Annotated in this window: 61 protein-coding genes, 1 pseudogene and 1 other annotated feature (1 of these 63 running past the window's edge); of the genes and pseudogenes, 43 read left to right on the forward strand and 19 right to left on the reverse strand. The window is 36.4% G+C overall.

The window, feature by feature from the left end:
- The 5 genes from dnaN to gyrA all read left to right on the forward strand — a co-directional run.
- On the forward strand, positions 1–1,113 hold a 1,113-nt coding region (gene dnaN, locus AB3K24_RS00005; protein WP_367972964.1), incomplete at its 5' end, for a DNA polymerase III subunit beta.
- Between the two features lie 140 nt (positions 1,114–1,253).
- Positions 1,254–1,715: a S4 domain-containing protein YaaA gene (yaaA, locus tag AB3K24_RS00010; protein WP_367972966.1), complete on the forward strand. Its 462-nt coding sequence runs from the start codon at positions 1,254–1,256 to the stop codon at positions 1,713–1,715.
- A complete protein-coding gene (recF, locus tag AB3K24_RS00015) occupies positions 1,697–2,824 on the forward strand; it encodes a DNA replication/repair protein RecF (RefSeq protein ID WP_367972968.1) in 1,128 nt (375 codons plus the stop codon). The genes yaaA and recF overlap by 19 nt, the downstream gene beginning before the upstream one ends.
- Before the next feature lie 25 nt (positions 2,825–2,849).
- A complete protein-coding gene (gene gyrB / locus AB3K24_RS00020; protein ID WP_367972970.1) occupies positions 2,850–4,859 on the forward strand; it encodes a DNA topoisomerase (ATP-hydrolyzing) subunit B in 2,010 nt (669 codons plus the stop codon).
- Positions 4,860–4,960: 101 nt separating this feature from the next.
- Positions 4,961–7,516, forward strand: a complete 2,556-nt coding sequence (gene gyrA / locus AB3K24_RS00025; RefSeq protein ID WP_367972972.1) for a DNA gyrase subunit A — start codon at positions 4,961–4,963, stop codon at positions 7,514–7,516.
- Between the two features lie 191 nt (positions 7,517–7,707).
- Here the strand turns inward: gyrA and AB3K24_RS00030 are convergent, their stop codons facing one another.
- The 5 genes from AB3K24_RS00030 to AB3K24_RS00050 form a co-directional block, all read right to left on the reverse strand.
- Positions 7,708–7,971 carry a PspC domain-containing protein gene (locus AB3K24_RS00030; protein WP_367972974.1) on the reverse strand — a complete coding sequence of 88 codons (264 nt, stop codon included), beginning with the start codon at positions 7,969–7,971 and terminating at the stop codon, positions 7,708–7,710.
- Positions 7,972–8,034: 63 nt separating this feature from the next.
- Positions 8,035–8,178, reverse strand: a complete 144-nt coding sequence (locus AB3K24_RS00035) for a hypothetical protein (protein ID WP_367972976.1) — start codon at positions 8,176–8,178, stop codon at positions 8,035–8,037.
- A 39-nt stretch (positions 8,179–8,217) separates the two neighbouring features.
- Positions 8,218–9,561, reverse strand: coding sequence for a DUF4097 family beta strand repeat-containing protein (locus AB3K24_RS00040; RefSeq protein WP_367972978.1), 1,344 nt, complete (start codon positions 9,559–9,561; stop codon positions 8,218–8,220).
- Positions 9,558–9,908, reverse strand: coding sequence for a PadR family transcriptional regulator (locus AB3K24_RS00045; protein ID WP_367972980.1), 351 nt, complete (start codon positions 9,906–9,908; stop codon positions 9,558–9,560). Before AB3K24_RS00045 ends, AB3K24_RS00040 begins: the two co-directional genes overlap by 4 nt.
- 110 nt (positions 9,909–10,018) lie before the next feature.
- Positions 10,019–10,912, reverse strand: coding sequence for a LysR family transcriptional regulator (locus tag AB3K24_RS00050; RefSeq protein ID WP_367972982.1), 894 nt, complete (start codon positions 10,910–10,912; stop codon positions 10,019–10,021).
- A gap of 158 nt (positions 10,913–11,070) precedes the next feature.
- Here AB3K24_RS00050 and AB3K24_RS00055 point away from each other — a divergent pair, with 158 nt between their 5' ends.
- From AB3K24_RS00055 to AB3K24_RS00095, 9 genes are all read left to right on the forward strand, one after another.
- Complete coding sequence (locus tag AB3K24_RS00055) at positions 11,071–12,015, forward strand: DMT family transporter (RefSeq protein WP_367972984.1); 945 nt, start codon at positions 11,071–11,073, stop codon at positions 12,013–12,015.
- A 437-nt stretch (positions 12,016–12,452) separates the two neighbouring features.
- A complete protein-coding gene (locus AB3K24_RS00060) occupies positions 12,453–12,953 on the forward strand; it encodes an MFS transporter (protein ID WP_367972986.1) in 501 nt (166 codons plus the stop codon).
- A 38-nt stretch (positions 12,954–12,991) separates the two neighbouring features.
- Positions 12,992–14,035, forward strand: a complete 1,044-nt coding sequence (locus tag AB3K24_RS00065) for an efflux RND transporter periplasmic adaptor subunit (RefSeq protein WP_367972988.1) — start codon at positions 12,992–12,994, stop codon at positions 14,033–14,035.
- Positions 14,028–14,717, forward strand: a complete 690-nt coding sequence (locus AB3K24_RS00070; RefSeq protein WP_367972990.1) for an ABC transporter ATP-binding protein — start codon at positions 14,028–14,030, stop codon at positions 14,715–14,717. Before AB3K24_RS00065 ends, AB3K24_RS00070 begins: the two co-directional genes overlap by 8 nt.
- Complete coding sequence (locus AB3K24_RS00075) at positions 14,704–15,885, forward strand: ABC transporter permease (protein WP_367972992.1); 1,182 nt, start codon at positions 14,704–14,706, stop codon at positions 15,883–15,885. Before AB3K24_RS00070 ends, AB3K24_RS00075 begins: the two co-directional genes overlap by 14 nt.
- A gap of 308 nt (positions 15,886–16,193) precedes the next feature.
- Complete coding sequence (locus AB3K24_RS00080) at positions 16,194–17,588, forward strand: flavocytochrome c (RefSeq protein WP_367972994.1); 1,395 nt, start codon at positions 16,194–16,196, stop codon at positions 17,586–17,588.
- 174 nt (positions 17,589–17,762) lie between these two features.
- Positions 17,763–17,978: a DUF6290 family protein gene (locus AB3K24_RS00085; RefSeq protein WP_148606697.1), complete on the forward strand. Its 216-nt coding sequence runs from the start codon at positions 17,763–17,765 to the stop codon at positions 17,976–17,978.
- The gene (locus AB3K24_RS00090; RefSeq protein ID WP_367972996.1) at positions 17,975–18,247 is read left to right on the forward strand and encodes a type II toxin-antitoxin system RelE family toxin; all 273 of its coding nucleotides are present in this window, start codon (positions 17,975–17,977) and stop codon (positions 18,245–18,247) included. Before AB3K24_RS00085 ends, AB3K24_RS00090 begins: the two co-directional genes overlap by 4 nt.
- A gap of 918 nt (positions 18,248–19,165) precedes the next feature.
- Positions 19,166–19,297, forward strand: coding sequence for a hypothetical protein (locus tag AB3K24_RS00095; protein ID WP_367972998.1), 132 nt, complete (start codon positions 19,166–19,168; stop codon positions 19,295–19,297).
- A gap of 58 nt (positions 19,298–19,355) precedes the next feature.
- On the opposite strand, the gene AB3K24_RS00100 is transcribed toward AB3K24_RS00095, so the two are convergent.
- Together AB3K24_RS00100 and AB3K24_RS00105 are read right to left on the reverse strand one after the other, a co-directional pair.
- Entirely contained in the window at positions 19,356–19,574 is a 219-nt protein-coding gene (locus AB3K24_RS00100) for a hypothetical protein (RefSeq protein WP_367973000.1), read from the reverse strand.
- Positions 19,564–20,103, reverse strand: coding sequence for a sigma-70 RNA polymerase sigma factor region 4 domain-containing protein (locus tag AB3K24_RS00105; RefSeq protein WP_367973002.1), 540 nt, complete (start codon positions 20,101–20,103; stop codon positions 19,564–19,566). The genes AB3K24_RS00100 and AB3K24_RS00105 overlap by 11 nt, the downstream gene beginning before the upstream one ends.
- 117 nt (positions 20,104–20,220) lie before the next feature.
- Between AB3K24_RS00105 and AB3K24_RS00110 the strand changes: the two genes are divergently transcribed.
- From AB3K24_RS00110 to AB3K24_RS00145, 8 genes are all read left to right on the forward strand, one after another.
- On the forward strand, positions 20,221–20,913 hold the full coding sequence (locus tag AB3K24_RS00110; protein WP_367973004.1) for a S24 family peptidase: 693 nt from the start codon (positions 20,221–20,223) through the stop codon (positions 20,911–20,913).
- Between the two features lie 220 nt (positions 20,914–21,133).
- Positions 21,134–22,039 carry a peptidoglycan amidohydrolase family protein gene (locus AB3K24_RS00115; protein ID WP_367973006.1) on the forward strand — a complete coding sequence of 302 codons (906 nt, stop codon included), beginning with the start codon at positions 21,134–21,136 and terminating at the stop codon, positions 22,037–22,039.
- A gap of 13 nt (positions 22,040–22,052) precedes the next feature.
- Positions 22,053–22,328: a phage holin family protein gene (locus AB3K24_RS00120; RefSeq protein WP_367973008.1), complete on the forward strand. Its 276-nt coding sequence runs from the start codon at positions 22,053–22,055 to the stop codon at positions 22,326–22,328.
- Between the two features lie 168 nt (positions 22,329–22,496).
- Entirely contained in the window at positions 22,497–24,707 is a 2,211-nt protein-coding gene (locus AB3K24_RS00125) for a glycoside hydrolase domain-containing protein (RefSeq protein ID WP_367973010.1), read from the forward strand.
- Between the two features lie 81 nt (positions 24,708–24,788).
- Positions 24,789–25,376: a hypothetical protein gene (locus AB3K24_RS00130; protein ID WP_367973012.1), complete on the forward strand. Its 588-nt coding sequence runs from the start codon at positions 24,789–24,791 to the stop codon at positions 25,374–25,376.
- A 312-nt stretch (positions 25,377–25,688) separates the two neighbouring features.
- A complete protein-coding gene (locus AB3K24_RS00135; RefSeq protein ID WP_367973014.1) occupies positions 25,689–26,000 on the forward strand; it encodes a hypothetical protein in 312 nt (103 codons plus the stop codon).
- Positions 26,001–26,080: 80 nt separating this feature from the next.
- On the forward strand, positions 26,081–26,662 hold the full coding sequence (locus AB3K24_RS00140) for a hypothetical protein (RefSeq protein WP_367973016.1): 582 nt from the start codon (positions 26,081–26,083) through the stop codon (positions 26,660–26,662).
- A gap of 274 nt (positions 26,663–26,936) precedes the next feature.
- The gene (locus tag AB3K24_RS00145; protein WP_367973018.1) at positions 26,937–27,506 is read left to right on the forward strand and encodes a hypothetical protein; all 570 of its coding nucleotides are present in this window, start codon (positions 26,937–26,939) and stop codon (positions 27,504–27,506) included.
- 391 nt (positions 27,507–27,897) lie between these two features.
- Here AB3K24_RS00145 and AB3K24_RS00150 read toward each other — a convergent pair.
- Positions 27,898–28,964 (reverse strand): annotated as a pseudogene (locus tag AB3K24_RS00150) (IS3 family transposase).
- A 167-nt stretch (positions 28,965–29,131) separates the two neighbouring features.
- Here AB3K24_RS00150 and AB3K24_RS00155 point away from each other — a divergent pair.
- Both AB3K24_RS00155 and AB3K24_RS00160 read left to right on the forward strand, forming a co-directional pair.
- Entirely contained in the window at positions 29,132–29,824 is a 693-nt protein-coding gene (locus AB3K24_RS00155) for a hypothetical protein (protein ID WP_367973020.1), read from the forward strand.
- Positions 29,825–29,847: 23 nt separating this feature from the next.
- Entirely contained in the window at positions 29,848–30,276 is a 429-nt protein-coding gene (locus tag AB3K24_RS00160; RefSeq protein WP_367973022.1) for a hypothetical protein, read from the forward strand.
- A gap of 85 nt (positions 30,277–30,361) precedes the next feature.
- Here AB3K24_RS00160 and AB3K24_RS00165 read toward each other — a convergent pair whose 3' ends face one another.
- Positions 30,362–31,699, reverse strand: a complete 1,338-nt coding sequence (locus AB3K24_RS00165) for an amino acid permease (RefSeq protein WP_367973024.1) — start codon at positions 31,697–31,699, stop codon at positions 30,362–30,364.
- A gap of 111 nt (positions 31,700–31,810) precedes the next feature.
- On the opposite strand from AB3K24_RS00165, the gene AB3K24_RS00170 reads away from it, so the two are divergent.
- Entirely contained in the window at positions 31,811–32,692 is an 882-nt protein-coding gene (locus AB3K24_RS00170; protein WP_367973026.1) for a LysR family transcriptional regulator, read from the forward strand.
- 71 nt (positions 32,693–32,763) lie between these two features.
- On the opposite strand, the gene AB3K24_RS00175 is transcribed toward AB3K24_RS00170, so the two are convergent.
- The 3 genes from AB3K24_RS00175 to AB3K24_RS00185 all read right to left on the reverse strand — a co-directional run bounded on the left by AB3K24_RS00175 (position 32,764) and on the right by AB3K24_RS00185 (position 35,053).
- Positions 32,764–33,225, reverse strand: a complete 462-nt coding sequence (locus AB3K24_RS00175) for a GNAT family N-acetyltransferase (RefSeq protein WP_367973028.1) — start codon at positions 33,223–33,225, stop codon at positions 32,764–32,766.
- Positions 33,226–33,450: 225 nt separating this feature from the next.
- Positions 33,451–33,966: a helix-turn-helix domain-containing protein gene (locus AB3K24_RS00180; RefSeq protein WP_367973030.1), complete on the reverse strand. Its 516-nt coding sequence runs from the start codon at positions 33,964–33,966 to the stop codon at positions 33,451–33,453.
- A 157-nt stretch (positions 33,967–34,123) separates the two neighbouring features.
- Positions 34,124–35,053 carry an Rgg/GadR/MutR family transcriptional regulator gene (locus AB3K24_RS00185; RefSeq protein ID WP_367973032.1) on the reverse strand — a complete coding sequence of 310 codons (930 nt, stop codon included), beginning with the start codon at positions 35,051–35,053 and terminating at the stop codon, positions 34,124–34,126.
- Positions 35,054–35,149: 96 nt separating this feature from the next.
- On the opposite strand from AB3K24_RS00185, the gene AB3K24_RS00190 reads away from it, so the two are divergent.
- From AB3K24_RS00190 to AB3K24_RS00210, 5 genes are all read left to right on the forward strand, one after another.
- Positions 35,150–36,397, forward strand: a complete 1,248-nt coding sequence (locus tag AB3K24_RS00190) for an MFS transporter (RefSeq protein ID WP_367973034.1) — start codon at positions 35,150–35,152, stop codon at positions 36,395–36,397.
- 891 nt (positions 36,398–37,288) lie between these two features.
- Positions 37,289–38,026 (forward strand): hypothetical protein, encoded by a 738-nt coding sequence (locus AB3K24_RS00195; protein ID WP_367973036.1) that lies wholly within the window; start codon positions 37,289–37,291, stop codon positions 38,024–38,026.
- A gap of 4 nt (positions 38,027–38,030) precedes the next feature.
- Positions 38,031–38,612 (forward strand): hypothetical protein, encoded by a 582-nt coding sequence (locus AB3K24_RS00200; RefSeq protein WP_367973038.1) that lies wholly within the window; start codon positions 38,031–38,033, stop codon positions 38,610–38,612.
- A 20-nt stretch (positions 38,613–38,632) separates the two neighbouring features.
- Positions 38,633–39,226, forward strand: coding sequence for an ATP-binding cassette domain-containing protein (locus AB3K24_RS00205; protein WP_367973040.1), 594 nt, complete (start codon positions 38,633–38,635; stop codon positions 39,224–39,226).
- A gap of 44 nt (positions 39,227–39,270) precedes the next feature.
- On the forward strand, positions 39,271–39,720 hold the full coding sequence (locus AB3K24_RS00210; protein ID WP_367973042.1) for a hypothetical protein: 450 nt from the start codon (positions 39,271–39,273) through the stop codon (positions 39,718–39,720).
- A gap of 111 nt (positions 39,721–39,831) precedes the next feature.
- Here the strand turns inward: AB3K24_RS00210 and AB3K24_RS00215 are convergent, their stop codons facing one another.
- The 3 genes from AB3K24_RS00215 to AB3K24_RS00225 are packed head-to-tail and all read right to left on the reverse strand — an operon-like array spanning position 39,832 to position 42,978.
- Positions 39,832–40,791, reverse strand: a complete 960-nt coding sequence (locus AB3K24_RS00215) for a nucleoside hydrolase (protein WP_367973044.1) — start codon at positions 40,789–40,791, stop codon at positions 39,832–39,834.
- Between the two features lies 1 nt (position 40,792).
- A complete protein-coding gene (rihC, locus tag AB3K24_RS00220) occupies positions 40,793–41,725 on the reverse strand; it encodes a ribonucleoside hydrolase RihC (protein WP_367973046.1) in 933 nt (310 codons plus the stop codon).
- Positions 41,726–41,754: 29 nt separating this feature from the next.
- The gene (locus AB3K24_RS00225) at positions 41,755–42,978 is read right to left on the reverse strand and encodes a NupC/NupG family nucleoside CNT transporter (RefSeq protein ID WP_367973048.1); all 1,224 of its coding nucleotides are present in this window, start codon (positions 42,976–42,978) and stop codon (positions 41,755–41,757) included.
- A 155-nt stretch (positions 42,979–43,133) separates the two neighbouring features.
- Here AB3K24_RS00225 and rbsR point away from each other — a divergent pair, with 155 nt between their 5' ends.
- The 6 genes from rbsR (at position 43,134) to AB3K24_RS00255 (ending at position 48,895) form a co-directional block, all read left to right on the forward strand.
- Complete coding sequence (gene rbsR, locus AB3K24_RS00230) at positions 43,134–44,129, forward strand: ribose utilization transcriptional repressor RbsR (protein ID WP_367973050.1); 996 nt, start codon at positions 43,134–43,136, stop codon at positions 44,127–44,129.
- A gap of 120 nt (positions 44,130–44,249) precedes the next feature.
- Positions 44,250–45,188, forward strand: a complete 939-nt coding sequence (gene rbsK / locus AB3K24_RS00235) for a ribokinase (protein ID WP_367973052.1) — start codon at positions 44,250–44,252, stop codon at positions 45,186–45,188.
- An 8-nt stretch (positions 45,189–45,196) separates the two neighbouring features.
- Positions 45,197–45,892: a ribose-5-phosphate isomerase RpiA gene (rpiA, locus tag AB3K24_RS00240; protein ID WP_367973054.1), complete on the forward strand. Its 696-nt coding sequence runs from the start codon at positions 45,197–45,199 to the stop codon at positions 45,890–45,892.
- Positions 45,892–46,815, forward strand: a complete 924-nt coding sequence (locus AB3K24_RS00245; protein WP_367973056.1) for a DMT family transporter — start codon at positions 45,892–45,894, stop codon at positions 46,813–46,815. The genes rpiA and AB3K24_RS00245 overlap by 1 nt, the downstream gene beginning before the upstream one ends.
- Before the next feature lie 88 nt (positions 46,816–46,903).
- Positions 46,904–47,155, forward strand: a binding site (T-box leader).
- A gap of 66 nt (positions 47,156–47,221) precedes the next feature.
- Positions 47,222–47,998, forward strand: a complete 777-nt coding sequence (locus tag AB3K24_RS00250; RefSeq protein WP_367973058.1) for an acetoin reductase — start codon at positions 47,222–47,224, stop codon at positions 47,996–47,998.
- 36 nt (positions 47,999–48,034) lie between these two features.
- Positions 48,035–48,895 carry a MetQ/NlpA family ABC transporter substrate-binding protein gene (locus tag AB3K24_RS00255; RefSeq protein ID WP_367973060.1) on the forward strand — a complete coding sequence of 287 codons (861 nt, stop codon included), beginning with the start codon at positions 48,035–48,037 and terminating at the stop codon, positions 48,893–48,895.
- A 223-nt stretch (positions 48,896–49,118) separates the two neighbouring features.
- Here the strand turns inward: AB3K24_RS00255 and AB3K24_RS00260 are convergent, their stop codons facing one another.
- Complete coding sequence (locus tag AB3K24_RS00260; RefSeq protein WP_367973062.1) at positions 49,119–49,949, reverse strand: AraC family transcriptional regulator; 831 nt, start codon at positions 49,947–49,949, stop codon at positions 49,119–49,121.
- Positions 49,950–50,091: 142 nt separating this feature from the next.
- Between AB3K24_RS00260 and AB3K24_RS00265 the strand changes: the two genes are divergently transcribed.
- From AB3K24_RS00265 to rarD, 4 genes are all read left to right on the forward strand, one after another.
- Entirely contained in the window at positions 50,092–51,537 is a 1,446-nt protein-coding gene (locus AB3K24_RS00265) for a PTS transporter subunit EIIC (RefSeq protein WP_367973064.1), read from the forward strand.
- A gap of 19 nt (positions 51,538–51,556) precedes the next feature.
- Positions 51,557–53,059, forward strand: coding sequence for a sucrose-6-phosphate hydrolase (locus tag AB3K24_RS00270; RefSeq protein ID WP_367973066.1), 1,503 nt, complete (start codon positions 51,557–51,559; stop codon positions 53,057–53,059).
- 53 nt (positions 53,060–53,112) lie between these two features.
- Positions 53,113–53,625, forward strand: coding sequence for a PTS sugar transporter subunit IIA (locus AB3K24_RS00275; RefSeq protein WP_367973068.1), 513 nt, complete (start codon positions 53,113–53,115; stop codon positions 53,623–53,625).
- A 154-nt stretch (positions 53,626–53,779) separates the two neighbouring features.
- Positions 53,780–54,673: an EamA family transporter RarD gene (rarD, locus tag AB3K24_RS00280; protein ID WP_367973070.1), complete on the forward strand. Its 894-nt coding sequence runs from the start codon at positions 53,780–53,782 to the stop codon at positions 54,671–54,673.
- Between the two features lie 59 nt (positions 54,674–54,732).
- On the opposite strand, the gene AB3K24_RS00285 is transcribed toward rarD, so the two are convergent.
- Both AB3K24_RS00285 and AB3K24_RS00290 read right to left on the reverse strand, forming a co-directional pair.
- On the reverse strand, positions 54,733–55,473 hold the full coding sequence (locus tag AB3K24_RS00285) for a helix-turn-helix domain-containing protein (protein ID WP_367973072.1): 741 nt from the start codon (positions 55,471–55,473) through the stop codon (positions 54,733–54,735).
- Positions 55,474–55,624: 151 nt separating this feature from the next.
- A complete protein-coding gene (locus AB3K24_RS00290; protein WP_367973074.1) occupies positions 55,625–56,392 on the reverse strand; it encodes a cyclase family protein in 768 nt (255 codons plus the stop codon).
- Positions 56,393–56,640: 248 nt separating this feature from the next.
- On the opposite strand from AB3K24_RS00290, the gene AB3K24_RS00295 reads away from it, so the two are divergent.
- From AB3K24_RS00295 to AB3K24_RS00305, 3 genes are all read left to right on the forward strand, one after another.
- Positions 56,641–56,808, forward strand: coding sequence for a hypothetical protein (locus AB3K24_RS00295; protein WP_367973076.1), 168 nt, complete (start codon positions 56,641–56,643; stop codon positions 56,806–56,808).
- Between the two features lie 223 nt (positions 56,809–57,031).
- Positions 57,032–57,244: a hypothetical protein gene (locus AB3K24_RS00300; RefSeq protein ID WP_367973078.1), complete on the forward strand. Its 213-nt coding sequence runs from the start codon at positions 57,032–57,034 to the stop codon at positions 57,242–57,244.
- A 28-nt stretch (positions 57,245–57,272) separates the two neighbouring features.
- Positions 57,273–57,533 carry a hypothetical protein gene (locus tag AB3K24_RS00305; RefSeq protein WP_367973080.1) on the forward strand — a complete coding sequence of 87 codons (261 nt, stop codon included), beginning with the start codon at positions 57,273–57,275 and terminating at the stop codon, positions 57,531–57,533.
- 133 nt (positions 57,534–57,666) lie between these two features.
- On the opposite strand, the gene AB3K24_RS00310 is transcribed toward AB3K24_RS00305, so the two are convergent.
- Positions 57,667–57,671, reverse strand: partial view of a CPBP family intramembrane glutamic endopeptidase gene (locus AB3K24_RS00310; protein WP_367973082.1) — the final stretch only. It continues 775 nt past the right edge of the window; 5 of the gene's 780 nt are visible here — the last part of the coding sequence; its start codon lies off the right edge, out of view; it ends in the stop codon at positions 57,667–57,669.

The raw sequence follows: 57,671 nt of genomic DNA on the forward strand, positions 1-57,671 counted from the left end.
CAAGCTTTTATAAAAGCACTCAATGATGTGTCGCGTGCAATTTCATCACGGACAACAATTCCAATTTTGACAAATATTAAAATTGTTTTAACACAAGAAGAATTGATTTTAACTGGTTCTAATAGTGATATCTCAATTGAGACTCGTATTGCCCAATCAGACACGAGTGCGCAATTAGTCATTAAACAACCAGGTGGCATCACATTGTCTGCTACTTTCTTTTCAAATATTGTTAAAAATTTGCCTGCTGATGATCTATCTGTATCAGTCGATGGGGTACGTGCTAGTATTACATCTGGTGCATCCGATTTTACAATTAACGGTCAAGATGTGCGCAACTATCCACAGTTACCAGAATTAGATGATGTGCAAAGTTTGAGTGTTTCGGCAGCACAATTGGTTGATATTATTTCGCAAACTAAAATTTCTGCTTCAACCCAAGAAAGTCGCCCTATTTTAACTGGTATCCACTTAGCCTTGAACGGTAATGATGTGAAAGCGGTCACAACAGACTCACATCGCTTATCGCAACGTATTGTGACTTTGACTGGAACTGATGCCCAAGTTAAAGCTGATGTGATTATCCCGGCTAAGTCTTTCAATGAATTACAAAGTTTGTTAGAAGGACAAGATCGCGTTGAAATTAAGTTATCAGCAAATCAAGCGGTATTTGATTTGGGCAATACAACTTTTTATTCACGTTTATTAGAAGGGAACTACCCAGAAACTGATCGCTTGATTCCAACAGAAAGTACAACACAACTGACGATTGAAGCAAGTGCCTTACTTGGTGCGATTAGTCGTGCTAGTTTATTGAGTCATGAAAGCCGAAATAACGTCGTGCAACTGACACTTGAAGATGGCGTTGTGACACTAACTGGGACATCACAAGAAGTGGGTCGTGTACAAGAAGAATTAGTAACAAAATCAATTGAAGGCGAAAATTTGGAAATTTCATTTAATCCAGATTACGTTCGTGATGCCTTACGTGTGTTTAGTGGCAAAGCTGTTGATGTCAAGTTTACAAGTAACTTGCGACCATTTACATTGACACCAGCTGGGGAAACAGATAACAAACAGTTACAGCTGATTACACCTGTTCGCACGTTTTAATTCCTGACAGGCGTTCTAAATAAAGTTGATAACAAACAAACATTTATCCCTAAAACAGCCTAAAATCGCTTAAAAACGATTTTAGGCTGTTTTTTTAAGAATAAGCTGTAAAAAAATGGTATAATACAAAGGTAACTAATATGACGAAAAATATAAAAATCACAACTGAATACATAACACTCACACAATTACTCAAAGAAGAGAATATTATTTCTTCTGGGGGCCAGGCAAAGTACTATTTAATGGATTCGCCAGTCTTGTTAAATGGCGAGGCCGAAAATCGACGTGGTAAAAAACTATATAATCACGATGAGATTACTGTGGCCGGTGAAAAATATGTCATTTCATTAGCAGAAAATGCTGATGAAATGATTGCAGCAGCACAAGAAGAGAAAGCTGAACGTGCTGCTGCTGCCAAAAAGACTGTTCTCAATGACCGGATTAAAGCACAAAAAGCTGCCGTTGCTAAAGAACGTAAAGAAGCACGTTTTGCTGAATTACGTAAGAAAAATGGCACACGTGCAGGTGGGTTTGGTCGTCCTAATCAAGGTGGTCGTGGTGCGGGACCAAAAGGACCTGGTTCTTGGAACTCCAATCGCTAAGACTTGTTAATTACCGTAACTATACGGACCTGGCGCTAGATTTTAGTGATGGTGTGAATGTTTTTTTGGGTGAAAATGCACAAGGCAAGACGAATTTATTAGAAAGTATTTACGTTTTAGCTCTGGCACGCTCACATCGAACAAGTAGTGATAAAGATTTAATTCGTTGGCAGGAAAAAGAAGCAACAATTAGTGGCCGTGTTAAGAAAAATATTAGTGATACACCGTTATCTTTGCATTTTTCGAATAAAGGCAAAAAAGCGCGTGTGAATCATTTGGAACAGTCCAAATTATCACAATATATTGGCCAATTAAATGTTATTCTATTTGCACCTGAAGACTTAGAATTAGTTAAAGGTGCACCAAGTGTGCGACGGCGGTTCATTGATATGGAATTTGGGCAAATGAATCCCTTATATTTGTACAATACAACGCAATATCGCCGCATATTAAAAGATCGCAATGCGTACTTAAAGCGCTTGCAAATGAAACAAACAAAAGACACCATTTTTTTGGATGTTTTGACAGAACAATTAGTTGACGTTGGGGCGCAAGTTCTTTTGGCGCGCCAAGCCTTTTTAAAAAGATTGGAAGTTGCTGCGCAACCTATTCATGCTGAAATTTCAAATCAGCGAGAAACACTAACGTTGAAGTATCAAACAGGGATTGATTTTGAAAAAGACGCAGATTTAGCAACAGTTAAAGCCATTTTTGAACAAGCTTTAAAAAAGCAACAATCACGTGAAATTATGCAAGGATCAACAGTCGTTGGTCCGCATCGAGACGATATACAGTTCATTGTTAATGATAAAGATGTGGCTGTTTTTGGATCACAAGGGCAGCAAAGAACAACCGCGCTTGCGATTAAATTAGCTGAAATAGATCTCATGCAACAAGAAACGGGTGAATATCCTATTTTGCTACTCGATGATGTTTTAAGTGAGCTCGATGCTAACCGACAAACACACCTTTTGTTAGCGATTCAAGACAAGGTTCAAACGTTCATTACGGCACCAACATTAAGTGATGTTGCCCGGCAATTAATTCATGCACCTAAAGTGTTTCACGTGCAACAAGGTGAGATTATGTTAGAAGAACAAGCTGAGTAATTAGCAAGTACATAAAGGATTTAATATGTCTGAAGAAATAAATAATGAATTAGAAAATATAGATGGTATTGTAACTGATGACGCTGAAATTCGTCAGGCAAGTACGGTAAATGCAAGTGCGGGAGACTATAACGCAGATCAGATTCAAGTTTTGGAAGGCTTAGAAGCTGTGCGTAAGCGTCCTGGCATGTATATTGGCACAACGACTGCACAAGGTTTGCATCATTTAGTATGGGAAATTGTCGACAATGGAATTGATGAAGCCTTAGCTGGCTTTGCCTCACATATTACGGTGACAATTGAAAAAGATAATTCGATTACGGTGACTGATGATGGTCGTGGCATTCCAGTGGATATCCAAACTAAGACGGGAAAATCTGCGCTTGAAACAGTCTTTACTGTATTACATGCTGGTGGTAAATTTGGCGGCGGTGGTTATAAAGTTTCTGGTGGCTTACACGGTGTTGGCGCGTCAGTCGTTAATGCCTTATCAACGAATCTAGATGTTAGAGTTATACGTGATAATCAAGTTTATTACATGGACTTCAAATTAGGGCGTGTAAGCACAAGCATTGTTAAATTGGATGAAAAACCCACAATTGATCGTGGCACAATCGTCCATTTTAATCCTGATGGCGATATATTCCGTGAAACAACAACGTTTAATTACAATACCTTGTTGACACGTGTACGTGAATTGGCATTTTTGAATAAAGGCTTGCGTATTTCTATTACAGATAATCGGTTGGAGACACCTGTAGTAGAGAGTTTCCATTTTGAAGGTGGAATAAAAGAGTACGTTGAATACTTAAATTCTGAAAAATCAGTTATTTTTCCTGAGCCTGTTTATGTTGAAGGTGAAGAAAATGGTATTGTTGTGGAAGCGGCGTTGCAGTACACAACGGATATTAAAGACAGTTTGCGTACTTTTGCAAACAATATTAATACCTATGAAGGTGGCACGCACGAAACAGGCTTTAAGACAGCTTTGACGCGTGTTATTAATGATTATGCACGTAAAAATGGGCAAATGAAGGACGCTGCTGAGAGTTTAACCGGAGAAGATGTACGTGAAGGTGTGACAGCGATTGTATCAATCAAGCATCCAGATCCACAGTTCGAAGGTCAAACTAAAACAAAATTGGGTAACTCAGATGCCCGTCAAGCGACAGATCGCATGTTTTCAGAGACTTTTAGTCGCTTTATGATGGAAAACCCAATAGTTGCCAAGCAAATTGTCGACAAGGGTCTCTTGGCGCAAAAAGCGCGTTTAGCTGCTAAACGTGCGCGTGAAATGACACGTAAACAGTCTGGCTTAGAAATTGGTAATTTACCTGGTAAATTAGCAGATAACACGTCAAATGATCCAGCGCTGTCAGAATTGTTTATTGTTGAGGGAGATTCTGCCGGTGGTTCTGCTAAACAAGGACGTAATCGTGTGACACAAGCCATTTTACCAATTCGTGGTAAAATTTTGAACGTTGAAAAGGCGACCTTGGACCGTGTGTTAGGTAATGAAGAAATTCGGTCACTGTTCACTGCAATGGGAACAGGATTCGGGAATGATTTCAACGTTGAAAAGGCGAATTATCATAAAGTTATTATCATGACTGATGCCGATGTCGATGGGGCACATATTCGTACGTTATTGTTGACGCTCTTCTATCGTTATATGCGACCACTTGTTGATGCAGGGTATATTTATATTGCTCAGCCACCTTTGTATGGTGTGGCATTGGGAAACTCCAAAACGCGTGAATATTTGGATACTGATGAAGAACTTGAAACATACTTGGCGCAATTGCCATCAAATATCAAGCCAAAAGTGCAACGTTATAAGGGATTAGGTGAAATGGACTTTGATCAGCTTGCTGATACGACCATGGATCCAATAAACCGACGATTATTACGTGTTGATCCCTCAGATGCTGAGGCAGCTGATAGTGTTTTTGACATGCTAATGGGTGATGACGTCGCACCGCGTCGTGAATTTATCGAAGAAAACGCTGTGTTCGTAGAAAACTTAGATATTTAAAAGAGTGTGCGTCTGGCCTAATATGAGGCGTGGCGCAAAAAGCATGCGAAACTGCCAATTGGCAGTACATAACTTCAGAATAACGTTATAAGGAGTAAAAAATGTCTGAACAAAATGACTCGCGCATTCATAACGCGAATTTGTCAGAACAAATGAAAACATCATTTTTGTCATACGCTATGTCTGTTATTGTCGCGCGTGCATTGCCTGATGTTCGTGATGGCATGAAGCCGGTTCATCGTCGTATTTTATACTCAATGATTGAGCAAGGTAATACGCCAGATAAACCACATAAAAAATCAGCACGTATTGTTGGGGATGTCATGGGAAAGTACCATCCGCACGGTGATTCAGCTATTTATGAATCAATGGTCCGTATGGCTCAACCTTTTTCATATCGTCATATGCTAGTTGATGGTCATGGTAACTTTGGTTCTGTCGATGGTGATAGTGCTGCCGCTATGCGTTATACTGAGGCGCGTTTGTCAAAGGTTGCCATGGAAATGGTACGCGACTTAAACAAGGATACAGTTAATTTTATACCCAACTATGATGGTGAAGAACGTGAACCAGAAGTACTACCAGCACGTTTCCCTAACTTGTTAGTTAACGGTGCGACTGGGATTGCGGTTGGCATGGCAACAAATATTCCAACGCATAACTTGGCCGAAGTTATTTCGGCGCTTCATATTTTGATGAACAATCCTGAAGCGACAACCATGGACCTAATGGAAGCACTTCCTGGACCAGACTTCCCAACAGGTGGGATTGTGATGGGAAAATCAGGTATTCGACGTGCTTATGAAACTGGTCGTGGACGAGTTACTGTTCGCGCAAAAGTAGATATTGAACAAACAAAAACAGGTAAGGAACAAATCATTGTCACAGAATTGCCTTATGCTGTTAACAAGGCGCGTTTGATAGAGCGTATCTCAGAATTAGCTCGTGACAAGCGCATTGAAGGTATCACAGGCATTCGTGATGAGTCTGATCGTGATGGGTTACGTGTTTCAATAGATGTGAGACGTGATGCATCTGCTAGTGTTATTATAAACAATTTGTATAAAGAGACACTGCTACAAACAAACTTCAGTTTCAATATGTTGGCAATCAATGGTGGTAAACCACAAACAATGAGCCTCAAAGAAATCTTAGTCGCTTATTTGATTCATCAACGTGAAGTTATTCGCCGCCGTACAGCTTTTGATTTACAAAAAGCACAAGCACGCGCACATATCCTTGAAGGATTACGCATTGCCTTGGATCATATTGATGAAATTATCAGTATTATTCGTTCATCAGCAACGTCAGAAGAAGCTAAAACACGCTTGATTGATGGGTATTCACTGTCTGATAAGCAAGCACAAGCCATTCTAGATATGCGATTAGTGCGTCTGACTGGTTTAGAACGTGATAAAATTGAAGACGAGTATCAAAAATTAGTCACTTTAATTACGGATTTGAAAGATATTTTGGCGCATGAAGAACGTGTTGACCAAATAATTTATGATGAACTATTAGAAATTCAAACAAAGTTTGGGGATGCGCGTCGGACTGAATTACAAGTCGGCGATGTGACCAATTTGGAAGATGAAGATTTAATCGAAGAAGAAGATGTCATTATTACTTTGACGCGTAAAGGTTATATTAAGCGAGTACCACAAGCGGAATTTAAAGCACAAAATCGTGGTGGGCGTGGTGTGCAAGGTATCAACGTCAATGATGAGGACTTTGTTGATCAAATGGTTGCCACATCAACGCATGACACCTTGTTATTCTTCACAAACAAAGGTAAAGTTTACCGAATGAAGGGTTATGAAGTACCTGAATATGGTCGCCAGGCTAAGGGTATTCCAGTTGTTAACCTACTTAAATTTGAAGGTGACGAAAAAATACAAACAGTTATTAATGTACGTGGTGAAGCTGGTGAAAGCAAAGCCTATTTGTTCTTTGTTACACGTCTCGGTGTTGTCAAGCGAACAGCTGTGAGTGAATTTTCAAATATTCGTACGAATGGTTTGAAAGCACTAACATTACGTGACGATGATGAAGTATTATCTGTTCAAATTACCGATGGTACGCAAAGTATTCTGATTGCTACCAAAGATGGTTATTCTGTCAGATTTACTGAAGAAGATGTCCGTATCATGGGTCGTGCTGCAGCTGGTGTTCGTGGTATTCGATTACGTGAGGGTGATTTGGTTATTGGATCAGATGTTGTGAGCTTAAACGATAATGTTTTGGTCATCACAGAAAAAGGTTACGGTAAGCAGACACCGGTCACTGAATATCCAATCAAGGGCCGCGGTGGTAAAGGGATTAAAACAGCCAATATCACTGAAAAAAATGGTACCTTAGCCGGAATGACTATCATTCATGGTGATGAAGATATCATGGTTACCACAACACAAGGTGTGATGATTCGATTTACCGCAGCATCTGTCAGTCAAACTGGGCGTGCGACATTAGGTGTACGTTTAATTCGTCTTGAAGATGGTGCTAAAGTAGCAACATTAGCTAAAGTCGAGCACGAAGAAATACTTGCTGATGATGAAACAACAGAAGTTTCACGTGAAACACCTTTGGATAAGCAACAAATTGAACAAGTAACAGCGTTATTAGATCGTACAGAATCTGATGACAAACCAGAGGATTAATATGCATGAGCAAGTTGATAGTTAATTGCCGATATATAATAAAAACCCGATGACTAATATAGTCATCGGGTTTTTATTATGATCGGCCTTTTTTATTAGTAAAAAGGGATGCAAGGTAGTCCAGCATAGCACGTCTCCTTAATTTTCATGATATTATATGATACGAGAAGGTGTGCAATATTGCTTATAAATTAAGGGCGGTTGTCATTATCTGGGGTAACATCTTTACGTGAATCTGTTGAATAGTAGTGCGTTTTTTTTGGTGCATCAGGCATGATAATCCAAGCTAGAATATAAACTAAAATGCCGGGAAATGCTACGGAGAAAAATGAAACCAGCACGAATATAATACGTAACCAAGTTACATTCCAACCAAAATAATCAGCTATGCCCCCCATAACACCAGCAATCATGCGATTGTTACGTGAACGTGTAAATGCTTTCTTTTTTGTCATGATTAATACTCCTTACTTAATGATGTGTTGTAGTGTGTCGGCAATGTAGTAGCCAACTGAAATCTAGCTGAGAAGTGCATGCCAAAGTGTTGAAAACCAGTCATGCGATGTTGCAAATTCAATACCAGCAGCAAGCATGAGACCAACGCCATACGCCTGGATACCATGTGACGAGTGGCTATGATGATAGTATTCTTTCATGGACATATGAATTCCTTTCGGTTGTGTGTCATAAACTTAATCAATCTAATACACTTTAATTGTACCAGAATTGACGTTAGCATCAATTGTAAATTTAGGGTTAGTGCCGTAAAATCCACGTTTATAGCTTGTCGTATTTTTGTCAAAATGAATCGTTGCATCACGCTCAATCGTAACCATACCATTATTAGAAGATAGGTCAAAATTAAAATTCTGTGTTGTTGGTGCGGTAACACGAATTGAACTAGAATGGGCGTGTAATTTCAGATCATCAGTTAACTCAGTTATGCGTAAACGCAAGGGACCAGAATTTGCGCTGAATTGTCCGCCACCAACAAAATTGTCAACTTGAACGGATCCAGACGTCGCACTAATTTTTGCGTGAGAAATCGTGGTATTTTTAAGCTTGACGCTACCAGATTTAGAAAATATTTCTGCTTTTTCAAAAGTGAGTTTGTCGGCTTTTACGGCGCCTGTATGTATCTCCCAAGTGGCATTTTTAGCTTTAATTTGTTGTCCGTTAAAGCTACCAGAGTGAATAACTAGGTCAAACGTACCGAGTGTTAAATTTTTAGCAGTGACACGGCCACTATGGTTAATGCTTGTTATATAGCCAGTGTCAAAGTTTTTTGGGAAACCAATATTAATTAAAGTGCGCACATGAAACAACAGGGGATGATCACCTTGTGATATTAAGACACGCTCATCATTTTCTTCAATATGAGCAAAATAACGGGCATTGTCGCGATTAAAGTATTCGTCGACGGTTATGAGGTCTGTCTTATCATTGGTATAAAAATTAACAATGGCATCTCTATAATCAAACACGAATTGTTTATCACTGATAGGAATTTGGGCATTATGATGAGCAGCAGCCCAAGTTGGCGCAGAAGCATTTTTCTCGTCTTCATCAAAGTGTGCTTGATTCATAGTACTGTCATCATCGAACTTGTAATATTTTTTGCCAACCCGCGCGCCATCATGATCGACATGTAACCAATCACCAAATTGCACTTTGTCATGCTTACCATCAATCACAATGTCATCACCTAAACGAACGCCACGACCGTCAATATGTAAGTTACCAACATGGAAGCCATCATCTGAAATATCAATAAAGGGCGCTTTTTTTGATTCGTCATCAGGGTTTTTACCATCTGTTTTGGTTGTCTGGCTTAAATCACGCAGGACAATATCAATATCACCCAGTTGTGAAAATGCATCATCAAGTGCCTCATCGTGAGATTTGTCTTGTTTAGCAAAATCTTGGTAGGCTTCCATCAAATCGGTGACAAGTTCTTCTTTAAACTCAGTGAGTTGTGTGTTTGGCGTGTATTTTGAGAAAATAACGTCCAAACGTGTCCGTATTTCCATTTCGATTGATGTCATAATGATGCTCCTTCATTTAGATTGCCTGTAATTAAGTTGCTGATAACGTCCTTAGCAAATTCCCATTCCTGTAAAGCAGTCATCAGATGTTGCTGACCAGACGACGTGATTTTGTAATATTTTCGACGTGCGCCTTGTGTTTCGTCACCCCAATAACTTGCGATAGCGCCACCTTTTTCTAAACGACGAAAAGCAGTGTACAGCGTGGCTTCATTCAGTTCGTATTGTTGATGGCTTAAAAGACGAATAGATTTAGACACTTGATAGCCATAGGAATCACCTTGGTTAAGGATATTTAATATAATCGTGTCAGTATGCCCACGAATAAGATCTTTAGAAATAGCCATTTTATCACCTTTCTATGGATTCTAACTATATCATAAAACAAATTACTGTGGTTGTCAAAGTAATTTGTTTTGTGATATAAAAAAAGCCACCCAAAAAGATGACTTTGACGTTAGGATTTGATTAACCTATCATGGATTAATTGACACGTGGCCTTGTCACGTGTAAACAGGGAGACAGTTCTGGTAAAAGGTTCGGCCAGCTGTTTCATTGCTAAGCGTGTCGGATCTTGAGTTACTTTATTAACGGCGACTGATTTGGGTAGAATCGTCACATAATCAGAATTTGCAACCATAGCGATCGTAGATTCACTATAATCTATTTCAATCATATCAGGCAAATATTTATTGTTTATCTGGTATATTTGGCTTATTCTCTGATGAATAGGACAGTATTTTGGGTACATAAGTAATTTTAGGTGATTCAGGTCAGTCGCATCGAGTGTCGGCCTATTTAGGCTGGCTAGATCCTTATTTTTTTGTGAATAGACTAAATAATACGGTTCTTCAAATAACTGCCTTTCTTCGAATTTACCGATAAATTCTTTACTAAATTCGTGGTCAATTAAAATAGCATCTAATTGACCTGAATTAAATGGTGTAATGAGTTCATAAATTTTATTAGTCAAGATGACTTCTTTTAGGTCAGATAAATAGTGACTAAAAAAATTGGGATACATATTGGAAGCAATACTATCTAAAGAACCCAATTTTAAATCAGCTAGGAACACTTGAGATTCAGTCATCATGTCATGCATGTTTTCGAATTGTTGGATTAATTTTTTGGCTTCTAAATAGAGATTTTGTCCGGCCAAAGTTAAAGTCATACCTTGAGCACTTCGCAAAAAGAGTCGTTTGCCATAATAGGTTTCGAGTTGCTTAATTTTTTTACTAATAGCTGGTTGCGTCATCATTAAAGTGTCACTACTTTTATTGATACTGTGAGCATCAGTGACAGCCACTAAAACATACAACAATTCTATATTAAAAGAAGTATCAGTTACCATGAGTTCCCCTTTGATAAAACGCTACCAACATATGCAATAACGTTATAACCTCTTATTATAAATCATTAATTCCGCTTTGCAAGGGACAATGATAAACTTTTAACAAGGTTGTCGAGATGAAAGCAATCTTAATAATCAAACCTAGGAGGGTTTAAAATATGTCTAAGAAATATGTGTATGGCTTAATTTTGTGTTTAATAGCAGTATTGTCTTGGGGTGGTATGTTTCCAGTCATGGCACCAGCATTAAAAATTATGGATCCATTTTATTTTACATTATTACGTTATGGGAGTGTTGCTTTCATTTTTGCAATTATTCTGGTTATTGTGGAAGGTCCCAAAGCATTCAAAACAGAAGGGTATGCCATTAAACTTTGGGTGTTTGGGACAGCGGCCTTTGCAGGATTTAGTTTTCTTGTGTTCTTAGGACAACAGCTTGCGGGACAATCTGGTTCCATTATTGCCTCTGTCATGATGGCTATTCAACCACTGTTGGGTGTTTTAGTAGGGTGGGTATATCGTGGTGCAAAGCCAACTGTAGCATCACTTATTTCAATGGTTATCGCAGCAATTGGCGTGTTTATGGTTGTGACTAAAGGGCATATTAGTGTCTTAATATCGGGACATAATACGCTGTTAGCAGTCGTATTTATCTTACTTGGCGCTTTATGCTGGGTGATCTACACTGCTGGTGGTGCGGATTTCCCAGAGTGGTCGATTTTACGGTACTCGACCTTAACCGCAATTTTAGGTGTTTGTTCAGTGATTGTTGTATTGGTTGTGGCGACAGCAGCAGGTTGGCTAAAAGTACCAACAATGACACAAGTGAGCGGTGTTAAAAATGCGTTGGTCTATATGATTACGTTAGCCGGGGTTATAGCAGTATTTGCTTGGAATATGGGAAATCGTGTGATTGGTCCTATAAACGGTATTTTATTTATGAATTTAGTACCCATTGTGGCGTTTGTTATCACAATTATCAATGGCTATAAGGTCTCAGCTTTTGAAATTGTTGGATGTGTGATCACAATTAGTGCGCTGGTTGGGAATAATATTTATAATCGGTATGTTGCACATAAGAAGTTAAATATAGTCAAAAATTAAATAGAAAATGCCACAACTTCATTCATAAGTTGTGGCATTTTTTGAATAATGTCAGCAATAGCAGAGCCAGATAAGATGACACTAATTAATAATGAAAAAAATAGCATTATTAGCTAGTTCGCTTGGGGAAAAAATATATAACCGCCGGTTAATAATGTTAATAACCCGCTTATAGTTATAAGGAAAAGAAATGAGGTCATACGGTTACTTTCCAATCGCTGTTTTATCATAAAATAGTACTTATATTGTGAATTTTATATCAAATAGACAGAACTGTTCATGCCATTAAATCAGAATTATTTAAAATATACTTAAATTTTGCATATAAAATCACAATATCTCGTCTTTGGAGCCACTTTGGGTATAAATTTATAGCAAACATTGATATAATATTACTATTGGTTTTTTGACGAACGCATTACAAAGGAGAAAAGGAAATGAGTAAGAAGAACAAAGTTATGATTGCTATTGTAGCAACATTAGTGATTATGGGTATTGGGGTCATGACGACTCTTAGTATGACAGAAGTTAATGGGGTTAAAATCGACGGAAAAGCATCACAATTCATGATGATCTCAACAGTTGTGGCTGGTATTGTCAGTGTAATTGTTGGCGCATTGTTTAATAAATTATTTATTTGGTTGTCACAGCTTGGACAAGAAGAAAAGCAATCTGTTTCGTTCTTAACATCATGGTATGCGACAGCTGCTAGTCAGCTACCATTTGCTATTGTAAATATCTTTTTAGTGACTGTATTGAGCTTATACAAGGCAGGAAACACAGTTGCTGCAATTATTAGCGGTGTGATTAATGCAGTGCTTTACACATTAATTTTACGTCAAGAAAAGATTATCACAAAACGCACACAAATCATTTATATTGTAATTATGGTTATATTGACCGCTGTATTTAGTGCGTTACCTATGTTGATGAAATAATAACAAACTGAATTCACAAGTATTGAGGGGGGAGTAGTATGAAACGACGTACTAAAGTAGCATTAATTGTCACGATTAGCGTTGTAGCTGTTGGTTTATTAGCAGTTACTGGGGTGACAACGTATCATAAAATGACACACAAATCAGATGCAACCGTAAAAGCAGGTTATCAATCCTACACGGTAACCACCTCACCTGCCTTATCAATGTCAGGTAAAGTAGTTGCTAGTAAAACACAAACATTGAATATACCAACTGGCAAGTTACAACAAATTAATGTTAATAATGGTCAAACTGTTAAAAGTGGTGACATTTTATTAACGGTAACGAATACGGATATGCAAGAAGCAATCGATAATCAAAACGATATGATTGTTAAATCAAATCGTGCGGTTAACAGCGCTGCAAGTACATTAAAAAGTGCACAACAAAGTTACAATCAAGCAGATCCAGAAGCTAAATCTGCACTAAAAGATGGCGTGACGCAAGCACAACAAGCCGTTACTGATGCTAACGCAGACGCGCAAGATGCGCAAAATAAGCTAGTTGAGTTACAAAATAAGCTCAATGTGAATGTGACAGCACCTTTTGATGGTATTGTTTCAGTTGATAATAATACAAAAGATGGTTTGCCTGCTTTAACAATGAACACGACCGAAAAAATGTTACAGGCAACTGTGTCAGAGTACGATTATAATAAAGTTCACAGTGGTGATAAAGTTACTGTGAGTGGCATTGATGGGACACCGAACCAAACAACAGACATTGATAAAATTGAACAAATTCCTGCAGAACAAAGTAAAGGGACCACCTACTATCCATTTTCTGCGCATGTGAACGAAAACTTTTTATACGGACAAAGTGTGAAAGTGAAAGTGCCACAAAATGATCTCAAGGTGCCAAGTACTGCTGTTTATAAAGGTAGTCTCTATAAAGTAATTGATGGTAAAGCTAGTCGGATTAATGCTGATGTTACTAAGACAGGGGCAAGTTATATCGTCAAGTCAGGTGTCGCTACGGATGAGAAGGTTGTCCTGAATCCAGATAGTCATTTAAAAAATGGTGAGAAGATCAATGATTAATTTATCAGCGATTAGTAAAAGTTATCGTCAAGGTAATGATAATTATCAAGTATTACATGACATTAATTTGCGCATTCAAGCTGGTGAATTTGTCGCGATTATGGGGCCGTCTGGTTCGGGTAAGTCAACGTTAATTAATATTATTGGCTTTTTGGACCAACATTTTGAGGGTGGTTATACATTTAATGATGTGGTTGTGAGTGAACTGAATCGCAAGCAACATGCACAGTTGCGTAATCAATCGGTCGGGTTTATATTTCAAAATTTTAAGCTTATTACAAACCAAAGTGTTGGTGAAAACGTTGGTTTACCGTTATTGTATGCCGGTATGAAGCGACGAGATATTGTTGCGCGTGTCAATGAAGTCTTGTCACAAGTAGGGTTACCTGGTAGTTATCACAAACTACCAAAAAATCTTTCTGGTGGGCAACAGCAACGTGTCGCAATTGCTCGGTCGATTGTGACAAAGCCTAAATTTTTAGTAGCAGATGAACCAACCGGTGCGCTAGATTCAGTGACTTCTTCAGAAATCATTGCATTGTTTAAAGCTTTGAATGATAATGGCACAACGGTTATTATGGTCACCCATGATGAAAATGTTGCACGTGAAACAAATCGATTGATCAAAATACTAGATGGCCGAATACAAAGTGATGAGGAGGTGCAACATGCAAATACGTGAATTATTTGTGAGTGCTTTTCGATCACTATTGTCGAACAAACGGCGTAGTATATTGACTATGATTGGTATTATTATTGGTATTGCTTCTGTGATCACTATTTTGGCGCTAGGAGATGGTGCACGTGTGGCGATGATGAAAAATTTGCAAGCTAGTAGCAGTGGTCAACAGTCGACTGAAATTACTTTCGCACCAAAAGATGAGAGCAAAGTAACTGGTTTTAGCGATGATGATTTGAACCGCATACGTGAAAATAATAAAGTCAGTCATGCTAGTGTGCAATCAGATGATCATGGTATTTTATCAACTGAAGGGTTAGTCAACGGTAAAAAAATATCGCCAGTTGTTTATTTGAGTCAAAGTGCTAATCATGATCATTTAATTTCAGGGCATGGGATTAGCAAAAGAGATAGCCTGGTTAACAATCCAGTAGCATTAGTGAGTCAATCCATGGCTAAAAGAGGTTACCAAAGTGCAAAGAATGCTTTGAATGCTGGTATTGAATTAAATGGGACGACATACACAATTGTTGGTATCATTAGTAATGATGCCATGCGTGGTAGTTATAATAATTATGATGTCGTTGTACCACGCCAAGTGTTTGAGGCAAACAATGCTGACATTTCTGCAAACACATTGAAATTAACATTTGTTGCTGGTGCTAATGTATCAAAAGAAACGCAAAAAATTGCGGACCAATTGAACAGTAGTGGTTCGCAACATAACGCGGGAGCTTATCAGTTTTATGATATGGCTGCCATGTTGAAGGGCGTTAGTGCAGTACTTAAGGGTATCACATACTTTATTGTTGCCGTGGCTAGTATCTCACTATTTATTGCTGGTATTGGTGTGATGAACATGATGTATATTGCTGTGAGTGAACGTACGCAAGAAATTGGTATTCGTATGGCAGTAGGTGCGTCGCAACAGCAAATTTTATGGCAGTTCTTGATAGAAGCTGTCATGTTAACTTTGAGTGGCGGTATGGTTGGTTACCTTGCAGGGCTTGGTGTGGCAATGGGTGTCTCGGCATTTCTGCCATTTAAGGCTAGTGTCTCCCTATCGACATTCTTATTAGCATTTGGCACATCAACCATTGTTGGCTTAGTGTTTGGTATATTACCAGCTAAAACGGCCAGTAATAAGAATTTGATTGATATTTTGAGATAGTTTGTGTTTTTAAAATAGGATTATCAGTTAAAAAAGTCAATGATAAATATCACACAAAAACACTCACATTGACATAAATGTGAGTGTTTTGTGATATTGTGAATATATAGAGATAAAAGAAAAGATGCGTATCAAATTCAACTTGACCGAGAAGTGACAAAAAAATCGCGGTGGAAGTATTAGATACTGATAAGAATGATCTTATGAGTTTGTTTGTAGTCTATTGCATGGTTAGATGAGCAATTCAATCACTTGTTTGTCAGAAATAATTTTAGTTAAGATGTTGAGAAAGAATGGAGAGAACAACTATGGTCAAGTTCAACTTTGAATGCGCGAACATTGCTGATTTGAAAAAGTCATATGATTTTGTTGTGATTGGTTCTGGTTCAGCGGGGATGTGCGCCGCTATTCAGGCACAAGAGCTAGGGTTAGATGTTGTCATCTTTGAAAAACGCGACGTTTTAGGTGGCAATTCGATGCGTGCTTCAACTGGTATGAATGCTGTTGAAACTTTAACACAGTTGAATCATCAAGTCATTGATTCCCAAGAATTATTTTATGAGGAGATGCTTAAAGGTGGCAAAGGCAGTAATAACAAAGAGTTGCTGTCATATTTTGTGAGACATACTGAGTCCGGAATTGAATGGCTGTCTCATCATAATATTTTATTAAATGATCTCATATCAACTGGTGGCATGTCAAAAAAACGGGCACATCGACCGGCTGATGCGCCCGCAATTGGAAGTTACTTAGTAACAGGTTTGCAAAAACAGTTGATGACACACCACATACCTGTATTTAATGACACACAGGTATTATCTTTGATTAAAACGAATGATCATATATCTGCGGTAGAGATTGACCATCCTCAAATAGGTAAAAAAATTATTAACGCTAAAGCAGTCTTGATTGCTAGTGGTGGATTTGCGCGAAATCAGGCTATGTTATCGCAATATACACCTGAATTATTAAAATTACGTACAACAAATCATCCTGGAGCGACTGGCGATGGGATCAAATTAGCAACCAGTGCTGGTGGTGCATTAGTAGACATGAACAAAATTCAAGTTCATCCGACAGCGCAACAAGAAACGGACCATGTCTATTTGATAGGCGAAGGATTACGTGGTGCAGGCGCTATTTTAGTTAATCAGAATGGCAAACGTTTTGTTAATGAGATGGCTACACGTGATACAGTGACAAAAGCTATTAATGATTTGCATCAAAATGGTGCAACATTAATATTTGATGAAGGTGTTCGACAAGCCTTTAAAGCAGTTGATTTCTATATTGCCATGAATCTAGTTGTATCAGGGGATACATTATCTGAATTATCAGAAAAATTAGATCTGAATGGGGCTAATTTAGAACAAACAGTGGCTGATTGGAATACAATGCAAGAGCGTTCCAAGGACACGCAATTTAATCGTCAGACAGGCATGGATCGTGCTATTACTGTTCCAACGTATTACGCAATTCATATTAAACCGGCTATACACTACACAATGGGTGGGATAAAAATTAATAGCTTGACTGAAGTTTTAAACGCGTCAGGTGGCACAGTACGTGGGTTATATGCTGCTGGTGAAGTAACGGGTGGTCTACATGGCGATAACCGGATAGGTGGCAATTCCATTTCTGAAACAGTTGTATTCGGTCGTCAGGCTGGTAAGCAAGTAGCAAAATTTATCTTAGAACGATAAAAACGATTGTCTCAAGTAATGATGCAACAAACCATTGATTGCCATGTAATTTTTTATCGTACTGTTAAAGTAGGTAATATGGTAAGAGCAAAAAAATGGACAATAATTTTAATTGACTACAAATGTAGTAACGTGTTATACTACACTTGTAGTTATTATAAAAGGAGAATGATCATGAGCGTAACGACCGTAAGATTACAAGATGATACAATGGCTTGGGCTAAGGAATATGCCGATTTTAAAGGTATGAGTGTTACTGGCTTAATAGCTGATTTGATCGAAGAAGCACGTCAAGATGATGAAGACTATGCTGACGCAATGAAAGTGATTAATTCTGAAAATCGTGAATATGTTTCAGCAGAAGAAATCAAGGCAAAACTAGGTCTATGAAGTATAGCTGGAAATTTGATAGTAAAGCAGCCAAACAATTTAGTAAGTTAGATAAACCAGTACAAAAGCGTATATATAATTGGTTAGAGTTGAATATTAGTGATATAGAAAATCCCAGAATGTTTGGTAAAGCCTTAGAAGGTGAGTTAAGGACATTATGGCGTTATCGCGTTGGTAAATACCGAATTATCGCTGATATTGTAGATGACGAATTTGTTGTTATTGTCTTAAAGACTAGTAAACGTGATGATTTTTACCGAAATAAATAAGCTTAAGTAATTTTTGATGACGAAAAGAAATAGCTTGGTCTATGAACTGAGCCCAAAAAGTTGAACATAATAAAAACTACTTATTAAAGTTATCGGATTCACTTTAATAAGCATGGATTTTTTGTACAAACGATTATAGACTTTTTTGGGGGACTAAACATATGATATACTATACAGGCAAGCAAGTTAGGGCGTTGGTGAGTCTGATAGCTGGAGGTGGTGCTAATGAGCAATACTTTTAGCTATCTGGAAGGATAACACCCAACATGGTCTTCTGGACCACGGTAATTGTTTTAGTTACAGCATTAGTTGTTTTGGCTACGAAAGTAGTTGAACTACTCATAGCCGTGATTGACAAGGCTAAAAAATAGCCAAACAAAAACCCCTTAACTTTGGCCGGTTCTAGGGGTTTGCGTTAAATATTTTTATTTGAAGTAAACTACCACCAACGCCTCAGCGGGTTTGTGATTTAAAAGGCTCATGTACCTAGCATGGGTCTTTTTATTATATATTAATTATACAGCTTTTTGACGACTTTTAGCAAACTTATTTGGTAAGTTTGTAAGTTAAAGGCCTATGCTAAACGTTTCAGAAGACCCCTTCGTATTAGTTTTAGCACCACGGTATAATCACTATAGCTCGCTTAGTTTAGGCAGTAGTTGTTGGTTTGTTAAAATGACGACTCCTCGTTGCTGATCAGGCTCGGTATAGTAAACCCCATCAGAGTAAGTAATTTTGCGTTGTAAGACTTTATGCTATCACCGTACAGGTACTTTATACAGACTAATTGTAAACAGAACGACAAACCAAATGATTGATAGTATGGTTGTCATCATTGTAGCAGGTGAGAATAGCAATATCAGGAACACACCTGCCATAAATAAGATAGTCAGGTAATTTGAAAATGGTGCAAACGGCATGCGAGATGGTATGTTGTTTGGAGATTTGACAAAAGGTTTCGCGTCATTCGGACTAGGTGTTACTTTTATTAATAAAATTGAATCAGTAGCAGGAATCATGGATAAGTTAGTGCACAATACACATAATTAAATTTCTAAAATGGCGGTTCTTGAAAATGGGGCTTCTTTTTATTTATATCTGTTAAATATTAATCCAGTTGTTCTAAGAAATCGTCGTATTTCTCTTTAATTAATGGTATTGATTTTCGGTATGAAGTGATAATGTCGATATTCAGTTCTTGAGATAAGTCTTCTTGAAAACCTTTTCCGGCATACGAAAGTTTTTTGACAAGTGGCTGTAATTGTTCTACTAATTGTTCTTCGTCATTATTAGATAGGGCAGTACAGAGGGTAGAATTAAAAATCATGGTGATTCTCCTTTTCGTCAATGAATTGTTTGATTGCCAATAAACTAGTTTTTTTAATTTTATTAACTGCTGGAGGCGTTATATTTAGTTGTTTAGCAACTTCGTTTTGTTTGTAGCCCTCAATGTAAATTCTATTTAAAATAAGTAATTGACGAGAAGTTAAAATAGTGCGCCAAGGTAAACTACGAATTAGGTTACTATCAATACTTTCTGATAATACTGGTAATTGATAAAGAGCTGACGTGTCGTCTAATGATGTATTTTGTTTAATTGTGTTATTAGTTTGTTGCTTCATATGGATACTTTTGAAATAAAGCGTTTTGTTGAGATAACTGAGAAATAAAACATAGGAAAAATAGTCTTGGAAGTCTTTATTAAGTTGTTTATTGAAAGTTGTAGTATCTATCATTGCGTTTTGATATTTTTTAATGAGTTCTTTGGTATTGGATAATGCCATAAAATTTGATATGATATTATTTTTGTTTTTTGACCGTTCTAGTTTTTCAATTGTGATATGTTTTTTGCTCATAGATTACCTCATATATTAGTTGATTGAAATTCTACACTTCAAATATATTGAAGTCAAGTCTATTTCAAATTAATTGAAGTAGTGTGATATAATTTAATAGAAAATGGAGGATTCTGAATGATGATGACAGTTTTTTCTAAGAATTTAAAATATCTCAGGTTAAAACATCATATTGAACAATTTGAATTAGCCCAAAAACTTGGAAAAAAAGGCGGCAGTAGTGTAGCCAATTGGGAAAAAGGGATAGCAGTTCCTAATCTTGAAGTGCTGCTCCAATTAGCGCATATTTTTGATGTTAGTGTTGATGAACTTGTTCAATATGCTTTATATGAAAAGCCATTTCCAAGCATTAATGGCATCTATTTTGAGTTAACTCGCGAACGGAAACAATCTGTGTACTATCATGCTCGAAAAGAACTAAATGAACAAAATAAAATTACTCAGTTTTCTGATGTTGTGGAAATATATGGCGCGGTTTCAGCTGGAACTGGTGAATTTCTAAGTGATACAGAATATCATGAAGCCGTCCCTTTTTCTGGAGAAATACCACCACATGATTACGCGGTAACTGTTAATGGTAATTCAATGGCGCCGATGTTTACAGATAAACAAATTATATTTGTTAATCGTACAAAAGAAGCACGAAGTGGCCAAATTGTGATTGCTAAATATGATGGGTCTAATGTATATGTCAAAAAACTGGTGATTGATGAACAGGGGTATCGTCTTGTTTCTTTGAATAAAGACTATGATGATTTAATTATTGATAATGACCATAACCTTGAAGTATTAGGGATAGTTGTTTTGTAAAAAGGTTGTGCACTGTTTTTGAAATCAGTAAATTATGATATTGCTAAAAAGCAGTAAGATAACTTCTTACTGCTTTTTTAAGTGCGTCAATTTGTTTTGTTTGGCAAATGAATAGCTAATACAGTTAATTTTTAGATCAAAAACAGCTTTTACTTGAAGTAGGGTTGAAACAAACAACAGCCACTACAATAAGATTCAGAAGAAAGGAGGAGAAATTAACGTGCTGAAATTAAAAATTAGAATGATTGTGCTGATTGCAATGTTCTGTGTTCTATCCGGCATGACAATTGACAAAGTTAAGGCATCAGTAAATCACGATGGTAACATTGATCAAAGTCAGGTGATAACATGGTTTGAAAATCATGAAGGAAACCTAACGTACTCAATGTACGGATCTCGTAATGGTATTGATGGGACAGCCGATTGTTCTGGCAGTATGACACAGGCCATTTATGATGCTGGTGGAAAACAATATCAATGGCTTTATAGCACAGACTATCTTCACGATTATTTGTTAGATAATCATTATGCCCTGATAGCAGAAAATAAAGATTGGATAGCCCAAAAAGGAGATATTGTAATTTGGGGCAAGCAGGGTGAGTCAGGTGGTGCCTCAGGTCACGTTGGCATCATTTCGAGTAACGATCCGAATGCTAATTTTTTAAGTACATCCTATTACACTGGCGGTCAGCTTGGTACGGCTGTTCAAAATATTAGCTATAATGATTTTGCGCATCTGGATAGTTTTCCGTATACTTACGTTTATCGTTACGTCAAACCAGATGAGTCTAAAATGAAGGACATAGGCGTTCAAACTGTACATTTCAATCAAACATTTGAATTAAATTGGTATGATTACTGGCATGGTGAGTGGTATGCTATTAACAATTTGCTCAGTATTCCAGTAACAGATTACAACAATTATATGCCATTGTCCGGAATTGTTCTCACTAATAAATGGGGCCAACGTTTAACCAACCAATATGCGCAAATTGGGAAACGACAGCGAGAATACTTCCAGTTAGTTGGACACTACAAGATCCTTAGTAATAGTGGTGACACAATGGCAATTGAAGTGGCTGGGGAACCAGTCTGGATTAAGGCAAAGTACGCTGTTAAGGATTAACAAAGGAGGGTATATGACAACAACGTTAATTATTTTTTTAACTTGGGCTATTGTAAAAGCTTTAAAAGCTGCCAAATTATCTAATCGCTATTTACCACTAATTGCATTACTAATAGGGATCATACTTAGTTTTATTATTTCAGTTTTTATCCAAAATGATAATCTTATTGCCAATTTATTGGTTGGTGCTTGGTCGGGCGTTGCTTCAACTGGGGCAAATGAAACAGCAAACAAAAGTATGAATGCTATTGTATCGACTGTTGGCAATCTGATTACAAAGTCTAAGTAATATTAGAGTCTCTATCATGTGATAGAGACTTTTTGTATGTTTGGTTTAAAAAAATAAATTTTAAAAGCGCATGAGGTTAATTTTTTGCAGAAAGCTGCCTTTTATATGTTGTAAGGTTAAACATGACGTCATATCTTTACAAAAAAATTAAAGTAGGTAAAATACATTATGGATTCAATGGTATTGGCAACACAAAAGTGGTTAAATAAAACGTACGGTTCGGTACCCAAGTACAAGTCGGTTCCTGAAACAGGCAATACAGGTTGGCCCACAATTTACGGCCTAATTCGTGGGATGCAACACGAATTAGGCATTGCTTTACAAGATGAGGCACCAGCGTTTGGTGAGGCAACCTCAGCAGCATTTGATAAAAAAGTAGTCCCTAACTTAAAAAATGGCTATAAAAGTAATTTTGTGTACCTCATTCAAGGCGCCTTCTGGGCAAAAGGTGTTAATCCAGAAGAATTTACGGGTGTCTATTCGGCACATACAGACCTAGCTGTTAAAGCATTACAAAAAGATGCAGGAATTCCTGCAAATGGTATATTAGATTCCCAACTGGCGCAAGCTTTGTTCGATATGAGTGCTTTTGTACTCGTTAGTGGTGGTGATAATAACATTCGCCAAATGCAACAATATTTAAATACTAATTATCGTCAGTATACAGGAATTCTACCAGCGGATGGTATTTATCAACGTGCAACGAATACGGCCTTAATTTATGGTGTCCAAGTTGAACTGGGATTAGGGAATGTTGCTAATGGCTTTTGGGGGCCGACAACAATTGCAACCTATAATTCAGCTTTTGCCAATGGTTTAGGTGGTAAAATAACTCGCTTGGTGCAATATGCGTTATATGTTAACATGAAAGAATATTTGGCTACAAAGGGTACTACTGGCCCCGCAATTACGGGCGCTTTAGATGGCACGACGCAAAATATTTTAAGTCAATTCCAAAGTTTTATGATGTTAGATCCGGTTCAAAAAGGGCAACCAGATAGTACAACGATGTATTCATTGATGTTATCTAGTGGTAATCCAGCTCGAAATTTCTTTGGTATGGATACTTCTTATCAGCTAGATAGCAGCATGATTAAAGCACTTGTGGCTTATGAAGTGAATTACGTTGGTCGATATTTGACAGGTACGGTGGGCAGCGGCGCCACAAAAAGAAATAAAGACCTGACGTTGAACGAAGCACAAAATATCATTAAAGCTGGCTTGAAATTGGTACCAATTTATCAAGATAATAATCCTGATTTGAGTTACTTTAACTATGATCAAGGCTTTAAAGATGCACGCTTGGCAGTGGATGCTGCGCTCACTATCGGTATTCCTAATGGTCATACAATTTATTTTGCTGTTGATATGGATATGACCGACGAAGAAATTACTGCAACAGCGATTCCTTACTTCCAAGGAATTGCCGCAGGTATTAGTCATTATAACATTGGCGTCTATGGAACAAGAAACGCTAGTTCACGCGTCTCACAGGCAGTGCCTGCAGTACTTTATAGCTACGTTTCTAATATGTCAACAGGATTCTCAGGTAATCTGGGATTTTCACAACCAACCAATTGGGCCTTTGATCAATTCTTTGAAGATGGTGTCGGTGTAGGACCGCTACCAGCGTTGGATCGTGTAGCAGTTTCAAATATAGATAAAGGCGTTACGAGCTTAGGTAAAGCAACCGCTAGAGATTGGGTGGATGATACAAGTTGGGGTTTGATTAAAAACTTGATTGCTAGTGGCAAGTTAGTTTATAATGGGCCAACATACACGTTAACTGAGTCTAATCCATTTTTAAAAATTGATGTGTCCTATAAAGCCGCCCTATCTGTAGGGAGTATGCCTATTTTAACGCCAACTGTTGCGATTAAAAATGGGAAAATAGATTCGTCATTATTAAATTATTTAGTTAGTGTTGGTGGGCCTATTAATGGGTTTGTTTTGTCAGGCACGCTCGATAAATATACTGCAGGTATTAAATCAGGATATATCAAGGTTGGTATCGACGGCACATATAAATTAAGTCAAGGTACGCCAGGGGTGCATATGATGGTAGAAGTAACTGGAAAAGACCCAAAGGCTGCAAAACAACCTGGAGAAATTGACTCAGCAGTTGTGTTTGATATTTATATGAACAATTCACCATTGGCGTTTGCAGCTATGGCAAAATGGACTGCTGAGGATGAGGCAAAGTTTAAGGCGTCATTAGATAGTACACTCAAAGTAACAGCCATTGCAGGTGTTGTGGCTCTGTCAGTATTTGTAACTGTGGCATTAGCGCCGGTAGTAGCTACTTCAATATCAGCTGAAAGCATTGTTACAATTATGAGAGTAGCTTTTTCATCATTAGGTAGAATTCCAGCAACTTAACACTAAAAAATACTTAAATAACGTTATGAGCGAAATGTAATGTTATAATGGTATTTATTTACTAAGTAGAGGAACTATTTTATGTTGAGTGATTATAATTTAAAACGGAAACAATATTATTTAATGATAAAGTCTGTTGTTAAAACACCTATAGTAGGTAATCTTTTATTATTATCATTGGGGCTGCTTATCAGTATTTGGGGACTATCTACAGATATGCACTTATGGTTCTTGTTACTTCTTATTTTGTTAATTTTTTTGATTAGTACCTATATCGTATTAGTTATTGGTACTAGTAAAAGTTTTCGAATTTTTGAACAAGAAGTTTCTTCTAAAGATATTATAAGTGATTCTCCGAAATTAATTTTAGATTTTTTAGAAGATCGAAAGAGCAATGCGTATCACGTACAAGGAGTATATGAAAATAATGAAAATATTATCATTGAGTTTTCACCTTATTTTTTAAAAAAATCTAAAAAATATACCCCAGTAATTGCTATGATGAGTAAATTTGCCGAAGATTCTACTTGGGGAAGTATTTTAGAATCACCTGATGCTATGAAAAAATTAAAACAACTAAAACAAATTTCAGAAAAAAATGAATCAAATAAAATGAGATATTTAGGAAATCATGTTTACTATTTTAACCATGTGGTAGAAAATGTATAATTAATTTTGTCTTGTGAGCATAGTTAATTGGGATAAGTAGAAATAACTAAAACAAGTGCAAAGAGATGATGTGAACTCAAAAATTCATTAACTATTAGACTCAGTGAGGAGTTGTCGATATCTAAATCGGTGACAAATCGTTGAGTTTTTGTTTGATGTGATTAGCAACGAAGAGTCTGAAATCATGAAATGTTTTGCACTTTTTTGATGAAAATGGTTATTTTTAATATTCAAAACTAGCTTTCAATCGGTGCGGTAACTATTTGAATCAATGGCACATATAGATTAAGTCAAGGTACGCCAGGGGTGCATATGATGGTAGAAGTAGCTGGAAAAGACCCAAAGGCTGCAAAACAACCTGGAGAAATTGACTCAGCAGTTGTGTTTGATATTTATATGAACAATTCACCATTGGCGTTTGCAGCTATGGCAAAATGGACTGCTGAGGATGAGGCAAAGTTTAAGGCGTCATTAGATAGTACACTCAAAGTAACAGCCATTGCAGGTGTTGTGGCTCTTGTGGCTGTTGGCGCAGTCGCAATTTTACCGGTGACTGCAGCTATAGCTAGAAAAGGCGTTGTATCTATCTTAGAAAAATCTCTTGGTATGTTGTCAGCAGCATGAGTTTACCTCTTATTAAACAACAAAAATGATGACTTACTATGTATAATGGTTAATAGTATAAAGTTATGAGGAAAACATAAATGATAGAAGAATACCAGCTTGAACGGCATAAACATTATTTAAAAATGAAAAGCATGTCGGTGTTGGGAGTACTTATTGCTATTTTGATGATAACGCCAATGTTACTTGTGATATCCATAATTCTTATTTGGGACATTAGTAAGATCATGACAATAATAGTAACCATAATTTATCTCTTTTTGATATTTTTCTATGTAACAAACATTATGCATATGTATGATAATCTGAGAGTTTTAAAACAACCTATTTATGAAGATAATATTTTAAAATCCTCAGAAGCGGTAATTGTACATTTTTTATTTGAGCCAACGGATAAAAAATATATGGCACTTTCTGCTTTCGAGACTAATGACTCTGTTTTGATTGAATTTGCACCCTATGTGCTGTATCAAACAAATGATAAGTATAGGCCGATAATAGCTAAGATAGACAAATCAACTCCAGAGTGGAGGAAAATATCCGCTTCGGCGCACGCCATGAAAAGTTTTAATTCAATAAAGCTTGTAGCTAAAGGCAACATTGAGCGACCGCTAAGGTATATGACAAATCAAGTGTTTTATATCGATAAAACCACGATATAAGAAAAGTGATATCTTAAAAATTCTTTTGATCATTTTGTCGAAAAGAAAATAATTAGCAAAAACGAGTTAGTAGACCATGAATATTATCGTAAGTTCACTGAAGCTACGGTCTCCCTATTTGAATACAGTGAAAGTGGCTATAATCTTAGTCCCATACGTAATCAGTTTAAACCAAATTAGAGTATCTGTGCCAAAAAGCGTAGGTAAATCAGACCGTACGTAAACATATTCAGTGTTATGATTTGGAATATTTAATTATAAGGTGGTTAATTATATGTTTGATGAATATATAAATCAAAGAGATGCGGTCTATAAAATAATTGCTAGTAAAAAGAAAGACTTTATTAATGTAATGGTTGTTTGTTCTATATGTTGCTTGATTGCCATATTAATGAGTGTGATTGTATTTGGTAAAAATCCATTATTTATAACAACAATACTAGTAATTATGACAATATCTATTAATATTGTTAACATTGGCATTTTGATACTTCTCATTGGCTATCTTAAATTTCTGAGCACGCGTCAAACAAAAAAAATAACAAAAATTGATATCACTAATATGGCAGAATTAGACAATAAAGTTCAGGCCATAAAAAATAATTATAATTTATTTGGTGTTTATGAGAATAATGGACAATATTTGCTGGAATTTATTCCGATTGATTGGCGACGGGAATCAATACTGGCATTGATTTCTAAAGAAAGTCTACTCTCTAGCGAGAATAGTGCTATTTTCTCTAAGATGATAGCACATGTTAAACGACGTGGTCCACTTCTTAAGCAAGTAAACACGCAGTATATTATAGAGCGAGTAATGTATATTAATGGCAGAAGTAACTAAAATTCATGATTGACAGCGCAGGCAAAATATCTAACAGGTGGCAAGTAATTTAGAATACTTGCCACCTGTTTATTATTGCGTTGATGGCACATGATATTTTAACAGTCATAGACCATGAAAGTATATTCATGATCATATTAAAAAATCCTATTTTTAGGATAGTGACGTATCACTTTTAGACGTGGCATAACTGATCAATGTAGAAAAGAGGAAATATGTCGAACAAACAAACAGAGTCAGTTCCATTTTCAATTATGGAAAATAAATATTACGATTTGGATAAAAAACAGTTTTTATGATAAACAGTATGGCCCAATCCTCTTTTAGTTTGAAGGTAAGTATGTCCATGGATCTACGTCAATAAATCGGACACGCATTCTACTTTGAAGGGTCATTGTTGTTCAAAGGCCACTGGGGTTAAATACCTAATTGCCCCGTGAATACGTTTACGATTATACCAACCTTCAATGTATTGGAACAGTCGCATTTTGGCTTGTTTCGCCGTCTGATAACTGCTAACATAAACTTCTTCTTTCTTGAGCGTGGCATGAAACGATTCAATTTCGGCATTGTCGTAGGGTGTCCCTTTACGACTGTAACTTGTTTTCAAAAGCAAAACCAGTATATTGACTGCCTAAGTCGGTGCCCTTTAATTTGGCGATTCAATGTCGCGTTATTCAGCGCTTTGATCACCAAATTAGCGTCCATTTTAGTGGCATTAGACATAACCAATAATCCGCCGACTCCAAAGATCCATGACACTAGCCAAATAAGTCCAACTTTCTTTAATGGTATAAACATAAGTGATATCAGTTAACCATTTTTGATTCATGCTTGTTGTCCTAAAGTCTTGATTTAACAAATTTACGCGGTCAAAAATAGCCTCATGATTGTTTGCCGGACGATATTTTTTAACAGTGATTGATCGCCAACCATGTGCGGCCATAATCCGCTGCACCCGTTTAATACCGACAGCTAAATTGAGTAAAAATTGAATTTCAGGTGCACCATAGATACCGTTAGCATCATGATAAAGTTGATCAATCGCTTGCGTGATGGCTTGTGTTTCAATCATGCGTTGTGAAGGGGTATCATTGATTAAACTGTAGAAAGTCGACCGTGCAATACCTAACAAAGTTGTTGCTAATTTGACTTCAAAACCGCCATCTTGAATAAATTGGACTAAATCGGACGTTTTTATTTGTCGATTATTCCGAAGATGGCTAAGGCTTTTTTTAAGATATCAACCTCTGATTCAGCTTTCAAAGCACGCTTTTCAAGCCTTTTGATATCGTCATCTGTATAGGATTTTGAGGGAGCGGTGTGACTTTTATTTGTCCATTTGTAAATCGTTGTGACAGACACGCCATAATCTTTAGCTAATTGGCTAGCTGACGTGCCAGAATGATAAAGATCAATGATTGATTGTTGAAATTCAGGTGTAAATTTTTGCGTCATGGGTTATTCTCCTACGTCTATTATATCGTAGTAGAAACCGTGTCCATGTTTTTAGACTAACACCAATAATGAATCGTTTATTTTTTATCTAACTCTGATGATTAAGAATATTTAAATTGTTGACGTTTTCATTATGGTTTGGTAAAATAACGAAAAGTGAGAATGAAATGAAGAAGATTATTTTAGTAAGTACCATGGTTTTATCAATTGGATTTTTTTATTTGTCAGAAAATCAAGTTTCCGCCTCTAATACGACGAGTATTTTTCATAAGAATGTAAACACGATGGATAATGCTATGAGTGATTCAGTGACAGCTATTGAATTACCAGACGGTGGATTTTTATTTGGTCCAGGTGTATTTGAAGCTGAAAATAACGCTGGTGCGAAAGTTTTTATTGACCCAAAAACTACATCTTACAAAGTTACAACTGTTGGTCAAGCAAAGAAAGATGAAGGTATTACAAATAAAACTGGTGTATTAAAAAACTCGACATTAACCACGTCATTTATTGCTTTGCCGACTGGTGGTTCAGTGAGTCGAACTAGTGTTTCAAGTACAAACTATACACTTTACGCAAATCAAGGTTACTCGGAAGCCATGCAGGGTCCAGCATGGCGTTATGCAAAATATTTGTTTAAGCCATCCTCGGGAACTGGAGATTTACTACAATGGCGAACATACGAAGATTCAGGGTTAGTTGGAGCGGCACCAGAAGTTGCTTCGCATCAAGCATATGCTCTTTATCCAGGTCAGTCTGTGTGGGCAAAAGCCAAGACTGCTTCTGGCGCCTTGGCTGGAACCACGTTTGCCTCAATGTCACCAAGAGATGGATCTTATTATTATGTCTTGAATCAATAAAAAGAGTGAAAGAAGCTAATATCGTGACTACAAAGAGAAAAAATATAAAGATAGTTTCTGCATTATTGATATTAGCAGCTAGTATTGTGGTGATTGTTAGTGAATATCAGTTTAATAAAAATCAAAGTATTAGTCATGATGTAAGCAGAGAATCTACGACAATAATGACAACTAATCCAAAGACAGATGTCACAAAAACAACGAACGACAATGAAATGAACACAAATGATGTCCGTGAAAGCCTTCCTAAAGAAGAACAATCAGACATTGGCGACTCAAAAGTCACAGCAGATCCTCGTGGAAACGGGGCTTTCATTGGTTCAGGTGTTTTTACAAAAACCTACAAAGATGGTACAGTTGAAGACTTTGATTCAGATACAAAACAGTATACGATCACTCACAAAGGACCTAATTGGCAATCAGAAATTGAAGCGGATAAAAATAATCAGTAACTGACTTTGTGTTGTGATTATTAATAAAATCCCCCATTCACAATTTGTGAATGGGGGGACTTTTACGTTGTAAGACTTTATGCTATTACCGTACACGTACTTTATACAGACTAATTGTAAACAGAACGACAAACCAAATGATTGATAGTATGGTTGTCATCATTGTAGCAGGTGAGAATAGCAATATCAGGAACACACCTGCCATAAATAAGATAGTCAGGTAATTTGAAAATGGTGCAAACGGCATCAAGAATTTTTTTTGACCGTTGATAAAATGATCTGATTTGCGATATTGAATATGTGTGATCAACAGAGAGATGTAAATAACAATAAAAGTAGCTGAAGCAGTTGCGGTCACCATACTGAATGCATCCTCTGGAAAGATATAATTCAAACCAATGACAGTAGCGATCAAAGCAGTTGATAGGTTGATACCACGCATTGGAATATAATGGCTATTTAATTGACTGAAAAAACTATTTTTGGGTGATAATGAAAAAATCATGCGTCCAGTTGTGAACAGTGCACTGTTTAGTGATGAAGCCGCCGCCGTCAAAATAACAAAATTAATGATCCCTGCAGCTGCGGGAATACCAATACCAGAGAATACTTGAACAAAGGGTGACGTATTAGCGCTATAGTTTGTCCAAGGTTGGATCGTCATGATAGCTAATAAAGCACCAATATAAAAAATAAGAATACGAATAATAATCGAATTGATTGATTTCGGAATTGTTTTCAAAGGATCTTTTGTTTCGGCAGCTGTGATACCGACAAATTCAACGCCTAAAAATGCGAAGAAGGCCATTTGAAAAGCCGCTAACAAGTTGTGACCATGATTTGCAATCAAGCCGTGTTGCCATAAAGTTGATAATTGTGTCACACCAACTTCACTACGTATATGAAAAACAACCATGATCATGCCGATTAAAATCATCGCGACAATAGCAACAATTTTAATTAAAGCAAACCAAAATTCTGTTTCACCAAAGGCTTTAACGGCGATAATATTCATACTATAGAGCACACCAAGAAATAATAATTCCCATAACCAAGCAGGTGTTTGTGGCAACCAAAACTGCATGTACTTACCAATGGCTGTTAATTCGGCCATTGCAATAATAATCCAACCCAACCAGTAGGTCCAGCCCATAACAAAGCCAGCGCGGGCGCCTAAATACTTTTTGATAAAGCCAATAAAAACAGTTTGATTATGATCAGTTAATAAAAGTTCTCCTAAGGCGCGCATCATGGAAAAGACGAAAAATCCTGTGATGATGTAAATTAAAAGAATAGCTGGTCCAGCCTTTTGAATGGAATCACCAGCACCTAAAAAAAGCCCAGTGCCAATTGTACCGCCTAATGCAATCATATTAATATGACGTCCAGATAATGTACGAGATAGTTGTGGTTTTTTTGCCATGACGATTTTTCCTCCTAGTCACTATGTTCTATAGTAAATTATCTTGTATAATAAATAAAACTAATCTTTTTCATTTTTACATGAAAAAAAGTATTCTAAGGGGATATTAAATTGACATTTTCTTATCAGGTATTTGCAACAGTTGTCCGTTATCAGTCATTTTATCAAGCGTCTCAAGTGCTTAATGTAACAGCCAGTGCGGTGAGTCATTCGATTAATCAATTGGAAGCACAATTAGGATTTCCATTACTCATACGCAGTCGTGCTGGCATAAAATTGACGCATGACGGTGAGTTAGTTTTGCCAGTTATTCAACAAATATTGAATGATGAAGCCGATTTAATTCAGATGAGTCAGAATATTAACGGGCTACGGTCAGGTTCAATAAAAATAGGGGCGTTTAGTAGTGTCTGTGTCAATTGGCTGCCAAATATTTTAAGTACTTTTTCGAAACAACATCCTGATATTGAAGTGTCGATTGTTCAGGACAGTTTTGAAGAAATCAGTAAGCAAGTTAAAACAGGAGAGCTTGATGTTGGTTTTACGACTTTACCAGTGACAGACAATTTAACTGTATTTCCATTACTAGATGATCCAATATTTTGTGTGACACCTGCTGATTTTATACCTCAAAATAAACAAACAATTACGCAACACGATATTGTTAATCAGAAATTCATTTTGCAAAAAATAGATTATGATCGGGCAACAAAGACAGTTTTGGATAATTATGATGTGACGATCAATTCAATCAACTTTTCAATTGATGACCAGTCGATTATTGCGATGGTTGAAGCTGGCATTGGATTTGGTATTTTACCAGAATTAGCGTTGAAAAAAATTCAAGGGAATGTGGCGATTTATCCTTTTCATCAGTCGTTTACAAGACAAATTGTATTAGTGACCAATAAAAGTAAAGTCATGTCACCCTCGGTGGTTGAATTAATAACGGCTATTAAGTGTTTTGTGAAAGAGACGTATACGATAAGTTAGACAATTAAAAATAAGATAAAAGGTGCCAATAAAGTTAGTCTGTGTCTAACCTTATTGGCACCTTTTATCTATCAGAGTTTCTTTTGCATTTTGATGTCTGTTATGTTGAAGCCGCTTTTTTGATAAACATGAATAGCGCGACTGTTGCTACCAAAAACATGTAACCCTAATGACGTGTATCCCATATTTTTTGTTTCACGTGAAACAAGGTCGAGCGTTTTTGAACCGAAGCCCCTATTTTGATAAGCTTTATAAATTTCAAAATCAAAGATAAATGCCATGGATGAATTTTCGCTATCAGTAGCGAACCAGATATAACCGACTACTTCTGAATCGTTGAAAATTGAGTAGAAAAAATTGTCTGGCGTTTCAAGGCCGTTTGGTAATAAGCGGTCATAAGTTAATTGCGCATTTTTTTGCGCAGCTTCTGGTGTCCAAGTGCCGGCTGCAACTTTTTCTGCGGCGTATTCATTGACTGCAAAATTGATATATTGTTGAAAATGGTTAGGGTCCATTGGCATGAGTTTCAACATGAGGGTGCTCCTTTGAGAATAGTGAGTTAATTTAGTATAGCATATCGCGTCTATACTACTATCAGTAACACAAAAATAGAAGACCAACCTTGGGAGTAAGGTGGTCTTCTATTTTAAAGGAGAATATTTTATTATGAAAAATGGGAGAGAGAATAGTATAACCAATTAATTGATTATGTGTTTATAATAAACCCACTGGATTAAATGAACATCAAAGCAATCACATTAATGTACTAATATCGTGCTAATTAATGCTATAACAGCAAGAACTGCTGTGACAACGAGTGTTTTATTATTAGTCACTTTAATCATACTTGGTTCTTTATCCCCAAGTGAATCTGCTTTAGACAAAAAGTGAAACAAAACCCATATGTTTGCCAATGCGCCAATTAGCATCATTACAAGAATTGGGACGGTTAACTGTCCAAAAAAGGATTGGGTTGAAAACATGAGAAAAAACATGGAATTAGTGATGTACGATACCCACGTCATTTTTTTAGTCGCTTTTATTTCTTGAACACGTTTAATATGATTAATCATATTGTTGTCCTCCAATAGCAGTTGATCTAATGAAAGACGTAATACTTTAGCGATGTAAAGAACATTGTCTAAATCAGGCATGGTTTTTCCGGTTTCCCAGTTAGAAATTGTTTTGTTAGAAACAAACAGTTTTTCTGAAAGCTCGGATTGTGTCATATTCAAGTCTTGCCGTTTAGCCTTAATTATTTGAGCAAAGGTCATGTGATTATCTCCATTGTAGAATAAATTTTTATTATCTTATATCTAACATATTTCTTAGTACTAATTTTTGCAATAGAAAGGTGTTTCTAATTGCCTTGAAGGTGCATAATGGCGATCGTATATTGCTAACTAATTAGGCCATGAGGTCATGACAAAATCAAATATAAAGTGAAATAACCCGTGAACCATCTGGTTTGTAGCCTTTCTTTTTTTCTTCTTGTCTTTTTATATGGTGTGCTAATTGTTGTTTTAAATCGGACGCCTTTTTGTTGTAGCCTAATGAATGATATATATTTATTGCTGTGCGAGCGCGTTGTTCGCCTTTTTCAATGTGTCCGGCTTCAATGGCATACCAACCTTTATTAAACAACAACGTGATCTTTTCAGTCACGTCCACATGATCTGTTAAGTGCTTCTCTGCAATGTCTAATAATTGCTGAGCAGCCGAAAGCTCTTCATATACAAGGGTCGAAAAGGCTGTCCAAATGACATGCATTAATTGTGATTGAACGTTTAATAACGACTGATCATATGATCTGACACGTTTAATCGCTATTTTTGTTAACAAAAACAACACATCAGCAGGTAACATAAACGATATTAAAGTAAATAATTGTAATTCGTAAATCCCCCAAACTTCAACACCAAGCAAATAATTTTGTACGGGTTTAACTAGTACAGATAACTGATCACTTGGCCGTTGTTTAACCTCTTTGCGCAAGAGTAAAGTTAGTCCCTCAGCTAAAATCATTAAGAATTTTGGGGTGCTGTCATTTGGTTGATTGTTTTGATCTTGTTTAATGATGCTATGAAATTCTTGTACTAATTGACTAGTAATTGCTTGGTTGTCGATTAAGTGAATGCGACGAATTAAATAGGGCGCTTGATTTTCTTGTAATAGGAATTCGAATTCGGCTTGGCTAACATGCATTTTTTCAAGCAGTTTAAAAAAACGTGAAACTGACATATCAGTTTGACTCTTTTCAAATTTTCCAATAAATGACGCTGACGCATTTTGATCAGCCAATGCTGTCAAAGTTAATTTTTTAGATTTTCGTAATTCATAGAAGGTTTTTTCAAGTGTCATTGGCTGCTCTTTTCAATTTGTCATATATGCCGGTTTTTGAGTGTTTTCCAATTATATCACTTAAACTAGGTATACATAAGAAAACAAAGGAGACTAATGATGCTACTATTGCGGACTAACAAGTTACTACGCAACTTAACACTTTCTCAATTTATCGAATTACTTGGGGCAGCATTTTTTAATATCGCATTGCTTGTTTATGCGTCACAAATAAGTCATGCTAAACTGGCAACCACTGTTGTTGTCATCGCTAATACCTTACCGACTATTTTACAAATTGGGTTAGGATATATTGCTGATAAGGCACATGATAAGTTGCGGTTAATGATTTTAACTCGAATTGTTCAAACCATATTGTACGGTATTTTAACGATCTTATTTGGGTTAACAACCAATGACTGGTTACTGTTTTCGTTTATCATTTTTATCAATGTCACCAGCGATTTACTAAGTGGCCTGACGTCATTGGCGGCGCTGCCCATTATAAAACATATTGTACCGTCACAAGATTTACTCGCTGCGCGTTCGTTGCAAGTTTCCGTCATGTCTTTGGTTAATGTGATTGGTCAGGTCATTGGTGTCACCTTGTTAACTTTTTTAGGTAATAATTTTTTGTACTTTTCGTTATTTAATGCGTTATTATTTTTAATAAGTGGTATCATTTTAATTATTTCTCGCCGGCAGTTTAATCAAAAACTGAAGGTTACCAGCCACCAGAACGCGACTTCTACGTTGCCAGAAGCGCGCTTTTGGGTATCTATGCAAATCAATAGACGCATTATTCAAGCCAACAAAAAATTGTTGCACATTTTATTTTTATTTACCTTACTGAACTTATTAGTAGGCTCTATTGATGGGCTCATCAGCTTAACATTATTACAATATCCTGGCATTTATATCAAAAATTATGGTTTTTCATTATCAATTATTAACACGATGTTAGCAATTGGACTTGTTTCAGGATCTTTTTTCACTAATGATTTTTTAAAAAGAATCCACCTGAATATGCTAACCATCATTTTACTACTATTTTTAACGTTACTTAGCTTAAACCTTGTTTTATCTCCAAGTATTTATGTGATAATCATGAGTTTTTTTGGTATTGGTTATACACTTGGCAAAATTAGTCCACGTGTCAGCACATATGTCATGACCAGTGTTGCGGAAAAACAATTAGGACAAATTGCCGGATTTATGAATACATTGGTAACGCTTAGTGTGCCTATTGGGCAACTTATTTTCCTATCAATAGCCAATTCGGTGTCTCTCAATAGCGCATGGATAAGTATGGTTGTACTTTCAATGTTATTAATCCTTTATACACTGTCGTATAAAGTGGCATAAAATATGTTCACGATAGCATTGTTGTGCGTCGTAAATGACTAGCAGCCTAATGCCAACCGTGGCAAAAAAACGTCTGTATTGTTGACTTGGAAGCAGAGCTTGAATACTTTTTTGTTATCAGGTAAGTAATGTTTTTTTATGGTAATGAAAATTTTAGCGTATTTTTTATATACCAAACTAAACAAAAAGGCACACATGAAGTGTGCCTGCGTATAATCAATGACCATCACGGTTATCAAAGTAGCGCTTAATTACGAACATCACGACAGCGACACAACAGCGTTTGAAGTATATCATGTTTTGAAAGGGCAAACATAAAATGCTATAATGTAGATAGGAAGAAATACATGGGGACTAACCTCTCTAGTAAAAAGAGCTAGTGCGTAGGAACACCAGTTCTTTTTTTGTGTCCTAAATCATCAATGTATCTAAAATTGAAAAAACTAATGGTTTGATTTTAGCATGGTTGATTTTAGTCAATTACCGTTAAAGCGTCTGCAGCTTTTTTATGCAAGTGTTCAGTTTTATGTTACAATCTACCATGTTAAAAATATCAGCATGGTTGATCCTAAAAAAAAGTCTAAACTACTGATTGAAGGCTAATAAAATTTATTTGACAAACGTTAATGAAAAAGATATACTTGAAATTCATTGTTTGTTGAAATTATGCGAACAAAAATAGTGTAAATATGGTATTGGTAGTGAATCCTGCTGCATATTGGTATGCTTCACCAACACATTTTAGCGCTGATTGACAATAAATATTTAAAAAAATGTACGCTTTCAAGCGTGCTTTTTTAGTTAGTGATGAGGAAAATTATGTCAAAACGAGTTCTTTTTTATTTAATAACCATTTTTTTAGTTTTCTGTGGAATAGTTACTATAGAAACTATGCTAGTTATTTTTGAATCTAATACATTGCCACATAATGCTTTGAATACTTCTAATACATTTTATATGCTACAATTCGGCAATGTTTCTGAAATAGTTAGTACGCTGATGTTAATCGTGATACCAATTAGTGGGTCATTATTATTTATCTATATCAAGAACAATAATTATTTTTATAGTTTTATCCAAAGATATAGTTACAAAAAATTTGTAGCCAAAGCACTTATTGCGACTTTTTTAACAGCTTTTATTTTTTCACTAGTTATCTTATTGTATCAATTACTATTAATTAGTTTGATTATTCACCCACTGGATTGGAAGCATGTTGATGCTAAAAACACCATATCAGGGGTGACACTTTTTGATGATGGAAATCTGAGTTCTACAATTAAATTTATCCTATTATCGTCGTTTGGTTGGGGCATATATGCTGATTTTGTGTTTTCAATAGGACTTTTTATCAAAAAAAATGCAATCAATATTATTAGCGGCGGCATAATTGGGAGTAGTTTAATTATTGTGCCGGCTTTAATCAGCCATGCCTTTCAGGGCGTTTTATTAAAAATAGTGTACATTTTTTCTTTACCAACGCTAATTGCACCTGGACAAATGAATTTTCGAGATTTTGGGAACCAAAATCAAATATATCTCTATTTTTGTTTGTCAACTATTGTATATATGAGTTTGACTTTAGGAATTGTTTATTTTTGGATTAAGAAGAAACAAAAAGAGTGCTGATGTCATGAAAAAAATGTCGTTTTCTAAAATATCATGGCCATTATTTTTTACAGTAGTTATGATGTCATCTTTATCTGCAAGTAATGCCTTACTACATACTTCTAAGGGCAGTGATATGATACGCACACTATTATATCCAAATTTTTCGGTCATATTCACGCAGTCAATGTTGTTGCTACTGATGTCTTGGCAAGTATTAAACTTCAGATCCATTAATTCCTTAGTCGAGATTAGAGGACAGTCTGAAAAAATTCAAAAACAAATGATCAAGACAATTATTTTTGAGGTAATCATTTATTTTGGTTTCTATTATGGGTCGTTTACCTTGAGTGGCAATATGTGGTTTAAAGAAGGGCATGCATTAATAGGCAGTATGATATTGCTCATGCGTACGTTTATCATTTTATTTTTAGGGATTCTGATAACCAGTCTATATCGTAGTCGCCATATTGGTAGCATTATTGTCATTGTTCAACTTAGTAATTTTGTTTATCACTTCTTTTTGGAAACGAAGATACTATTGGTACAATATAGTCCGTTGTATGATCCGGTATATCGCGCACTACATCACATTTATAACATATGAGTTACAATTGGAGAAAATTCATGCTTAAAGTTAATCATCTTGCAAAATCATTTAAAAGTAAAACAGTGTTAAATAATGTTTCTTTCGAGGCCGATAAAGGACAATTGGTACATATATCTGGTGCCAATGGCTCTGGTAAATCGACGTTATTTAAAATTATTGCTAAAGTACTTTTGCCAGATTCAGGGGATGTAACCATGCTTGAATCGAAAACAATAGGTGCACTGATTGAAAATCCGGGATTTTTAGAATTTGAAACAGGGTTAGTTAATTTGCGTTTTTTGGCTAAACTGAATCATAATTATGATGAAAAAAAAGTGTTTGCGTTAATGGAAAAGTTTTCGTTGGATCCAAATGATAAGCAACCAGTTTCAAAGTATTCTGTGGGTATGCGACAAAAGTTGGGAATTATTCAAGCAGTTATGGAAGATCAAAGTATTATTTTACTTGATGAGCCTACAAGAGGGCTTGATACAGATAGTATTGACCAATTTATTGATTTATTAAAAAATTTGCAAGCTGAGAACAAACTCATTATTGTCGCTAGTCACGATTATATTGAAGGCATCAAGTATGATGTCTTGTTTACGCTAAAAAATGGTCTGTTATCTTAATGACTCGAAAATTGTATTTTTGGATTTATTTCTTGATAGTATGCATGGTGATTAGATTTGTACCAAATTATTTACCGCAAATAACAACGCAGCAACATGCAAGTTTGGTATTTTGTTTTACGATTAAGCCGTTTTACTTGTTAATGGTTAGCGTATTGAATTTGTTTTTTGATTATGTTGCCTTAATCATGCCAGTGATGGAATTGCTATCAATTCAAAATTTTTTATTAGTTAGAAAACCGAATTTACGTAACCAATTAAAAAACTATACGCCAATTATTTTACATTATTTTGTACCCTTTATTTTAATCAAAGTATTTGTTCTTTTCATTGAAAGTAGTCTGTCAGTTTTAGTATGGATAGGATTATCTTTTGTTACTTGGGTGCTACTACTGGTATTTTTGATTAATCGACGCTATAGTTACGCAAAAGTGGCCACTATAATTTTAATGACACTTATTTTCAGTCGTATTTTGGCGACTGTAATGTTTTGATCCGTTTGAAAACAATATTTTTAATTTTGATAGTGATCTATAGCATTATTATGGCTAATAATGCAACATAAAAAGGGGTACAGATTTATGATCTGTACCCCTTTTTTTAATTTAAGCTTTTAATACAGCAGTCATAAAGTCCATAAAATCACGGACAAAACGTTTAGCGTTAACGCCAACAGCAACATTTGTTGTTGTTGGTTCGAGTAATCGTTCTCGGTCACCAATTGTGCGGCCATAATCCTGTGTATCTTTATCATAAGTGACACGCATATTCAGGGGAATTGTCACGACATAACTTGAATCAATGGCTACAGCAACGGCCAACGGATCATGCAAAGCGGCACCACGATGATCGATGTCTAACCGATCATAGGCTTCAATGTAGAAGTCCATTAAATCAGCATAAGCAGTACCGGCTTTTGTGCCTAAATCACGCCATTGTTGTGTATCTTTTTTGGTTAATAAGGTACGTAGCGTGACGTCTAGGCCGACCATAGTTAAATTTTCTTGCGTTGTGAAAACTTTGTCTGCGGCTTCTGGATCTTGACTAATGTTTGCCTCGGTAAAGGGTGTCACATTACCAGGGACTGTGAGCGCACCGCCCATTAATGTTGTATTACCAATCAAGTGGGCAATTTCTGGATCGATTTCTAGTGCCTTGGCCATATTTGTTAGCGGACCAGTTGGGACATACACTAATTCATCTTGATATTGATGTGCCATATCAATTAAAAATTGCACACCACTAGTGGTTTCAATTTGACGTGTTGCAACGGCTAATGACAGATTGCCAACACCGTTATTACCGTGAATGGCTTGAGATATTGGCATCACATCAAAATGATCGGTTGTTGATGAATGTGCTTCTCCTAAATAGACAGGCACATCATTTTCACCCAGTAACTGTAGCAAGTTGAGTGTATTTTGAGCAGAAGTTTCGACAAGTGTGTTGCCATATGAGGCAATGACACCGATGAGGTCAACGCGAGGATCACATATTGCCAAAGCCAATGCCAGCGCGTCATCAACACCAGTATCTAAATCTAAAATCATTTTTGTGGATGCCATCTTAAACCGCTCCTTCACAATATTGGTTCATGGCTGGTATTTGTGCAATGAACCATTTTTCAAATGCTTGCGCATCAATGTCAACGGCAACTTTTGCATTGATTTTGCCATTAGACCATCGATTTTGTGTGTCTGCAATTGTTGCACCAGATGCTGGACCGTCAGTAATAACATCAACCCAATAATCTTTTGTTGTGTAAAATTCTGGGTTGAGTAAGTAACATATGGTATTGACATCGTGCATAGGTTTACCACCTGGTTCGCTATCACCATAAGCAGTCATTAATTTATGCAGCATATTACCTGCTTCACCGAGACCAGCAACGGCGTCAATAGTTTCTAGGGATAATAGTGCTTTTAGTGTGACATCAAGACCAATCATAACAATTGGCACACCACTTTTAAAGACAACAGCAGCAGCATCAGGATCTGTAAAAATGTTAAATTCAGCTACTGATGAGACATTACCACCAGATAATGAGCCACCCATCAAAACAAAATTTTTGATTTGGCTGATTACTTCTGGATGCTTTTGAATTAATAAGGCGATATTCGTATAAGAACCCGTAGCAACAATTGTCATTGGTTCAGGTGCTTCTGACAATACTTTGGCCATGGCACTGACTGCATCAGTGGTTAAAGCTTGCGTTGTAACAGTTGGAAACTCATAGCCTGGCATGCCTGACACGCCATGAATATATGAGGCATCAACGAATGCTTTTTTTAATGGGGCAGCGGCGCCACGTGCTACAGGGACTTGTGTTTGCTTAAAAAATGTTGTGAGTTTTAAAAGATTAGTTGTCGTCTTATCAACGGAAACATTACCAGCAACACTTGTGAGTAATTTAATATCAAGTTCTGGGTTAGTTAGTGCAATTGACAAGGCGACTGCATCATCAATGCCTGGATCCATATCTAAAATAATAGGTGTCATTTTCATACCTTTCTAAATTGCTTTATTGCTTACCACACGAACAATCCGGCAGTTGCTGCTGACAATAATGACACTAGAATACCTGATAATAACATGTATGGTACGCGTGAACTAATGTAATCGTTCTTTTCTTTATTAACCAATCCCTTGAAGGCACCAATAATCATACCAATGGTACCGAAGTTGGCAAAACTTGTTAAGAAGACAGTTAAGACAATACGTGCATGTTCGTTTGCAAAGAGGCCTTTACCAGCCATGATTGACTTTGATACTTCACCCATGACAACGAATTCGTTGGTCACTAATTTTGTGCCCATGAATTGTGCGAGTTGGAAAGCATCGTGCACGTTGAAACCAAGCAACCAAGCAAATGGGAACATAATAACACCAAAGATATTTTCAAGTGTTAGCCAATGCAAGCCAGTTAAGCTAAATAGTTGGTTGATGAGGGCTGCTAAAGAAACAAAGGCAATAACAGTTGCAGTGATGATCAAAATTAACTTACCAGCACCCAGAATTGAGTCACCTAAGAATGAGAAGAAAGGCTCTTTTTTGGCACCTTTTTCATTAATGTTAACAATGATATCATCTTCGGGGGCAACTTTGTTAGGATTTAAGATGGAAGTAACGATAATGGCACCCAAGATATTAAGTGGGATAGCTGTCAAAACATATTTTCCTGGCACCATTTGGGTATAGGCACCGATAATGGCTGAAGTGACACAGCTCATTGACATCATAGCCAATGTGAAGTTACGGCTTGCTGACATGTGATCTAGTTGTGATTTAGAAACAGCTAAAACTTCAGTGTTACCGAGAAACATCATCTCAATAGAGAAAAATGCTTCAAATTTTGGTTGACCGGTGACAAAGGTTAGTGCTTTACCAATCCACTTGATTAACCAAGGTAGGACACCAATATAAGTTAAAATATCAAATAATGGCACGACAAGTAAAATAGGTAGCAAGGCGGATGTCACGAAATTAGGGCCGCCGTTGTTTGATGTTAACCACTCAGGTAAAGCAAAAGCAATACCTTGTGATGCGACAGAAACTAACCAGTTAAAGCCATCAGCAGCACCTTGAACCGCAACTTGTCCGGCCTTGAACTGTGTGAAAAACCAGGCTAATGCCAATTCGATGGCTAGGACGATACCGACAGATCGCCATTGGATTTGCTTCCTATCTCGTGAAAACAAAACAGCGATGGCAATGAAGACAAATATGCCAAGCACGTTAGCAAATAAAAACATAATGTATTCCTCTCTTGAACAGAAAATATAGTGAGTAAAACGTTTAACCAAAAACAGTGTAACACATTTTATTTAAAAATGGAAGCGCTTCCAGATTACTTTTTAAGGTACAATAGATATATTAAAGTATACCATTACGACAAGGGATAGAGTTTATGCGCAAAACTTCAATTAAAGATGTTGCTAAAAAAGCAAATGTGTCTATTGCAGCAGTTTCTCAAATTTTAAACAATAAAGGGCAACGATTCTCAAAAAATACCATAGAAAAGGTATTACAGGCACGTGATGATTTGGGGTATGTACCAAACAGTGCTGCGCGAAACCTAAAGGGGACGCATAATCGTTTAATTGGTATTATTGTACCATCTTTTCGTATGCCATTTTTCGCAGATATTATACAAAGTATGCAAGATAATGCACCCACCAATGTGAATCTCGTTTTCCTGGGGTCAACAGATGATAACTTACAAAGCACGATTTATGCGTTAGTTGAACGTGGCGCACAGGCGCTTATTTTTGGTAAGCCGATACCAAATCGTGCAGAAGTGAATGAATTTTTGAAAAAAAGACACATTCCATACCTTGTACTTGATCAAAATGCTGATATTAATGCGCAAGACATGGTTCAAACAAACGAGTTTACTGGTGGTAGCTTGGTTGCTAGTCATCTGTTATCATTAGGTCATCGAAAAATTGCGTTAATTTTACCGAATAAATTAACTGATAATATGAGACAGCGCCGCGCCGGATTTTTGGATACGTTATCAACGGCTAATTTATCACCTACTACTATTATAACCGCAACACTATCTAAACATGGTGGATTAGCTGCAGTTCATCAATTAATTCAAAGTGGTGCAACGGCTGCTTTCGTCTTAAATGATGAAATGGCGATAGGTGTATTACGTGGGTTGGCTTATCAAAATATAAATGTGCCAGCAGATATATCAATTGTAGGCTATGATGATACGGACTATGCTGAATTTATGATACCAACGTTAACCACAGTGACACAACCAGTTTTAGAGATTGGCAAGGCGGCTTTGAACATGATATTAAGACGTTTAGACCACCCGAATCTACCTTTTCAAACTGCTTTTTTTGATGTTAAATTAGTTGTGCGAGAGTCCACTGGACCAATTAAACAATAAAAACAGCTTCATATTTGAAGCTGTTTTTTTCTTGACTTTTTTTCAATGGCGACGTAGAATAAATATTGACCCTTATTAGTAAAACGTTTAACCGGCATTTTATATAAGGAGTTTTTTGACATGAAAAATAAAGTTGTGATTATTGGCAGTCTCAATATAGATACAATTCAAATGATTGATCGCTTACCCAAACAAGGGGAGACGATTAGCATTAACAATCAGGCAAGTAACTTTGGTGGTAAAGGTGCAAATCAAGCGGTTGCTGCTGCCCGTCAAGGTGCGGATGTGACCTTCATTGGTGCGGTTGGTGATGATGATCGCGGTCGTGCATTTAAACAATTATTAACAGATGAAGGTATTACAACAGATTACATTTTTACTAAAAAGCAGCCAACTGGATCGGCTACCATTATGCTGGAAGCAGATGGACATAATACGATTATGGTTTTTGGTGGCGCCAATATGAGCTTAAATGCCTCAGATATTGTGCAGTCTCATGATGTGATTGCTGCGGCCGACGTCGTTGTCGCTCAACTAGAGGTGCCAATTGATGCAGTGACTAAAGGCTTTGAGATTGCTCGTGAATTTGGCGCACTTACAATTCTAAATCCAGCGCCTATCACTTCGCATTTGAGTACTAAAATTATGGTAAACACAGATTTAGTGATCCCAAACGAGACTGAGGCGGCGGCTTTAGCGCATGTGGCACCAACAACTGATATAGAAGCATTAGATGAGTTGACAGACAAATTGAAACAGTTGGGTATGTCGCATACCATTGTCACCCTTGGTGGTGATGGCGTTTATTACAACGTCAATGGTGAAACAGGCCAATTACCAATTTTTAAGGTTAAGGCGGTTGATACAACTGCGGCAGGTGATACATTTATCGGGACAATTGCCGCTAATATTTCGCAGCGCATGAACGATTTACCAGCGATTATTACCCGTAGTTGCTTTGCTAGTTCCTTAACAGTTAGTCGTTCGGGGGCCATTGTGTCAATCCCGAAAAAAGCAGAAGTTGATGCCGGCCTACAAAATGCCAGCATAGCGAAATGAGGCCCGATATGAACACAAAAGATTTGCAAAAAAAACAAGCAGCAAAAGCGGCCATTAAATATATTCAATCAGATATGGTTGTTGGGTTAGGAACGGGTTCAACTGTCGCTTATTTCCTGGATGCTTTAGCAAAATCTGATCGCCGTATTATTGGTGTGACAACTTCTAAAGTAACCAGTGAGCGTTGTGCGACACTTAAAATTCCCATAGTTGATATAGATGAAGTTGATCATATTGATGTGACAATCGATGGGGCAGATGAAGTTGATACTTATCTTAATGGTATTAAAGGTGGCGGTGCGGCATTATTAATGGAAAAAATTGTTGCTAAAAATTCAAGAGAAAATATCTGGATAGTTGACAATAGTAAAGTACATGACACATTAGGCGCATTTCCCTTACCTGTTGAGGTGATTCCGTACGGTAGTGGTCAATTACTACGACAATTTGCTGATAAGGGATTGTTTCCTAAGTTACGTCGTAGTCAAGTAGATAATCAACCTATTATCACTGACGCAGGTCATTATATTATTGATTGTCATATGACGACAATCAATAATCCATATGCATTAGCTGAGTATTTTGAAAGCCAAGTTGGTGTTGTTGAGCACGGTTTATTTTTAAATATTTGTGATCGGGTGATTGTAGGTGGTGAAACAATTCAAATACAAGAACGTCAACAAAATCAGATGGGAATAAAGTAATGTACCTGATATATATTGGTCTGGCGGTAGTTACGGGTTTAATACTCGCAGCTGAAACCGCGCTCAATGCGCAATTAAGTGCATTGCTCAAATCACCAATTATTGCTTGCTTTGTAGCTTATACTGTTGGTACCATCATTTTGTTTTGCATGACAATCATGATTGGCGATTTTCAGAAAATTCAACACCTTTTTTCAGTCCCAATTTGGCCGTTGACAGGTGGCTTGTTCGGCCTTGTTTTCGTGATGAGTTGCATAATGCTTTTTCCAAAGATTGGTGCCGTGGAAACTGTCATGTTGCCAACATTGGGACAGATTTTATCGGGGATGCTTTTTGAAACAGTTGGTTGGTTTAGTTTACCAATCATCAATCTATCACTGTCACGTGTTGGTGGTTTGTTTATTCTTTTAGTTGGGATTTATGTTGCCATAGTGATGCCTACTAAAGTTTCTAAACAAGCATTAATAGCACCTATACCAATTAAAAAATCAGCACAACCATTAAATCGCATTTGGGCGTTTGTCGCCGGTGTTTTGTGTACGGTACAATCTATTTTTAACGGTCAGCTGGCCAACGATGTTGGCAGTTCAACAGTGAGTGCATTTTGGGTATTTTTCATTGGTTTTGTGGTATTAGCTTGCCTGAAACAAAACAGTTTGCGTAACCTTTGGACAGGGATTAAGTTAGTGCCTGCTTGGTTAGCCGGTACTACTGGTGCATTGTTTGTCACGTTTATGTCAATGCTCATTCTACCACTCGGTCCAGGATTAACCGTTAGTATATCAACATTAGGCGTGATGGTTGGCGCTGTTTTGGTACAACAATTTGGCTTATTTCAGTCAGTTCGTGTTAATATTTCGCGTTATCAAATTATAGGTATCATAACCATGTTACTTGGTATTATGATGATTAAAATGTTATAACACAAAAAAGATTATCAAAGATAATCTTTTTTTGTGGCTTAAATTAATCATTTGACATTTTAAATTAATCGTTATATAATCATTTTATTATATAACATTGAAAAGATAAGTACTTATTAAATTGATTGTATAGAGAGCTAATGATTGGTGAAAATTAGTATCATGATAATTCGGAAAATGGTCTTGGAGTTAAAATGATGTGAGCATAGCGTTTGTTAATGTCATTCGGTTACACCCGTTAACGTGTCAGAGTATCGCGTTTTCATGCCGTACTTAGTAAGCGCATCATAGTGATTTGATGCGGAAACCGGGTGGTACCACGATCTAATTCGTCCCGCAACTTTGCTTTGTCGAAGTTGCGGTTTTTTGTTGTCATGATGTTTAATAATAGAAATGGGAGATAGAAATGGCTAATAAAGTGGCGATTATAACTGGTAGTGGGCGTGGCATTGGTCAAGCCATTGCAAAACGGTTGATTAAAGATAACTATGATGTGGCAATTGCGGACATTGACCCAGCAACAGCAAAATTTGTTGCGGATGATATTAACGCGACGTCACCTAATCGTGCAAAACATTATGTACGCGATGTTGCTGATAGGGCGGCTGTTTTTGATTTAGTGGATCAAGTTGTGCGGGATTTCGGTCGTTTAGACGTTTTTGTGAACAATGCAGGCATTGCTTTTATTGATAAAATAGTCGATAGTGAGCCTGAAAAAGTTGAACGATTGTTTGATGTCAATATTAAAGGGACATTTTGGGGGATACAAGCTGCCGCAACCCAGTTTCAAAAACAAGGGGATGGCGGTAGAATTGTGAACGCTGCTTCCTTGGCGGCAGTTGAAGGTTCAGCATTACAAGGTGCCTATTCTGCTTCGAAATTTGCCATTAGAGGACTTGGACAATCGGCAGCGAAAGAACTTGCTATAGATAACATTACTGTTAATGCTTATGATCCAGGTATTGTCTTGACACCACTGCGTGACGACATTGATCGCCAGACTGCCAAAATTAAAGGGATAACGCCTGAGATACAGAGACAAAATGTTATTGATGAGATTGCACTCGGGCGGGCTGCTTTACCAGAAGATGTAGCGGATGTGGTGGCATTTTTAGTATCACCAGACGCAAAATATATTACAGGACAATCAATTTTAATAGATGGTGGTACGCGTTTTCATTGAAAATGGTCATACGATATATAATTTAAGGGAATAATTATGCTTAGAAAAAAATTACTCATTGCCGCGATAGCCATTATAGTGGTGGCTGGGGTTGCCATATTTGCGTACCAACGTTCAGCAGGTACGAACACAAAATCAGAAATAATTGTTGGGGCTATTGGGTCTGACGCTCAAACTTGGCAATATATTGCTAAATTACCGGAAACAAAGAAGAAAAATATTAACATTGTCGTTAAAAATTTTACTGATGGGGTGTCTTTAAACACTGCCACGGCAGAAGGTAAGATAGATGTCAATGCTTTCCAATCATATGCCTACTATGATGCTTATAATAAAAGTAACAAAAACAATCAATTGGCAGTATTGGGGACGACATATCTTGAACCCATGGGTATTTACTCGAACAAATATAAAACCATCAAGGATATACCAGATGGCGCGACAATTGCAATTGCGAATAACGCTGCCAACACGGCACGAGGTTTGCGTTTATTGGAAAAATCTGGACTGATCACGTTACAGTCTAATTTTGGTAGTTTATCTGGTGTGAATGCGATTAAAAGTAACCCGCATCGTCTAAAATTTAGAGAAATAGATGATACGACAGGCCCACGCGTGTTTAAAGATGATGACATCGCTGCTGCTTTAATCGGCAACACGATTGCTTTGGAAGGCAAGCTTAATGTCTTAAAAGATACTATTTTTTATGAAAAAATTAATCAGTCAACAAAAGATAATATTAATATTTTAGCAACTGCCTCAAAGGAAAAAAATAATAAACAATTCAAGCAATTAGTCCAGTTGTATCATAGTCAAGCGGCACAAAAATATATTAGTCGCAAGTTTGACAACACAAAAATTGAAGTTAAAAAGCCAGTTAGCTATTTATCTAATTAATTAATGATGATGCGGTAGTCAGTAAAGATGTTATTGATAAAATAACCTATTAAAAAACAACGTGAATCCTATTTATTAGGATTCACGTTGTTTTTGGCTGCCAAGATTATAAAATATAACTGAACACTTTCAAAAAATCTGCCGATCCTTGATGGTTGTTTTAATCAACTACTATTAAAGTGTTTGCAGATTTTTTATTTTATCATCGCATGAATTAGGTATTTTAAGATGATGCTTCATGCATAATTTTAAACTGTGATGGTGACATGCCAACGTATTTTCGAAATGCTTTTGAGAAATGAACATAACTCGTATAACCACAGGACAATGCAATAAATTTGATTGACGTATCTGACTTGATTAGCATGTCTTTAGCAGCACGTAATCGTGTGGTTGTTAAATAGGATTTAGGGTTGACCTGTAGGTAAATTTTAAATATTCGAAATAAATAGGTGCGATCAATACCGAGATAATTAACAACATCCGTGATTGTTATTGGCGTGTCGTAATTATTTCGAATATATTGTGTTGCTCTTAAGATTAACATTTTTTGAGGATTCGAATGAGTAGACGTAGTTTTATTAAATGTCGTACGTAGTGCGTTGATTAGGTTGATTAACTGTGAGGCATAATCTAAATCTTGTGTATGATCTAGACGTGACATTTTTAAAATGTTTTTAATTTCATCTTTGACAATTGGTGCTTGATTCACTGTAAATACTGGATTTTCATCTGTTAATGCAACAGTGTCCATCAGTAATGTAACATATTCTCCCGTAAAGCGGACCCACATAGTTGTCCAAGGGTCGTCATGGTCAGCAATCATATTGACAAGAATGCCTGGTTGACAGTAAAACATGCTTCCAGCTTGTAGATGATGTACTTTGCCATTACTGATAAAAGTACCTTTTCCAGACAATATCAAATGAATCATATATCCCGAACGGGCACCAGGTCCATAATGATGGTCGGGTTTAGCTGGATCAATACCACCAGATGACAAGTAGAGATATGGATTACTGAGAGAATTGTTAAATACGTATAAATTGGTCATTTTAGTCACCTTATTCCGGATCATCTTTTTGATAACAAGATGCAACATTTTGACATTGTAAAAGCGCTTACATTAGAATAATATAAAGATGTAATTAGTTGTCATTATAGCATATACAATAAGGTTTGAAAGGAAAATAATCATGGTAGATAAAAAGCAACAATATGACGCCTTTTCTGATGACGTTTTAAAATCTATTGGTGGTAAAGAGAATGCTATTGAAGCATTTCACTGTGCGACACGTTTGCGAATCAACTTGAGGGACACAGATAAGGTTGATAAGGAAGCATTGGATAAACTGAATTTAGTTAAAGGCGTCAATATTAATAGAAACCAATTGCAGTTAATTATTGGGCCTGGGCTAGTAGATGAGGTGACTGATGAATTTATTTCATACACGGGTATTACAGATCTACAGGCACAAAAAAATGAGACAGCATCAGATACAAATAAAAAAGAAAATGTGAGTTGGTTATCACATTTCATCGATGATTTAACAGGTGTGTTTACTGAAATACTACCAGGCATTTTAGCGGCTGGTATATTAATTGGCTTAAATAACCTGATGACACAAAAGATTATAGGCAACCAGTCAATCGTTACTGCTATTCCAGGATTGAAAGGTATTAGTACAATAGTTAGTTATGGTTCTAGTGGTATTTTTGCGCTATTGCCATTATTGGTTGTTTATTCTGCGACAAAACGCTATGGTGGTCGCCCCGTTATGGGGCTTGCCATGGGAGCTGTTATGATGTCTGCCAGCCTACCGTCTTTGAGTGATGTGAGCACTGGCGCTTCAAAAGCTGTTATTGCTGACATTTTTGGATGGCAGTTATCATTGTATAGTTTTGGTGGTCAAATTATTGTGGCACTCATAATGGGTTGGATTATTGCTAAAATAGACAATTATTTTCAAAAACATTTACCAGGCGTTATTCAATTTGTCTTGGCCCCTATGCTAACGATTTTAGTTGCAAGTTTTATCTTGTTTATGGTCGTAGGGCCAATTGGTATGAGCTTATCTTCATTGGTAACGGAGTCACTTGTTTGGATGTCAACAACATTTGGCATTGTAGGTTACATGATTTTTGGTGGTATTCAGCAACTCATTGTTATAACAGGCTTGCATAATATGTTTGGCGCGGTGGAAGCACAATTAATTGCAACAAAAGGGACTGATTTTTTGAATCCATTATTTAGTGTGGCTTTGATGGGACAAGGTGGGGGTGTTCTAGCTTATATGTTTTTGAATAGGCATGATGCAAAGGCAAAAGAAATTGGTTTATCATCTTTCTTCTCAATTCTGTTTGGTATTTCTGAACCAGCATTATTCGGTATTAATATTAAATATCGTTATCCATTAATTGGTGGTTGTTTTGGTGGTGCTATTGGGGCGGCTTACGTGTACATGACTAAATTGACTGCTATTAGTTTTGGTACAACAGGATTACCTGGCATTGCCATTGCCTCGCCAAATAATAATGGTTACGTCAATTATCTTATCGCCAATTTAATTGGTATGGTATCAGGCTTGATAGTCACACTATTAGTAGCAAAATTTGTGAGAAAACATCATGCTGCTAAGTAATCAATAAAGGAGAATAACATTGCCTAAAATAGTGCAAAATAAAAAAATACAGTTTCAAAATATGGTAACTAATTTAATCGATGTCGATCCTAATATCATCAGACAAGAAGAGCTTTTAGCTTCTGAAAGCCCCTATCGAGAAAAATATCATATTGAACCACATTCTGGCGTATTGAACGATCCTAATGGCTTTACCTATTTTAATAATGAATATCATTTATTTTATCAATGGACACCGCTTGCTTTTACTAAAGATCCGCATATATGGCATCATGGTTGGTATCATATGACCTCAAAAGATTTAGTGCATTGGCGGGATTTAGGCCCAGGAATAGAAAGTGATACGCAATTGGATAGCCATGGCACCTATTCAGGCAGTGGGTTAGCAGTTGATGATGAGTTGTTTTTGATGTATACCGGTAATACTTGGAATGCCAAGTGGCAACGTATGCCGTATCAAATTGGTGCAAAAATGACATCAATGGGTGAAATCAAAAAAATCAACAAGCCGTTTATAAGTGGACAGCCAATGGGCTATACATCACATTTTCGTGATCCAAAAATTTGGCGATCAAACCAGGAGTATTATGCTATATTTGGTATTCAGCGAGATAATCTAACCGGTGCAGCAATTATATATCAGTCAAAAGATTTACAAAATTGGCAACTAAAAGGTGAAATCAAAACAAAATACAATGAATTTGGTTATATGTGGGAATGTCCAGACTATTTTGAAATTGATGATCAAGGGGTGTTAATTATTTCACCACAGGGCCTTAAAACAGAAAATGATAAGTATCAAAATATTTATCAGACAGGGTGTTTTATTGGGACGAAGTTAGATTTGGATACATTGACATTTGATCATGACGATTTTCAAGAATTAGATGCAGGATTTGATTTTTATGCCTCTCAAACCACTTTGGCGCCAGATGGTCGCCGAATTTTATCAGCTTGGATGGGCGTATCAGAATTACATTACCCTACAGAGGCGTATCATTATGCTGGCGCGTTAGTTTTTCCGCGAGAACTAACAATTCATCACGGCAGACTAATTCAAAATCCAGTTCGTGAAATAAGTGAATTGCGTCATGCAGAACAAAACATTAACCTTAATGTCGCTTCTGCTCAGGTGATCAGTCAGGGTGTGACACAGGAAATAAAAATTGATGTTGATATGGCAAATACTGGACGCGTAAATATCTATTTATGTGCCGATGGTGCAAAGAAAAAATATACATGTTTGACTTTAGATCGTGGTGCACAACAAATAATACTTGATCGTACACATTCAGGCGTGACGCTCAATGTTGAAAACGGAAATATCAGAAAACGGCATTTGGCAATAGAAAAATTAGTACAATTAGATATTTTAATTGATCGCTCTTCGGTTGAAATATTTGTTAATCAGGGAGAATTAGTGTTTACAGAAAGAATTTTTCCTGATGAATTACAAGATAATGTTTTTGTTGAGGCAATAGATGGTGTTACTAAAGTTGTTGGCAAAAAATGGTCACTATGATTATGAAACGCTATTTAAAACTATACTGAATCAATTTAGAAGGGGTAATGTTTATGTTTAGTTTTTTTAAAAAACAAGAAAACAGTCAAATTCAAGAAATCTTAACAGATAATAACTTATACAGTCCGATACAAGGTGATTTTTTGAGCCTAGAGAAAGTTAATGATCCAGTCTTTTCGGAGAAAGCTATGGGCGATGGTTTTGCGATTCAACCAACTGAGGATCAACTGATTGTTAGTCCAGTCGCAGGTGAGGTGACGATGGTGGCTGGTACAAAGCATGCGATAGGTATTCATATGGCTAATGGGCTTGATATATTATTACATTTAGGTTTAGACACTGTTAATATGGGTGGTAGTCCATTTAATATTAATATTAAAGTTGGGGATACTGTCAGCGCAGGGCAACATTTAGGGATAATGAATTTAGAGGAGATTAGTGGTGCTGGTTACGAAACAACCGTAATGGTTATTGTTACGAATATGGACGTATTAGAAACGTTAACCACTAATGATGGTAGTTATCAGGCTGGCGAAAAGGTTGGCACGGTAACAGTGAAACAATAATGATAAATTATTTATCCATTGGTAGATGTTGCAAGCATGGCTGCTGAAATTAAGTGTTAAAAAACAACGTGCAATACGAGCCCTTATTTATTTTCTTTTTTTAATAACGGTGGTATGATAGTGTTTATATTTTAGTTTGGGATGGCATACTACCATGGAAAATAAGCGTTTGGGTATCACTTCTGGATTTGCAGCATATTTTATGTGGGGATTACTGGGGGTGTTTTGGGAACTACTGAGTGTTGTGCCGGCGATGGATACATTAGCCTATCGGATTGTGTGGTCTCTTGTCACCATTAGCATTGTGCTGACAGTGCAAAAAAGTTGGGCTGAGGTCTGGCATGTCATTGTGACCTTAATTCATAATCGCAAAATAGGTTGGATTATATTGAGCGCCTTTCTGATTTCAATCAATTGGTTTTTATACATCACTATGGTAACCCATGAACAAGCAACAGAAGCAAGTCTCGCCTATTACATCATGCCGCTCATGAATGTTGTTGTAGCAGTGATGTTTTTGCATGAAAAACTCTCACGTTCTAAAATAATCGCGTTAACGCTTGTGGTCATTGGTGTCATTATCCTAACCATTCAAACTGGGTCATTGCCGTTGAATACTTTGTTAATGGCTGCTTCATTCTGTTTTTATGGCGTAATTAAAAAGCAGGTGCCTTTACCCGCAACGATTTCATTGGCATTAGAAACAGTTATTGTTGCACCTATAGCGTTAGTATACTTATTTTTATCGCCACATGTGATGACGCAAGATGGGCCAAGAATCACAATACTATTAATCATGAGTGGTATTCTAACGGTAATTCCTTTGCTACTTTTCGCTGTGGCGAATAAAAATACTGATTTCATTACATTGAGCTTTATTCAATATTTGAACCCCACGATTCAACTACTGATGGCAGTATTTGTTTTACATGAAGCATTTAATTGGCATAAGGTGATTGTTTTTGCATTCATTTGGTCTGGTATATTGGTATTTATTTTCGGCAGTTTTAGTAGCTATCAAAAATCAAAAAAAGCATTCAAGCCATAACTCGTGTGAGGCTTGAATGCTTTTTAACTGATCGTAAAGACGACTGATGCATGATTGGTTTAAAAACGCCAAGATAACATCGAATGATTGACCAAGTAAGTGATACGTTTTTGGAATTGAACTAATGGCTCAATTTCTGGTTGGCTTAGCCAAATCGAAATAAAGGTGGTTAATGTTTCGATTAAATAGGCGGCATCTAGATCGTTCTTTTTAATATCAGGGTTGTATTTTATGAGAAGTGACTGGTATTTTGTTTTAATAAATTGTGTCCAAATGCCTTTAATGTAAGGCCGTGTGTATAAAATATGTAAGGTTTCTTTTTTATAGTAAAGCAGCGGTGTCATATCATTTATAAATATTGATAGCACACCCTCATGGTCAGATAAACGTTTTTCTACTCTGATTTTAATGTCTTGATCCACTTTATTGATGAGTGTATAGACTAAGTCATCATATGACGGGAAGTAGTATTGTACACGTTCTGCTGATAGACCAGATAATTGCTGAATAGATTCTAAGTTAGGCGCTTCGTCTCGACTAGTTGCCATACATTTTAAAAAAGATGACAAAATGAGCGTTTCCTCTTGGTTTGTCGTTGTGTCAATGTCTTTGGCAATAAAATAATTTAATGGTAAATCAAACGTATCAATGATGAGTAACATGATTTCAGTGGACGGATAACTACGATTATTTTCCCAGTTGGATATAGATTGATAGGAAATATATATCTTTGCGGCAAATTCTTGTTGTGTTAGATTATGAGTTGTACGTAATTGCTTAATTTGATCGCCAATAGTCATTATGATTTCCCCCATAAAAATTAATGCAATAATTATATTATACATTAAATATAATAGGTTTCAATGTCAATTAGTGATATTATGCACAATAATTGAAATGTTGTATTTATGACAAGGAGAAACTATGTCATTATTAGACAAAAAAATGACTTCATTTTAAAATAGCTATTGGCCGGACCCAACCGGCAGAGGCCTTATAAATATTAATTGGTTGGCAAATAATTGTGAAACCATCATCAGGTAATAGATCTAAGTTACCCATTTTTTCCATTTGATAATACGGAATCGTTGTACCTGAATAATGTCCTTCCCAAATGATAGATGGATCTTTTGTCTTAGCAAATTTTTCTGCTGTGAAATTAAAAGGTGCATCCCAACTCCAAGCATCAGTACCAACTACTTTGACACCACGTTCAGTTAAGTATAATGTGGCTTCACGTCCCATACCAATACCTGAGGATAAGTAGTCATCTGAACCATAACGGGCACCTGCAGTAGTATTGACAACAACAATATCACCAGGTTTTAAAACATGATTAATGCGATAAAGTTCTTGCTCTACTTCATTAGCTGTAATCACATGACCATTTTCAAAATGACGAAAGTCAAATTTTACACCATTACCTATAAAGTTCTCTAGTGGGAGTTCATCAATCGTAGGCATGGCCGAGCCATTATCCTGTTTTGAATTAAAGTGATACGGGGCATCCATGTGAGTGCCAGAATGACTAGTAAGCTTCAGATTCTCTGATGCCCAGCCTTCTTCATTTTTCAAATCTTTTGTATTAAGGCCTGTAAATACGTTAGCCATTTGTTTGGCACCGGCTATATGGTCAGTATACTCAATTTCTGGTTTAGCTTCCTTGGGATCAGATGCGATGCCCGCTTTAAGACTCACTGATAAATCAATAATTTTCATAAGTGTATCCTCTTCAAATTTCATTTTACAAGTTATTTATAAACTGCATGTGATAATGATTGTATCATAATCTGGCGAGAGGTATGCTTAAATTTCACGTCACTATTTTTTTAACCAATACCACAATAAACAATAAAAGTCACTAATATATTTCAGGAAGATATTTGATAAATAAGTGAAAAATTAGGGGTTGCAATTTGATAAACTATAAATTACAGAAGGTTAATATCATATAGAAGGGAGATGCCATGAAAAAATTACGTCTATTTATTGCCTTAATTTTAATATTTGGTGGGGGGCAAGTTTTTTTAAAAAATAATTTCACGCACACTCAAATAGTTATTTTGGTGCTTGAGTTAATACTAGGTGCCGTATCACTTTGCTATGAAGTTACTCATTATAAGACGAATAATTGAAGTTGACAGAATATGGTTTAGCTAAGCATAAGTCAGAGAACGTTAGAATGTGGGTAAGAGACATTTCAAATTATTTTTTTCTTAATAATTAGAGTTAAAATAATGATCTACTGTAACCTAATTTAAAAGTTTCAAAAGTTATTTTTTGTGCCAAATTGGCATAAATTCATCATTTTTTGAGGTGTATAATTAGGTTATCAAAATGAATAAGAGGATTAGAATTATGAATAAGTTTGAATTTTCAAATAATTTCCAAGGCATGAACAATCAGCAATTATCTGAAGTATCAGGTGGGAAAATTATTCGTGTCACACAGTGGCAATTATATAATACAACAACACATAAATATTTTGCTGATAACTCAGCTATTATGAGTACAACAGGGCGCACCGTTGTTAGTGGTTGGTTTTCTAGTTTCCGGCCTTTTCAACACTAATTGATAAGTAAAGGATTTGGGTGATATTGTGAAAAAAAGTATTGATACATTGTCATTTTTAAATAGTGTTTCTTTGAGTGATAAACAAGAACGTGAATACTTAGATGTTGCAATTGAACAATTAAATAAACATCAAAATGAGCATAACGTTTTATCAGAATTGCAATTTAATCTGACACAATTGGCAATAAAGCAAAAAATTTCAAAAGACGGGCTTGCGTTTTTGATGCAATTAAATAAACCTAATATGGGTGTTGATTATGGCAGAGCATCCATGACATGGTTTTAATCGCGTTACGATTGATTCCATTAAGTAAAAAGCACTTCAGTCCTATTAATACAGGATTGAAGTGCTTTTTAGAAAGTATCATTTGACCATACCCAATGAAGCCATAAATGTGCGCGTAGGTGTCACATCAACACTAAA

The organism is Leuconostoc aquikimchii (assembly GCF_040838325.1).
Taxonomy (GTDB): Bacteria; Bacillota; Bacilli; order Lactobacillales; family Lactobacillaceae; genus Leuconostoc; species Leuconostoc aquikimchii.

Bases quoted from the DNA above. Each gene is read 5' to 3' on its own strand.
- AB3K24_RS00185 (WP_367973032.1), bottom strand. From the start codon at position 35,053: ATGACACTTGAAAAAACCTTCTATGAATTACGAAAATCTAAAAAATTA.
- rbsR (WP_367973050.1), top strand. From the start codon at position 43,134: ATGCGCAAAACTTCAATTAAAGATGTTGCTAAAAAAGCAAATGTGTCT.
- rbsK (WP_367973052.1), top strand. From the start codon at position 44,250: ATGAAAAATAAAGTTGTGATTATTGGCAGTCTCAATATAGATACAATT.
- AB3K24_RS00125 (WP_367973010.1), top strand. From the start codon at position 22,497: ATGGATTCAATGGTATTGGCAACACAAAAGTGGTTAAATAAAACGTAC.
- AB3K24_RS00180 (WP_367973030.1), bottom strand. From the start codon at position 33,966: ATGACCTTTGCTCAAATAATTAAGGCTAAACGGCAAGACTTGAATATG.
- AB3K24_RS00275 (WP_367973068.1), top strand. From the start codon at position 53,113: ATGTTTAGTTTTTTTAAAAAACAAGAAAACAGTCAAATTCAAGAAATC.
- AB3K24_RS00045 (WP_367972980.1), bottom strand. From the start codon at position 9,908: ATGGCTATTTCTAAAGATCTTATTCGTGGGCATACTGACACGATTATA.
- AB3K24_RS00120 (WP_367973008.1), top strand. From the start codon at position 22,053: ATGACAACAACGTTAATTATTTTTTTAACTTGGGCTATTGTAAAAGCT.
- AB3K24_RS00260 (WP_367973062.1), bottom strand. From the start codon at position 49,949: ATGACCAATTTATACGTATTTAACAATTCTCTCAGTAATCCATATCTC.
- AB3K24_RS00215 (WP_367973044.1), bottom strand. From the start codon at position 40,791: ATGGCATCCACAAAAATGATTTTAGATTTAGATACTGGTGTTGATGAC.
- AB3K24_RS00210 (WP_367973042.1), top strand. From the start codon at position 39,271: ATGGTGATTAGATTTGTACCAAATTATTTACCGCAAATAACAACGCAG.
- AB3K24_RS00070 (WP_367972990.1), top strand. From the start codon at position 14,028: ATGATTAATTTATCAGCGATTAGTAAAAGTTATCGTCAAGGTAATGAT.
- AB3K24_RS00250 (WP_367973058.1), top strand. From the start codon at position 47,222: ATGGCTAATAAAGTGGCGATTATAACTGGTAGTGGGCGTGGCATTGGT.
- AB3K24_RS00140 (WP_367973016.1), top strand. From the start codon at position 26,081: ATGATAGAAGAATACCAGCTTGAACGGCATAAACATTATTTAAAAATG.
- AB3K24_RS00190 (WP_367973034.1), top strand. From the start codon at position 35,150: ATGATGCTACTATTGCGGACTAACAAGTTACTACGCAACTTAACACTT.
- gyrB (WP_367972970.1), top strand. From the start codon at position 2,850: ATGTCTGAAGAAATAAATAATGAATTAGAAAATATAGATGGTATTGTA.
- AB3K24_RS00110 (WP_367973004.1), top strand. From the start codon at position 20,221: ATGATGATGACAGTTTTTTCTAAGAATTTAAAATATCTCAGGTTAAAA.
- AB3K24_RS00200 (WP_367973038.1), top strand. From the start codon at position 38,031: ATGAAAAAAATGTCGTTTTCTAAAATATCATGGCCATTATTTTTTACA.
- AB3K24_RS00105 (WP_367973002.1), bottom strand. From the start codon at position 20,103: ATGAGCAAAAAACATATCACAATTGAAAAACTAGAACGGTCAAAAAAC.
- AB3K24_RS00290 (WP_367973074.1), bottom strand. From the start codon at position 56,392: ATGAAAATTATTGATTTATCAGTGAGTCTTAAAGCGGGCATCGCATCT.
- AB3K24_RS00080 (WP_367972994.1), top strand. From the start codon at position 16,194: ATGGTCAAGTTCAACTTTGAATGCGCGAACATTGCTGATTTGAAAAAG.
- rarD (WP_367973070.1), top strand. From the start codon at position 53,780: ATGGAAAATAAGCGTTTGGGTATCACTTCTGGATTTGCAGCATATTTT.
- gyrA (WP_367972972.1), top strand. From the start codon at position 4,961: ATGTCTGAACAAAATGACTCGCGCATTCATAACGCGAATTTGTCAGAA.
- AB3K24_RS00060 (WP_367972986.1), top strand. From the start codon at position 12,453: ATGAGTAAGAAGAACAAAGTTATGATTGCTATTGTAGCAACATTAGTG.
- AB3K24_RS00030 (WP_367972974.1), bottom strand. From the start codon at position 7,971: ATGACAAAAAAGAAAGCATTTACACGTTCACGTAACAATCGCATGATT.
- AB3K24_RS00265 (WP_367973064.1), top strand. From the start codon at position 50,092: ATGGTAGATAAAAAGCAACAATATGACGCCTTTTCTGATGACGTTTTA.
- AB3K24_RS00225 (WP_367973048.1), bottom strand. From the start codon at position 42,978: ATGTTTTTATTTGCTAACGTGCTTGGCATATTTGTCTTCATTGCCATC.
- AB3K24_RS00085 (WP_148606697.1), top strand. From the start codon at position 17,763: ATGAGCGTAACGACCGTAAGATTACAAGATGATACAATGGCTTGGGCT.
- AB3K24_RS00245 (WP_367973056.1), top strand. From the start codon at position 45,892: ATGTACCTGATATATATTGGTCTGGCGGTAGTTACGGGTTTAATACTC.
- AB3K24_RS00065 (WP_367972988.1), top strand. From the start codon at position 12,992: ATGAAACGACGTACTAAAGTAGCATTAATTGTCACGATTAGCGTTGTA.
- AB3K24_RS00050 (WP_367972982.1), bottom strand. From the start codon at position 10,912: ATGGTAACTGATACTTCTTTTAATATAGAATTGTTGTATGTTTTAGTG.
- AB3K24_RS00035 (WP_367972976.1), bottom strand. From the start codon at position 8,178: ATGTCCATGAAAGAATACTATCATCATAGCCACTCGTCACATGGTATC.
- AB3K24_RS00175 (WP_367973028.1), bottom strand. From the start codon at position 33,225: ATGTTGAAACTCATGCCAATGGACCCTAACCATTTTCAACAATATATC.
- AB3K24_RS00300 (WP_367973078.1), top strand. From the start codon at position 57,032: ATGAATAAGTTTGAATTTTCAAATAATTTCCAAGGCATGAACAATCAG.
- AB3K24_RS00090 (WP_367972996.1), top strand. From the start codon at position 17,975: ATGAAGTATAGCTGGAAATTTGATAGTAAAGCAGCCAAACAATTTAGT.
- AB3K24_RS00145 (WP_367973018.1), top strand. From the start codon at position 26,937: ATGTTTGATGAATATATAAATCAAAGAGATGCGGTCTATAAAATAATT.
- AB3K24_RS00135 (WP_367973014.1), top strand. From the start codon at position 25,689: ATGATGGTAGAAGTAGCTGGAAAAGACCCAAAGGCTGCAAAACAACCT.
- rihC (WP_367973046.1), bottom strand. From the start codon at position 41,725: ATGACACCTATTATTTTAGATATGGATCCAGGCATTGATGATGCAGTC.
- AB3K24_RS00100 (WP_367973000.1), bottom strand. From the start codon at position 19,574: ATGATTTTTAATTCTACCCTCTGTACTGCCCTATCTAATAATGACGAA.
- AB3K24_RS00285 (WP_367973072.1), bottom strand. From the start codon at position 55,473: ATGACTATTGGCGATCAAATTAAGCAATTACGTACAACTCATAATCTA.
- AB3K24_RS00255 (WP_367973060.1), top strand. From the start codon at position 48,035: ATGCTTAGAAAAAAATTACTCATTGCCGCGATAGCCATTATAGTGGTG.
- AB3K24_RS00075 (WP_367972992.1), top strand. From the start codon at position 14,704: ATGCAAATACGTGAATTATTTGTGAGTGCTTTTCGATCACTATTGTCG.
- AB3K24_RS00165 (WP_367973024.1), bottom strand. From the start codon at position 31,699: ATGGCAAAAAAACCACAACTATCTCGTACATTATCTGGACGTCATATT.
- AB3K24_RS00055 (WP_367972984.1), top strand. From the start codon at position 11,071: ATGTCTAAGAAATATGTGTATGGCTTAATTTTGTGTTTAATAGCAGTA.
- AB3K24_RS00040 (WP_367972978.1), bottom strand. From the start codon at position 9,561: ATGACATCAATCGAAATGGAAATACGGACACGTTTGGACGTTATTTTC.
- yaaA (WP_367972966.1), top strand. From the start codon at position 1,254: ATGACGAAAAATATAAAAATCACAACTGAATACATAACACTCACACAA.
- AB3K24_RS00155 (WP_367973020.1), top strand. From the start codon at position 29,132: ATGAAGAAGATTATTTTAGTAAGTACCATGGTTTTATCAATTGGATTT.
- AB3K24_RS00130 (WP_367973012.1), top strand. From the start codon at position 24,789: ATGTTGAGTGATTATAATTTAAAACGGAAACAATATTATTTAATGATA.
- rpiA (WP_367973054.1), top strand. From the start codon at position 45,197: ATGAACACAAAAGATTTGCAAAAAAAACAAGCAGCAAAAGCGGCCATT.
- AB3K24_RS00295 (WP_367973076.1), top strand. From the start codon at position 56,641: ATGAAAAAATTACGTCTATTTATTGCCTTAATTTTAATATTTGGTGGG.
- AB3K24_RS00095 (WP_367972998.1), top strand. From the start codon at position 19,166: ATGCGAGATGGTATGTTGTTTGGAGATTTGACAAAAGGTTTCGCGTCA.
- AB3K24_RS00195 (WP_367973036.1), top strand. From the start codon at position 37,289: ATGCTAGTTATTTTTGAATCTAATACATTGCCACATAATGCTTTGAAT.
- AB3K24_RS00205 (WP_367973040.1), top strand. From the start codon at position 38,633: ATGCTTAAAGTTAATCATCTTGCAAAATCATTTAAAAGTAAAACAGTG.